This is a genomic window from Maribacter aurantiacus (assembly GCF_005780245.1).
Taxonomy (GTDB): domain Bacteria; phylum Bacteroidota; class Bacteroidia; order Flavobacteriales; family Flavobacteriaceae; genus Maribacter; species Maribacter flavus.
This window is the reverse complement of sequence record NZ_VBUK01000010.1, coordinates 57,487-115,157: the sequence shown is the minus strand read 5'-3', so window position 1 is coordinate 115,157 and position 57,671 is coordinate 57,487. Positions and strand designations below refer to the sequence as shown.

50 protein-coding genes (2 of these 50 only partly in view) are annotated in these 57,671 nt (G+C 42.3%); 30 read left to right on the top strand and 20 right to left on the bottom strand.

Annotation, left to right across the window (positions count from 1 at the left end; translation table 11 throughout):
• Window positions 1–1,412 carry the 5' portion of a sodium:solute symporter gene (locus FEK29_RS15000; protein WP_138259247.1) on the bottom strand. Its footprint begins 70 nt before the window's first position, so the window shows 1,412 of its 1,482 coding nt (coding positions 1–1,412); the start codon lies at window positions 1,410–1,412; the stop codon falls past the left edge of the window.
• Window positions 1,413–1,480: 68 nt separating this feature from the next.
• Between FEK29_RS15000 and recR the strand changes: the two genes are divergently transcribed.
• The 15 genes from recR to rimO all read left to right on the top strand — a co-directional run bounded on the left by recR (window position 1,481) and on the right by rimO (window position 14,840).
• Window positions 1,481–2,101: a recombination mediator RecR gene (gene recR, locus FEK29_RS14995; protein ID WP_138259246.1), complete on the top strand. Its 621-nt coding sequence runs from the start codon at window positions 1,481–1,483 to the stop codon at window positions 2,099–2,101.
• A gap of 91 nt (window positions 2,102–2,192) precedes the next feature.
• A complete protein-coding gene (locus FEK29_RS14990; RefSeq protein ID WP_138259245.1) occupies window positions 2,193–3,551 on the top strand; it encodes a dihydrolipoamide acetyltransferase family protein in 1,359 nt (452 codons plus the stop codon).
• Between the two features lie 217 nt (window positions 3,552–3,768).
• On the top strand, window positions 3,769–4,920 hold the full coding sequence (locus FEK29_RS14985) for a hypothetical protein (protein ID WP_161595366.1): 1,152 nt from the start codon (window positions 3,769–3,771) through the stop codon (window positions 4,918–4,920).
• 74 nt (window positions 4,921–4,994) lie between these two features.
• Window positions 4,995–5,771, top strand: coding sequence for a 3'-5' exonuclease (locus FEK29_RS14980; RefSeq protein ID WP_138259243.1), 777 nt, complete (start codon window positions 4,995–4,997; stop codon window positions 5,769–5,771).
• 10 nt (window positions 5,772–5,781) lie between these two features.
• Window positions 5,782–6,393 (top strand): fumarylacetoacetate hydrolase family protein, encoded by a 612-nt coding sequence (locus FEK29_RS14975; RefSeq protein ID WP_138259242.1) that lies wholly within the window; start codon window positions 5,782–5,784, stop codon window positions 6,391–6,393.
• Window positions 6,393–6,731 carry an Hpt domain-containing protein gene (locus FEK29_RS14970; protein WP_138259241.1) on the top strand — a complete coding sequence of 113 codons (339 nt, stop codon included), beginning with the start codon at window positions 6,393–6,395 and terminating at the stop codon, window positions 6,729–6,731. The genes FEK29_RS14975 and FEK29_RS14970 overlap by 1 nt, the downstream gene beginning before the upstream one ends.
• Window positions 6,731–7,981 carry a competence/damage-inducible protein A gene (locus FEK29_RS14965; protein WP_138259240.1) on the top strand — a complete coding sequence of 417 codons (1,251 nt, stop codon included), beginning with the start codon at window positions 6,731–6,733 and terminating at the stop codon, window positions 7,979–7,981. Before FEK29_RS14970 ends, FEK29_RS14965 begins: the two co-directional genes overlap by 1 nt.
• Window positions 7,982–8,051: 70 nt before the next feature.
• Window positions 8,052–8,288, top strand: a complete 237-nt coding sequence (gene rpmB, locus FEK29_RS14960) for a 50S ribosomal protein L28 (RefSeq protein WP_138259239.1) — start codon at window positions 8,052–8,054, stop codon at window positions 8,286–8,288.
• Window positions 8,289–8,307: 19 nt separating this feature from the next.
• A complete protein-coding gene (rpmG, locus tag FEK29_RS14955) occupies window positions 8,308–8,490 on the top strand; it encodes a 50S ribosomal protein L33 (RefSeq protein WP_125224006.1) in 183 nt (60 codons plus the stop codon).
• Window positions 8,491–8,497: 7 nt separating this feature from the next.
• Window positions 8,498–8,650, top strand: a complete 153-nt coding sequence (locus FEK29_RS14950) for a DUF4295 domain-containing protein (protein ID WP_125224007.1) — start codon at window positions 8,498–8,500, stop codon at window positions 8,648–8,650.
• Between the two features lie 84 nt (window positions 8,651–8,734).
• On the top strand, window positions 8,735–9,697 hold the full coding sequence (gene ftsY / locus FEK29_RS14945) for a signal recognition particle-docking protein FtsY (protein WP_138259238.1): 963 nt from the start codon (window positions 8,735–8,737) through the stop codon (window positions 9,695–9,697).
• Window positions 9,694–10,575, top strand: coding sequence for a DUF2911 domain-containing protein (locus tag FEK29_RS14940; RefSeq protein ID WP_240042765.1), 882 nt, complete (start codon window positions 9,694–9,696; stop codon window positions 10,573–10,575). Before ftsY ends, FEK29_RS14940 begins: the two co-directional genes overlap by 4 nt.
• A gap of 11 nt (window positions 10,576–10,586) precedes the next feature.
• Window positions 10,587–12,257: an amidase family protein gene (locus tag FEK29_RS14935; RefSeq protein WP_138259237.1), complete on the top strand. Its 1,671-nt coding sequence runs from the start codon at window positions 10,587–10,589 to the stop codon at window positions 12,255–12,257.
• Between the two features lie 11 nt (window positions 12,258–12,268).
• Window positions 12,269–13,396 carry a DmpA family aminopeptidase gene (locus tag FEK29_RS14930; RefSeq protein WP_205123423.1) on the top strand — a complete coding sequence of 376 codons (1,128 nt, stop codon included), beginning with the start codon at window positions 12,269–12,271 and terminating at the stop codon, window positions 13,394–13,396.
• A 142-nt stretch (window positions 13,397–13,538) separates the two neighbouring features.
• A complete protein-coding gene (rimO, locus tag FEK29_RS14925; RefSeq protein WP_138259236.1) occupies window positions 13,539–14,840 on the top strand; it encodes a 30S ribosomal protein S12 methylthiotransferase RimO in 1,302 nt (433 codons plus the stop codon).
• Between the two features lie 89 nt (window positions 14,841–14,929).
• Here rimO and FEK29_RS14920 read toward each other — a convergent pair whose 3' ends face one another.
• Window positions 14,930–15,124, bottom strand: a complete 195-nt coding sequence (locus tag FEK29_RS14920; protein ID WP_138259235.1) for a DUF4177 domain-containing protein — start codon at window positions 15,122–15,124, stop codon at window positions 14,930–14,932.
• 18 nt (window positions 15,125–15,142) lie between these two features.
• The gene (locus tag FEK29_RS14915) at window positions 15,143–17,593 is read right to left on the bottom strand and encodes a M14 family metallopeptidase (protein ID WP_138259234.1); all 2,451 of its coding nucleotides are present in this window, start codon (window positions 17,591–17,593) and stop codon (window positions 15,143–15,145) included.
• Between the two features lie 267 nt (window positions 17,594–17,860).
• Here FEK29_RS14915 and bshC point away from each other — a divergent pair, with 267 nt between their 5' ends.
• Window positions 17,861–19,465 carry a bacillithiol biosynthesis cysteine-adding enzyme BshC gene (gene bshC / locus FEK29_RS14910; protein ID WP_138259233.1) on the top strand — a complete coding sequence of 535 codons (1,605 nt, stop codon included), beginning with the start codon at window positions 17,861–17,863 and terminating at the stop codon, window positions 19,463–19,465.
• Window positions 19,466–19,534: 69 nt separating this feature from the next.
• Window positions 19,535–20,905, top strand: a complete 1,371-nt coding sequence (locus FEK29_RS14905) for a pyridoxal phosphate-dependent decarboxylase family protein (RefSeq protein ID WP_138259232.1) — start codon at window positions 19,535–19,537, stop codon at window positions 20,903–20,905.
• 7 nt (window positions 20,906–20,912) lie between these two features.
• On the opposite strand, the gene FEK29_RS14900 is transcribed toward FEK29_RS14905, so the two are convergent.
• Together FEK29_RS14900 and FEK29_RS14895 are read right to left on the bottom strand one after the other, a co-directional pair.
• Window positions 20,913–21,455: a pyridoxamine 5'-phosphate oxidase family protein gene (locus tag FEK29_RS14900; protein WP_138259231.1), complete on the bottom strand. Its 543-nt coding sequence runs from the start codon at window positions 21,453–21,455 to the stop codon at window positions 20,913–20,915.
• A gap of 390 nt (window positions 21,456–21,845) precedes the next feature.
• Entirely contained in the window at window positions 21,846–22,571 is a 726-nt protein-coding gene (locus FEK29_RS14895) for an SIMPL domain-containing protein (protein WP_138259230.1), read from the bottom strand.
• A gap of 74 nt (window positions 22,572–22,645) precedes the next feature.
• On the opposite strand from FEK29_RS14895, the gene guaA reads away from it, so the two are divergent.
• From guaA to FEK29_RS14880, 3 genes are all read left to right on the top strand, one after another.
• Complete coding sequence (gene guaA / locus FEK29_RS14890; protein WP_138259229.1) at window positions 22,646–24,178, top strand: glutamine-hydrolyzing GMP synthase; 1,533 nt, start codon at window positions 22,646–22,648, stop codon at window positions 24,176–24,178.
• Window positions 24,179–24,180: 2 nt separating this feature from the next.
• Window positions 24,181–26,403 carry a PBP1 and LysM peptidoglycan-binding domain-containing protein gene (locus FEK29_RS14885; RefSeq protein ID WP_240042764.1) on the top strand — a complete coding sequence of 741 codons (2,223 nt, stop codon included), beginning with the start codon at window positions 24,181–24,183 and terminating at the stop codon, window positions 26,401–26,403.
• 96 nt (window positions 26,404–26,499) lie between these two features.
• Window positions 26,500–26,997 carry a DUF922 domain-containing protein gene (locus FEK29_RS14880; RefSeq protein WP_240042763.1) on the top strand — a complete coding sequence of 166 codons (498 nt, stop codon included), beginning with the start codon at window positions 26,500–26,502 and terminating at the stop codon, window positions 26,995–26,997.
• 89 nt (window positions 26,998–27,086) lie between these two features.
• Here the strand turns inward: FEK29_RS14880 and FEK29_RS14875 are convergent, their stop codons facing one another.
• Complete coding sequence (locus FEK29_RS14875) at window positions 27,087–27,956, bottom strand: hydroxypyruvate isomerase family protein (protein ID WP_138259227.1); 870 nt, start codon at window positions 27,954–27,956, stop codon at window positions 27,087–27,089.
• A gap of 50 nt (window positions 27,957–28,006) precedes the next feature.
• Here FEK29_RS14875 and FEK29_RS14870 point away from each other — a divergent pair, with 50 nt between their 5' ends.
• The 3 genes from FEK29_RS14870 (at window position 28,007) to yidC (ending at window position 31,857) form a co-directional block, all read left to right on the top strand.
• Window positions 28,007–28,240 (top strand): DUF3820 family protein, encoded by a 234-nt coding sequence (locus FEK29_RS14870; protein ID WP_138259226.1) that lies wholly within the window; start codon window positions 28,007–28,009, stop codon window positions 28,238–28,240.
• A 59-nt stretch (window positions 28,241–28,299) separates the two neighbouring features.
• Window positions 28,300–29,937: a CTP synthase gene (locus FEK29_RS14865; protein ID WP_138259225.1), complete on the top strand. Its 1,638-nt coding sequence runs from the start codon at window positions 28,300–28,302 to the stop codon at window positions 29,935–29,937.
• Window positions 29,938–30,003: 66 nt separating this feature from the next.
• On the top strand, window positions 30,004–31,857 hold the full coding sequence (gene yidC, locus FEK29_RS14860; RefSeq protein WP_138259224.1) for a membrane protein insertase YidC: 1,854 nt from the start codon (window positions 30,004–30,006) through the stop codon (window positions 31,855–31,857).
• A gap of 415 nt (window positions 31,858–32,272) precedes the next feature.
• Here yidC and FEK29_RS14855 read toward each other — a convergent pair whose 3' ends face one another.
• Window positions 32,273–34,294, bottom strand: a complete 2,022-nt coding sequence (locus tag FEK29_RS14855; RefSeq protein WP_138259223.1) for a fasciclin domain-containing protein — start codon at window positions 34,292–34,294, stop codon at window positions 32,273–32,275.
• 354 nt (window positions 34,295–34,648) lie between these two features.
• Between FEK29_RS14855 and mnmA the strand changes: the two genes are divergently transcribed.
• Both mnmA and FEK29_RS14845 read left to right on the top strand, forming a co-directional pair.
• The gene (gene mnmA, locus FEK29_RS14850; protein ID WP_138259222.1) at window positions 34,649–35,839 is read left to right on the top strand and encodes a tRNA 2-thiouridine(34) synthase MnmA; all 1,191 of its coding nucleotides are present in this window, start codon (window positions 34,649–34,651) and stop codon (window positions 35,837–35,839) included.
• A gap of 38 nt (window positions 35,840–35,877) precedes the next feature.
• On the top strand, window positions 35,878–36,822 hold the full coding sequence (locus FEK29_RS14845) for an NAD(P)H-dependent flavin oxidoreductase (RefSeq protein WP_138259221.1): 945 nt from the start codon (window positions 35,878–35,880) through the stop codon (window positions 36,820–36,822).
• Window positions 36,823–36,848: 26 nt separating this feature from the next.
• Here FEK29_RS14845 and FEK29_RS14840 read toward each other — a convergent pair whose 3' ends face one another.
• The 3 genes from FEK29_RS14840 to FEK29_RS14830 form a co-directional block, all read right to left on the bottom strand.
• A complete protein-coding gene (locus FEK29_RS14840) occupies window positions 36,849–37,370 on the bottom strand; it encodes a DUF5004 domain-containing protein (protein ID WP_138259220.1) in 522 nt (173 codons plus the stop codon).
• Window positions 37,371–37,554: 184 nt separating this feature from the next.
• Complete coding sequence (locus tag FEK29_RS14835) at window positions 37,555–38,529, bottom strand: acyltransferase family protein (protein WP_138259219.1); 975 nt, start codon at window positions 38,527–38,529, stop codon at window positions 37,555–37,557.
• Window positions 38,530–38,625: 96 nt separating this feature from the next.
• On the bottom strand, window positions 38,626–42,033 hold the full coding sequence (locus FEK29_RS14830) for a HEAT repeat domain-containing protein (protein WP_138259218.1): 3,408 nt from the start codon (window positions 42,031–42,033) through the stop codon (window positions 38,626–38,628).
• A 332-nt stretch (window positions 42,034–42,365) separates the two neighbouring features.
• On the opposite strand from FEK29_RS14830, the gene FEK29_RS14825 reads away from it, so the two are divergent.
• Window positions 42,366–43,295 carry a 3-keto-disaccharide hydrolase gene (locus tag FEK29_RS14825; protein ID WP_138259217.1) on the top strand — a complete coding sequence of 310 codons (930 nt, stop codon included), beginning with the start codon at window positions 42,366–42,368 and terminating at the stop codon, window positions 43,293–43,295.
• 466 nt (window positions 43,296–43,761) lie between these two features.
• Here the strand turns inward: FEK29_RS14825 and FEK29_RS14820 are convergent, their stop codons facing one another.
• From FEK29_RS14820 to FEK29_RS14805, 4 genes are all read right to left on the bottom strand, one after another.
• Window positions 43,762–43,989: a putative signal transducing protein gene (locus tag FEK29_RS14820; RefSeq protein WP_138259216.1), complete on the bottom strand. Its 228-nt coding sequence runs from the start codon at window positions 43,987–43,989 to the stop codon at window positions 43,762–43,764.
• 57 nt (window positions 43,990–44,046) lie between these two features.
• The gene (locus FEK29_RS14815; protein ID WP_138259215.1) at window positions 44,047–46,242 is read right to left on the bottom strand and encodes a transferrin receptor-like dimerization domain-containing protein; all 2,196 of its coding nucleotides are present in this window, start codon (window positions 46,240–46,242) and stop codon (window positions 44,047–44,049) included.
• 79 nt (window positions 46,243–46,321) lie between these two features.
• Window positions 46,322–47,419, bottom strand: a complete 1,098-nt coding sequence (locus FEK29_RS14810) for a Gfo/Idh/MocA family protein (RefSeq protein ID WP_138259214.1) — start codon at window positions 47,417–47,419, stop codon at window positions 46,322–46,324.
• 129 nt (window positions 47,420–47,548) lie between these two features.
• Entirely contained in the window at window positions 47,549–48,262 is a 714-nt protein-coding gene (locus FEK29_RS14805) for a pirin family protein (RefSeq protein WP_138259213.1), read from the bottom strand.
• A gap of 330 nt (window positions 48,263–48,592) precedes the next feature.
• Here FEK29_RS14805 and FEK29_RS14800 point away from each other — a divergent pair, with 330 nt between their 5' ends.
• Window positions 48,593–49,060: a hypothetical protein gene (locus FEK29_RS14800; RefSeq protein WP_138259212.1), complete on the top strand. Its 468-nt coding sequence runs from the start codon at window positions 48,593–48,595 to the stop codon at window positions 49,058–49,060.
• A 540-nt stretch (window positions 49,061–49,600) separates the two neighbouring features.
• On the opposite strand, the gene FEK29_RS14795 is transcribed toward FEK29_RS14800, so the two are convergent.
• Genes FEK29_RS14795 through FEK29_RS14770 form a run of 6 tightly spaced genes read right to left on the bottom strand, consistent with a single transcriptional unit; the run spans window position 49,601 to window position 55,712 of the window.
• On the bottom strand, window positions 49,601–50,932 hold the full coding sequence (locus FEK29_RS14795) for a DUF58 domain-containing protein (RefSeq protein WP_138259211.1): 1,332 nt from the start codon (window positions 50,930–50,932) through the stop codon (window positions 49,601–49,603).
• Window positions 50,933–51,931 carry an AAA family ATPase gene (locus tag FEK29_RS14790; protein WP_138259281.1) on the bottom strand — a complete coding sequence of 333 codons (999 nt, stop codon included), beginning with the start codon at window positions 51,929–51,931 and terminating at the stop codon, window positions 50,933–50,935.
• Window positions 51,921–53,141 carry a DUF4350 domain-containing protein gene (locus FEK29_RS14785; RefSeq protein ID WP_138259210.1) on the bottom strand — a complete coding sequence of 407 codons (1,221 nt, stop codon included), beginning with the start codon at window positions 53,139–53,141 and terminating at the stop codon, window positions 51,921–51,923. The genes FEK29_RS14790 and FEK29_RS14785 overlap by 11 nt, the downstream gene beginning before the upstream one ends.
• Window positions 53,134–53,871, bottom strand: coding sequence for a DUF4129 domain-containing protein (locus FEK29_RS14780; RefSeq protein WP_138259209.1), 738 nt, complete (start codon window positions 53,869–53,871; stop codon window positions 53,134–53,136). Before FEK29_RS14780 ends, FEK29_RS14785 begins: the two co-directional genes overlap by 8 nt.
• 1 nt (window position 53,872) lies before the next feature.
• Window positions 53,873–54,754: a hypothetical protein gene (locus FEK29_RS14775; protein ID WP_138259208.1), complete on the bottom strand. Its 882-nt coding sequence runs from the start codon at window positions 54,752–54,754 to the stop codon at window positions 53,873–53,875.
• Window positions 54,735–55,712, bottom strand: a complete 978-nt coding sequence (locus tag FEK29_RS14770; protein ID WP_138259207.1) for a stage II sporulation protein M — start codon at window positions 55,710–55,712, stop codon at window positions 54,735–54,737. Before FEK29_RS14770 ends, FEK29_RS14775 begins: the two co-directional genes overlap by 20 nt.
• 33 nt (window positions 55,713–55,745) lie before the next feature.
• Between FEK29_RS14770 and FEK29_RS14765 the strand changes: the two genes are divergently transcribed.
• The 3 genes in view from FEK29_RS14765 to FEK29_RS14755 are tightly spaced (at most 9 nt apart) and all read left to right on the top strand, a layout consistent with a single transcriptional unit that may run on beyond the window.
• Window positions 55,746–56,462: an RDD family protein gene (locus FEK29_RS14765; protein WP_138259206.1), complete on the top strand. Its 717-nt coding sequence runs from the start codon at window positions 55,746–55,748 to the stop codon at window positions 56,460–56,462.
• A gap of 9 nt (window positions 56,463–56,471) precedes the next feature.
• Complete coding sequence (locus FEK29_RS14760; protein ID WP_138259205.1) at window positions 56,472–57,200, top strand: hypothetical protein; 729 nt, start codon at window positions 56,472–56,474, stop codon at window positions 57,198–57,200.
• A gap of 6 nt (window positions 57,201–57,206) precedes the next feature.
• Window positions 57,207–57,671, top strand: the 5' portion of a protein-coding gene (locus tag FEK29_RS14755) for a trimeric intracellular cation channel family protein (RefSeq protein WP_138259204.1). The gene runs 141 nt beyond the window's last position; the window shows 465 of its 606 coding nt (coding positions 1–465); the start codon lies at window positions 57,207–57,209; the stop codon falls past the right edge of the window.

Genomic DNA, 57,671 nt, shown 5'->3' with positions numbered 1-57,671 from the left:
TTCAAGGGCAGTAGCTCATATCCAAATTCGTAGCCACCCAAATAGTGGGTCGGTATTTTTGCCAAACCGATAATTATCAATACCGAAACCAAGGCCACTACCCAGGCAAAATTGTCCCTTATTTGATGTTTGGTGAAAATCCCAAAGGCGAATAATCCCAGAAGCGGTCCGTACGTGTAAGAAGCAACCGTCAATAATCCGTCGATAACGTTTCTATCCAATACGTATTTAAAGGTAATTACCACCAAAATCAACAAGATGCTCATGCCAATATGTGTTCGCCTGCGAATTTTCCTTGCCGCTACTTCAGATTTTTTTGCCGTCCCCAGAAAATCTACACAAAAGGAGGTGGTCAATGAAGTCAGGGCACTGTCAGCACTACTATAGGCCGCAGCTATAAGGCCTAGCATAAAAGTAATGGCCACGGTAATTCCCAATCCGCTGTTCAGGGCAATTTCAGGAAAAAGTAGGTCGGTCTTTTGTTGACCGTCCATTAGAGGCATTTCAATTTGATATTTATCGGCGTAGATAAACAAAAGGGCTCCCAAGAGCATAAATAGAAAGGTCACAAAAACAAGGACAAAACTAAAGGACACCATGTTTTTTTGAGCCTCCTTCAAATTTCTACAGGTGAGATTTTTTTGCATCATGTCCTGATCCAATCCGGTCATACAAATAGTCACGAACATCCCCCCGATAAAGGATTTTAGAAAGTGGTTTTTGGCAAAGAGATCATCCAAGACAAAGGTCTGGCTGTATTTGGCAAGTTCTTCGGATTGTAGAAAATCCCCTAAACTCCATTCTAGTTTGTTTAGGATAAAGTAGATGGAAAGCCCAACGGAAACCAACATGAACAAGGTCTGCAAGGTATCCGTCCAAACGATGGTTTTTATACCCCCTTTAAAAGTATAGATCCAGATCAATAGGATGGAAAGAGTAACCGTGATTTCAAACGGCACGTTCCATGCGTCGAATACGAATTGCTGCAAAACGATGGCGACCAGAAAGAGTCGAAAGGCGGCACCCAAAACTCGGGATACAAAAAAGGAAATCGCCCCAACTTTATAACTTACAAAACCGAACCGGCTATCCAGATATTCGTAAATGGAGGTCAAATTTTGCCTGTAGTAGATGGGAAGCAGCACATATGCCGTTACAAAGTACCCCACCAAATAACCAAAAACCACTTGTAGGTAACTGAATTTGGATGCGTCCACCCACCCTGGAACGGATATAAAGGTAACCCCCGATAACGAAGCGCCCACCATTCCAAATGCAACCAAATACCAAGGGGATTGCTTTCCTGCCTTGAAGAAATCCTCATTGGAATCGTTCTTTCCCGTAAAGTAGGAAATAAGGAGTAGTAATGCAAAATAGCTTCCTATAAGAAGCAGAATATGGGATGCAGTCATGGGAATTTATTTGTGGTCAAAGTACAAAAAGTAAAAATAGTGCGTAATTTTACCGGAAACTCAAAGCAATGGATTTTTCTTCCAAATTACTGGAAAATGCCGTCTATGAAATGTCACAATTGCCTGGAATTGGTAAGCGAACTGCGCTACGATTGGTGTTGCACTTGCTAAAGCAGCCGGAGCGCCAGACAGAAAATCTATCCAATGCTTTGACGAAATTGAGAACTATGGTGCAGTTCTGTAAGAAGTGCCATAACATTAGTGATACGGCACTTTGTGAAATTTGTTCCAATCCAAAAAGGGATGCCTCCCTAGTCTGTGTGGTAGAAGATATAAGGGATGTAATGGCCATTGAAAATACTGGCCAGTATAGGGGATTGTATCATGTGTTGGGCGGTAAGATTTCACCCATAGAAGGCATGGGCCCCCAGGATTTGACCATATCCTCTTTGATAAATAAGGTGAAAGAAGGGGAAGTACAAGAGTTGATTCTTGCGTTGAGCTCTACTATGGAAGGGGACACTACCAATTTCTATATCTTTAAACAACTGGAAGGTACAGGGGTCAAAACCTCTACCATTGCCCGAGGGATTGCCGTAGGGGACGAGTTGGAATATGCTGATGAGGTTACCTTGGGGCGAAGTATTTTAAATAGGATTCCGTTTGAAGGAAGTTTTAGTAACAAGTAATCCACTTAAATCTGATATAAATTCAGTAAAGGGTGTTGTATTTTATTATTTTTGCAAAAACAGTATAAAAAATAGACCTTAGATTATTGATATGTCAAAATTCGAATTGAAATTGCCAAGAATGGGTGAAAGTGTTGCCGAGGCTACATTGACCTCTTGGTTAAAGGAAGTAGGCGAAAAGGTTGAAATGGATGAGGCCATCTTTGAAATAGCAACGGATAAAGTGGATAGTGAGGTTCCCAGTGAGGTGGATGGTGTGCTTATCGAAAAAAGATTTGAAGTTGATGATATTGTCAAAGTAGGGCAGGTAGTCGCTATAATCGAAATTGCAGGGGAAGCAGACGGATTAGTTGAAGATACGGACAATACGGAGGAAACGTCAGATGAGAAACTGGCCTCCGTGGCCGAAGAGGCCGTTGTGAAGGCCCGCGAAACGGTTGGGAGTCCCGTTCCCGACTATACTTCTTCAGAGCGATTTTATTCACCGCTGGTAAAGAACATTGCCAAAGAGGAAGGGGTTTCCCTTACCGAACTGGAGGCCATATCCGGTACCGGGAAAGAGGGAAGGGTAACAAAGAATGACATCTTGGATTATATTTCGGGAAGAAGCAATGGGGCCCAGGTCGCGACCCAACCCAAGAAAACTCCCGAAGCCCCCCAGCCCGTCCAAACCAAAAAGGAAGAGGTATCGGCACCACCAAAAATTGTGGAAAAGGAGGAATCACAGATAAAAGTTGGGGCAGGCGACGAGATTATTCCCATGTCAAGAATGGGCAAATTGATTGCCAAGCATATGTCTGACAGCGTCTCCAATTCGGCGCACGTTCAAAGTTTTATAGAGGTAGACGTAACAAATATCGTAAACTGGAGAAACAAGGTGAAGGATGCCTTTGAAAAGCAGGAAGGTGAAAAACTGACCTTTACGCCTATTTTCATGGAAGCCGTAGCCAAGGCCTTGAAGAAATACCCCATGATGAATATTTCAGTGGATGGGGACAATGTGATTAAAAAGAAAAACATCAATATAGGGATGGCGGCCGCCCTGCCGGATGGCAACTTGATAGTGCCCGTAATCAAAAATGCGGACCAATTAAACCTTGTAGGTATGGCCAGGGTAGTCAATGATTTGGCGGAGCGGTCTAGAAAAAATGCCTTAAAACCGGATGAGGTGCAGGACGGTACCTATACCGTGACCAATGTAGGTACCTTTGGAAGTGTTTTTGGGACGCCCATAATCAATCAGCCGCAAGTAGGAATCATGGCCCTGGGTGCAATACGAAAGATTCCTTCAGTAATAGAAACGAAGGAAGGTGATTTCATTGGCGTAAGAAGTAAGATGTTTTTGTCTCACAGCTATGATCATAGGGTGGTAAACGGAGCTTTGGGCAGTATGTTCGCCAAGGCAGTTGCGGATTACCTCGAGGCTTGGGACGTAGACAGGGAAATCTGAAAGTAATTAGTATTTTAAATAAAATGTTAGGATTAACACAAAACTAACATCTTTTTCATTCATTAGATTTTAGCTTTGTGTCTTACCAAGCCCACAAATGTTAAGACCATTATCCTTATTTTTCAAACATCATTTTGAAATCCTAGTTTATTTATTTATTTATTTTCTGATTCCATTTTCTACAATTGCTCAAGAAATCAAGAAGGAAGAGACTCAAATGAGGCTTTTCATTGATTGTAATTGTGATAGAAACTATGTAAGGCAGGAAATTCCATTCGTTGACCATGTCAGGGATCAATCCTTGGCAAACGTACAATTGTTTATCTATGATGTTGGCAACGGAAGCGGAGGGCGGACTTATTTATTGGATTTTAAAGGAGCACAAAACTATACCGAAATTCAAGGTGAGATTTCTTATGAAACCACTCCCAATATGACCCCGGATGAGATAAGGAAAGGTTTGGTAGCCAAAATAAAACTGGGTTTGCTTAAATATCTTCTAGAATCTGATTTGGCCTATGAAATTACATATTCCATAAATAGCAAGGGTAACAGTACAATAGAGCAGATGAGTGTTGAAGATCCATGGAACAATTGGATTTTTGAAATTTATGGTGAAGCTGAGCTCTCTAAGGAGTCCAGTAGGAATGAGTTCGAATATGAAGTCGGATTTGAGAGTGATAGGGTAACTGAAAAATGGAGAATTCGTGCGGATTTGGAACTAAACCAGGCCACGAGCAAGTTTGAGCAGAATAATGAAACGTTCACTAGTGATAGGCTTCGTTATTCTGCAGATGGTAGTATAGTTAGAAGCTTGACAGATCACTGGTCGGCGGGTATTTTCGCAGGTGCACGTCACAATACTTTTACGAATCAAAATCTTTTTACTTATATACGCCCGGCAATAGAGTATAATATTTTTCCTTATCGTGAGGTTTTACAACGGGAACTGGTTTTCGCATATCGTATCGGCTACTTTTACAATAACTATATTGATACAACTATTTTTGAGAAAGATAGCGAAGGTGTATTAGACCACTCTTTGGATGTTCAACTTAGATATCGTCAACCATGGGGTAATATTTTCACAAGATTAAGGGGTTCGACTTTCATAAAGGATTTTAATAAAAATAGAATTCAATTATTTTCAAGACTTTCCGTTCGTATATTCAAAGGTCTAGGTGTCACCTTTTCTGGTAATTTTGAAGTAATCCGTGATCAAATCAATTTGCCTGCAGGCGATGCTTCCATTGAGGATGTTTTACTACAACAAAAACAGATTGCTACGGATTTTGAACTTGGTTTTAGGGTGGGAATAAGCTATACTTTCGGTTCTGCGTTCAATAATATTATCAACAATAGACTATAAATTTTATAAAAAAGAGGTGACGGGCATTCTAGGGCCTAACTCTTAAAACCTATATTTGCCATAAATTGGAATTCATGGAGCTAAAGCTTACCAGACCTATTTGTTTTTTTGATTTGGAAACTACCGGAACCAATGTGGCCAAGGATCGGATCGTGGAGATATCCATACTGAAGGTTTTTCCCAATGGCAATAAGGAAAGCAGGACCTGGTTGGTAAATCCGGAAATGGAAATTCCTGAAGATGTAGTAGCCATCCATGGCATTTCAAACGAAAAGGTGGCCAATGAACCTACATTTAAACAATTGTCCAAGGATATTCATCGCATGATAAAGGACAGTGATCTGGCCGGTTTTAATTCCGATAGATTCGATATTCCCTTATTGGCAGAGGAGCTTTTGAGGGCCGATATCGATTTTGATATGAAGAACACCGTTTCGGTAGATGTGCAGACTATATTCCACAAAAAGGAGAAAAGGACCTTGGAGGCAGCTTATAAGTTCTATTGCGATAAGGACCTTACCGATGCCCATAGTGCGGAGGCCGATACAACCGCAACCTATGAAGTATTGCTTTCCCAACTGGAGCGTTACCCAGATCTTGAAAACAACATTAAAAAGCTTTCTGAATTCTCCAAAAGGAAGCAGTTCGTGGACTTTGCCGGTTTTATTGCGTTGGACGAGGAAGGCGATGAAATTTTTTCCTTTGGAAAGCATAAGGGAAGAAAAGTCCATGATGTGCTCGATAAGGAGCCAGGATATTTCGGGTGGATTCTAAATGCCGATTTTCCCCTGTACACCAAAAAGATTCTTACCCAGATAAAGTTGAGCAAACTCAACAATAAGCTTAGTTAGTAGAATAATTATGAAGATAATCTGTATCGGTAGAAATTACACCGAGCACATCGAGGAACTCAAAAACGAAAAACCTACGGAGCCCGTCATTTTTATTAAACCGGATTCCGCAGTACTTCCCAAAGAGCAGGACTTTTATATACCGGAATTTTCAGACGATGTACATTACGAAGTGGAGGTGTTGGTCAAGATAAAGCGCGTAGGGAAACATATCAAGGAGGAATTCGCGGGAACCTATTACGATGAAATAGGTTTAGGAATCGATTTTACCGCAAGGGACCTACAGTCAAAATTGAAGGATAAAGGCTTGCCCTGGGAAAAGGCCAAAGGTTTTGATGGTGCTGCCGTCATTGGTGAATGGATGCCAAAATCCAACTTTAAGGACCTGAACAACCTAAATTTTAGTTTGTTGAAGAACGGGGAGGCCGTTCAAAAGGGAAATACCTCGCTGATGTTGTGGAAAATAGACGAAATAATATCCTATGTGTCCACGTTCTTTATGCTGAAAAAGGGAGATGTTATTTTCACGGGAACACCTGCCGGAGTTGGCAAAGTAAGTGCAAATGACTACCTTACAGGTTACTTGGAAGAAGCGGAACTTTTTAACGTCAAAATAAGATAATGATATATAGTTTGGACAAGATCAACGAGATGGCAGATGGGGACCAGGAATTTATACTATCCGTCATTTCTGTTTTTTTGGACGAGGTCCCCGAGGATTTGGAGGGACTTGAAGCCGCTATACAGGAGCGGGATTATGAAAGGACCTACCAACTGGCCCATAAGATAAAGCCCAATGTGGATTTGTTGGGTATGGAGCAGACTAGGGCCGCAGCTCTGGAAGTGGAGACCCTAGCGAAACAAAGTGCTCCATGGGAAGCTATTGAAAAAACCTTTCCTATTCTTAAAACCGATATCCATCAGGTCATCGGGGAGTTAAAAAACGACTTTGAGCTCTAATGTTCGCTGATATCATTACCATTGGCGATGAAATACTCATTGGTCAGATTATTGATACCAATTCGGCGTTCATTGCCAAGGAACTCAATAAAATTGGTATTTCCGTATACCAGATTACTTCGGTTCAGGATGATCGCGAACACATACTACAGGCTTTGGTGGAATCCAAGGCCCATGCGGACATCGTCATCGTTACCGGGGGGTTGGGCCCTACCAAAGACGATATCACCAAGCATACCTTCTGTGAATTTTTCAATGACGAACTTGTAGAGGACAAAAAGGTTCTGGCACATGTTGAAAACCTGTTCGCCAAGTATATTTCCAATACCCCAATTTCAGATTTGAACAGAAAGCAGGCCTGGGTTCCCAGCAAGGCAAAAGTTTTGCACAATGAAAACGGAACGGCTCCCGGCATGTGGTTCTATGAGGATGGGACTACCTTTATTTCGCTGCCAGGGGTTCCTTTTGAGATGAAACACCTCATAAAGGAAGTAGTGGTTCCAGAGTTGGTCAGGTTCTACGATAGACCGCATATCATCCATAAAACCATTCATACCTACGGAATGGGAGAGAGCGCCATTGCCCAAATAATAGAGGAATGGGAAAATAACCTTCCAAATTTCGTCAAATTGGCCTACTTGCCCAGTTTGGGTAAGGTACGGTTGCGGCTTACCGCCAAAGGGACGGACTATTCAATCCTTTCAAGTGCCATAGAATTGGAATCACAGAAACTATTTCCATTGATAGGAGATATCATTCTAGGCTCTGAAGAGGACGAGGAGCTGGAAGAGACAATTTCTAAACTGTTGATCGAGAAAGGATTGACTTTGTCCACTGCCGAAAGTTTTACAGGAGGGACCATCGCCAGTCATCTTACGGCCATACCGGGAGCTTCGGCCTATTTTAAAGGGAGCGTGGTCAGTTATGCCACGGAGACAAAAGTGAACGTATTAGGCGTACCCCAAGCATTGGTGGATACCTATTCCGTCGTGAGCGAGCAAGTGGCCATGGCCATGGCGCAAGGCGTTAAAAAGTTGTTGGATACTGATTTTGCTATTGCAACTACGGGCAATGCCGGTCCCACAAAAGGTGACTCAGATGCCAATGTTGGAACAGTCTACATTGGTATTGCATCGCCCACCCATGTTTTTGCCCTTAAATTCACCATGGGAAGCCAACGGGAAAGGATAGTGCAAAAGTCTGTAAACAAAGCACTTGAGTTGCTTCAAAAAGAAATTATAAAAATGTGAGTTGTATTGTTGGCTGAAAGATAAAAATGATATAAATTTGCACCCTGTTTAAAAGAAAAAATTCGGCATAATGTCAAAAGTTTGTGAAATTACGGGAAAGAAGGCGATGGTAGGTAATAATGTTTCCTTCTCCATCAATAAGACGAAAAGAAGGTTTGATGTAAATCTTTCCAAAAAAAGATTTTACATTCCGGAGGAAGACCGATGGGTTACTTTGAAAGTTTCCGCAAGAGCGGTAAAACTTATCAACAAGAAAGGTATCTCTGCCGTTTTGAAGGATGCAAAAGCTAATGGGTTGGTAAAGTAACCTATAATTATAGAGTATAATGGCAAAGAAAGGTAATAGAATACAGGTAATTTTAGAGTGCACCGAGCACAAGGAGTCCGGAAAACCTGGAACTTCTAGATATGTTACTACAAAAAACAAAAAAAATACTCCTGAGAGATTAGAGATTAAAAAATTCAATCCTATCTTGAAGCGTATGACAGTTCATAAAGAAATTAAATAAGTAGGCCATGGCAAAGAAGACGGTAGCAAGTTTACAGACAAGTTCAAAAAGATTGACAAAAGCCATTAAAATGGTTAAGTCACCAAAAAGTGGTGCCTACGTTTTTGTTGAATCGGTTATGGCCCCTGAAATGGTCAATGAGTGGTTGGATAAAAAATAACCAACTTTTGAAAAGTTTTAAAAGCCCCTTTCCCTACGAAAGGGGCTTTTTAATTTTTATATTTGATAATCTATTGCATACAAGATGAGCTTATTTAAAAAGATTTTTTCTTCCGAAAAGAAGGAAACCTTGGACAAGGGACTGGAAAAGACAAAAACCAGTTTCTTTACCAAATTAGGAAAGGCCGTTGCAGGTAAATCCAGGGTAGATGATGACGTATTGGACAATCTTGAGGAAGTGTTGGTGACTTCGGATGTGGGGGTAAATACAACCTTAAAAATTATTGAACGAATCGAGGCCCGGGTCGCCAAGGATAAATACATGGGCACTGATGAACTTAATACGATTTTAAGGGAGGAAATTGCCGGATTGCTTTCTGAGACACATTCCGGTGAGGACTCTGAAGTTCATATTCCATCGGATAAAAAACCTTATGTGATCATGGTCGTGGGCGTCAATGGGGTTGGTAAGACCACTACCATTGGAAAATTGGCCTATCAATTTAAAAAACAGGGACTTAAGGTAGTGTTGGGTGCGGCAGATACATTCAGGGCGGCCGCTATAGACCAATTGCAGGTTTGGGCCGATCGCGTAGAGGTACCCATTGTAAAACAACAAATGGGAAGTGACCCCGCATCGGTCGCTTTTGACACCCTTAGCTCTGCCGTAAAGCAGGATGCGGACGTCGTCATCATCGATACGGCAGGAAGGTTGCACAACAAGGTCAATTTGATGAACGAACTTAGCAAGGTAAAAAGGGTCATGCAAAAAGTGGTGGAGAATACCCCGCATGAAGTACTCTTGGTATTGGACGGTTCCACCGGCCAAAATGCGTTTGAGCAGGCCAAGCAATTTACAAAAGCTACCGAAGTAACTTCTTTGGCCGTCACAAAATTGGATGGTACGGCAAAAGGAGGTGTCGTCATTGGTATTTCGGACCAATTTAAGATTCCCGTAAAATATATTGGGGTAGGAGAGGGCATGGAAGATCTTCAGGTTTTCAACAAATATGAATTTGTGGACTCCTTTTTTAATATCAATAATTGAAAGTAGTAGGGTTATTTGTTCTTATATCGCTATGGACCACGATTACTTGGTCACAGATGCCACACCCTAAAGCAAGTCCATTTACCAAAACAGAACAGGTAGTGGGCCTCTCAAAGATTTCTTTGGAATACTCCAGACCGGCTGCCAGAAATAGAAAAGTCTTTGGTATTCAGGCGGATGGAATACCAGCTTTGGTTCCCTTTGGTCGAATTTGGCGCGTGGGTGCCAATGAATCCACAAAAATAAGTTTTGATTCCGATGTCAAAATAGAAGGTAAACACTTGTCCAAAGGAACCTATGCGCTTTATATCTTCCCCTATGAAGACCAATGGGAAATCGTTTTCCATAAAAACACCTCACATTGGGGGGACGGAAGGGATAATTATAATCCGGAGGAAGATGCATTGAGGGTTTCTGTTATTCCCCTTAAAACCTTGGCTTTTCAGGAAAATCTATTGCTATATTTTGATGAACTTCAGCATGACGCTGCCCAATTGATAATTCACTGGGCCAGCACAAAAGTTCAAGTTTCCATTTCCTTTGATACCATGTCCATGATGGAAAAGCAAATTCAGCAGAAGTTACAGGACAATCCATCTGCCCAAACCTATTATGAGATTGCCCGCTATTACCAGGAGCAAGGAATACGCCTTTTTGATGCTTTAACCTATTTGGAAAAGGCCTTGCAAATGCATGGGGAAACCTATTATTTTTATAGGGTAAAGGCCCTGGTTGAAGGTGATTTGGGCGATTATGCGGCCGCCATTGAATCCACCAAAAAATCAATTCAATTAGCCGAAAAGGAAAATAAGGATGAATTTGTGCGGCTCAATGAGAAGGATATCAAGGTCTGGCAAGAAGAACTGAAGAATAATTGAAAAGTAATGTTATGAAGAAATTAAGTATGCTCTTTGTTATTGGACTTCTCTTATCGTGTAAAAATGAGTCGGTACAGAAGGATATAGTACTGTGGGAGCCCTACAATGATTCCGCCGAAGTGGCTGCAAATGCGGACCATGGGATATCCAGAATGCGCTACAAACTCATCCAATCCAAAGTGCTGGACAAGAACGATGTTTTTCTACCCCTATATCATGAGGTTTCCAAAATGACGGAAACCGAGTATGGGGCCTTGAAGCCTTTGATATTGGAGCAGGATATTTTCAGTATCCAGAAACACATTGATGCCAATGCCCTGTCTTACGAAAAGCTGGTGTTGTTCTATCTCTATCGGATTTATAAATACGAGTTGAACAATGAAACAACCCTGAACACGGTAATTGCACTGAATAAAGAGGTTGTGGCGGAAGCTCGAAAATTGGACGAACAAAAGAAAAAGGGGACTCTCCCCGTAGTTCGACATCCTATTTTCGGGATGCCCATCCTGTTAAAGGACAACATCAATACGACCGGGATGAAAACCACTGCGGGCAGTATCGCGCTGATGGATAATGAGGTAGCTGATTCGTTTATAGTTCAACGTTTAAAGGAAAACGGTGCCTTGATTTTAGGGAAAGTAAATCTCAGTGAATGGGCCTATTTCCTGTGTAGCGGCTGTCCCGTGGGGTATAGTGCCGTGGGTGGGCAGACCTTGAACCCGTATGGAAGAAGGATATTTGAAACAGGTGGTTCCAGCTCGGGAAGTGGTACTTCGGTGGCCGCAAATTATGCGGTTGCAGCCGTAGGAACGGAAACTTCGGGCTCTATCCTCTCGCCAAGCAGTCAAAATTCGGTCGTCGGTTTAAAACCTACGATCGGACTTTTAAGCAGATCCGGAATTGTTCCTATCTCAAGTACCTTGGATACCCCGGGTCCCATGACCAAAAATGTAGTCGATAATTGGATATTGTTATCGGCCATGTTGGGATTTGATACATCGGATACAAAATCTGTCAGAGAAGAATTTCCCGGGATACTTTCGGCCGGTCTACAGCCGGAAGATTTTTCCGTTATGCGTCTTGGCGCCATGGTACCTTTGATGGAACGGGACAGCATTTATAAGGAAACTATTGAAGCGTTAAAATCGGCTGGGGCCCATATTGTTGAATTTACGCCGCCTGAGGTGGATATGGATGGTTTTTTGAGCATTCTTAACATTGACATGCGTAATGACTTACCTGAATACTTAAAGGCGTATTCGAACCCTGAATCTGTAAAAATATCTTCCGTTGCCGATGCAGTTGTTTTTAACAATACCGATTCCCTGACCCGAATTCCCTACGGTCAGGAGCTGTTTGAGGGTATTTTGGCCGACTCCACCACGGCGGAAGGTTTGGAGGAAATTAAGGCCAAATTGGAAAATAGTGGACGGACTTTTTTTGACATGGCGATGGATGCACATAATCTTGATGCTATTTTATCCATCAACAATTACCACGCGGGATATGCGGCCGTGGCAAAATACCCGGCCTTGACCATACCCATGGGGTATAAATCAAGTGGGGAACCCATTGGCCTTACCTTTATTGGTAAGCCTTTCTCAGAGGCACATTTGCTGCGGATTGGAAAAGCTTTTGAAACATCGTTTCCAAAAAGGAAAATGCCCAAGGATTATCAATAAACAGGCGTTTTATGAACCTCAGGATTTTTATACTACTTTTTCTAATTCAAGTCGGCATCATGAATGGACAGAAACGAATACGGGATTACGGAATCTATATCGGGGTCTTGAAAACCGGAAAATTCAATGCCATTACGGATGTTGAAGGAGTTTCAGTGGGGCACGAAACCCTGGTGGAAGGTGAAAATATAAGGACCGGAGTTACGGCCATTCTACCCCATTCCGGGAGCATCTTCCAATCAAAGGTTCCCGCGGCGATTTACATTGGCAATGGTTTTGGAAAATTGGCAGGCTATACTCAGGTAAAGGAATTGGGGACTATTGAAACCCCGATCATCTTGACCAATACGTTGAGCGTTCCTACAGCCTCCGAGACCTTGATTTCCTATACCTTGGATTTACCCGGCAATGAAGACGTGCGCTCCGTAAATTCGGTAGTAGGGGAAACAAATGACGGTTGGCTGAACGACATTCGAGGCAGACATGTACAACGGGAACACGTAATGAGTGCCATAAGAAACGCATCTTCCGGCCCGGTTAAGGAGGGAAATGTGGGTGCCGGCACAGGAACGATTTGTTTTGGATATAAAGGCGGAATTGGGACTTCTTCAAGGGTACTTCCAAAATCCTTGGGCGGATTCACCGTTGGGGTTTTGGTGCAAACGAATTTTGGCGGCGTGTTGGAAATCAATGGCGCACCTGTTGGGAAGGAACTGAATACATATCCATATCGGGACAAAATTATGAACGATGCCGATGGTTCCTGTATGATTGTCATTATGACCGATGCCCCACTCGACGCCAGAAACCTGGAGCGTTTGGCCAAAAGAGGTATGATGGGATTGGCGAAAACCGGTGGTATCGCCTCCAATGGAAGTGGGGATTATGTCATGGCGGTTTCCACCAATGAGGCTGTGAGGATAGCCCATACCAGTAATCGTAGGTTTAATACCATGGAATTGTTGCGAAACGATGAAATGTCACCCTTGTTTTTGGCCGCCATCGAGGCAACGGAAGAAGCCATACTGAATTCCTTATTTTTGGCCAGTACCATGACCGGAAGGGACGGACATCAAATAGAAGCCTTGCCGTTGGGTGAGGTGTTGCCAATACTTAAGAAGTATCGGAAAATTGAGTAATAGGAAAAGTTGCCATTCAATTTTTTCACGGACTTTGGGTACATCTAAAATCCGAAGAAATAGTTGGTTAAAGCCCATTTTTAACATTCCAAATCGTACTTTTGCACCCGCCTTGTAAAAAAGGGATAAAGTAAGATAGGTCATGCGGACAAAGACGCTAAAGAAGCATAAAATCAATGTAGTAACTTTGGGATGTAGCAAAAATGTCTACGATTCTGAGGTACTTATGGGCCAATTACGTGCCAATGACAAAGAAGTGGTACACGAGGAGGAAGGCAATGTGGTGGTCATTAATACCTGCGGATTCATCGCCAATGCCAAACAGGAAAGCGTAAATACCATTTTGGAATACGTCCAAAAAAAGGAAGAAGGCTTGGTAGACAAGGTTTTTGTGACCGGATGCTTGAGCGAACGTTACAAGCCAGATTTACAGGAGGAAATACCCAATGTGGACGAATACTTTGGAACCAGTGAACTTCCCAATCTTTTAAAGGCTTTGGGGGCGGACTATAAGCACGAGCTTATTGGCGAACGTTTGACCACAACGCCTAAAAATTATGCTTATTTAAAAATTGCGGAAGGGTGCGATAGGCCCTGTTCCTTTTGTGCCATACCCCTAATGCGCGGCAAACATAAAAGCAAACCGATCGAGGAACTCGTCACGGAAGCGGAAAAACTTGCCAGTAAAGGCGTAAAGGAATTGATTCTTATAGCCCAGGACCTTACCTATTATGGGTTAGACCTCTACAAGAAAAGAAACCTGGCAGAACTATTGCGGCAGTTGGTCAAGGTTGAAGGTATTGAATGGATACGGTTACACTATGCCTTTCCAACGGGATTTCCCATGGATGTTCTGGAGGTGATGCGAGAGGAACCCAAGATCTGCAACTATTTGGATATTCCGTTGCAGCATATTTCCGATAGCATCCTTAAAAGTATGCGCAGGGGAACTACCAAGGAAAAAACCACACAATTACTAAAGGATTTTAGGGAAGCGGTACCCGAAATGGCCATCCGTACTACGTTGATCGTTGGGTATCCAGGCGAGACGGAAGCCGATTTTGAAACCCTAAAGTCATGGGTCGAGGAAATGAGGTTCGAGCGGTTGGGCTGTTTTACCTATAGCCATGAGGAAAATACCCATGCCTACAATTTGGTGGATGATGTTCCCGAAGAAGTGAAGCAGGAACGTGCCAATACAATTATGGAGATACAGTCCCAAATCTCGTGGGAATTGAACCAGGAAAAAATAGGACGGACCTTCCGATGCATTATCGACAGAAAGGAAGGCAACTATTTTGTGGGCAGGACCGAGTTCGATTCACCGGATGTGGATAACGAAGTCTTGGTAGATGCTACTAAACACTATCTAAAACAAGGTGAATTCGTAGACCTTAAAATAACCGATGCGGCCGATTTTGATCTGTACGGGGAGCTCGCTTGACAATAGAAAATAGATATTGACATATTTTAATTTATTTCCATTCCCTGTTTCTTCGAGCGCAATCGAGAGGTTAACTGGTAAGAAGTATATTATTTCTCGAAATACAGATAAATATAAATCGCCGCCCCAAAACTAACGGCATCCGTGGAGGTCAACTTCCAACCGTCTTTTGAATAGGCATCCAGTTTTTCCTGGATTTCCTTTTGGGAGGATTTTACGATGTGTTTCGTATCCAGTGTAATTTTGCTGTAATAGATGAGGGTCTCTACCTTATAATCGGCCATAACAGTATTGATTTTAGACTAATTGACCATAAAGAGGGCATTGGCGAAAAATAATTTACCGTTTTCCCAAAAACCTCGGAACAGCGGGTTGTCTATCATGTAGATTACATGACCCCTTCCCATTCGTTCCGTTCCAAAAATCAGGGTTTCGGCAATTTTCTTCTTGGCCTCGCTACCTGCAAAACCGGAAACTGGTACGTTCTGGCCTTCGGCTAGATACACGGCGTTTCCACCATCCAGATACTCGTATGAGCGATCACCAAGCTTTAGTGTGAAATAAGGTTCCTCATATCCATAGGCCAAAGGGTTCGTCGTATCGACCGTAGTCTTAAAAATAGCGCCCGAAATGGTGGATTTGATATACTCCCGCTCCGAAGTGTCGAATGCCTGAAGGTTCACGGTACTGTCCCGTTGGTATTCCTTTTCCTTGACCCCAAATCCTTTTTGTTTTGCCAGTCCGTCCACAGCACCGCCCATGGCAATCAATTTTCCACCGTTGCTTACCCAGTCCTTGATTTTTTGGGCCACTTTCTCGGTAATAAAGCTATAGTACCCCCAGCCGTCGGGTAAAATGAGTATGTCATATTTAGATATGTCCACCCGGTTAAAATAGCTTTCGTCCAATACGGTAATGGGATAATTGAGCTGTTGCTCAAAAAAGTGCCAGATTTCTCCAAACCGAAGGGTGGATGTTGGCTCACCGGACAAAACGGCAATTTTTAGTTCTTGTAGCACTTCAACATAACTTGATCCAAAATCCTTTCCAGTTTCCACAAATCCTGTATTGGCGGGGGTTAGACTTTTTGCAAATTTTTTGGAGGCTCGGTCTAGTATTTGTGTAAAATCCGGAACATTCTTATTATCGGCACTTATTATGATCAAACTTCCACGGTCATAATTTACTCCATCCAAACTAAAGGGTTTTTGGGCATATCGTACCCGTATTTTATGGTTTAGAAGTTCCGCCAGGAATTTCGCATCCTTCATACTGTTCCAATCCGCTAGATACCCATAGCTATTGGTATCGCTTATTCCATAGGTGCTGTTGGATGGTTGGTAGGCAGTTTTCTGAACATTGCCTTCCGTAGCAAGGGCATCCAGACCATATGCATAGGGCAAGGACCACGCGGTAATGTCATAGGTTACGGAGTCGCTCAATTTTGCGTTGGGCTCGAACAGGACCTTGGCCAAGGTTCCCCTGGTCTGGTCCGTTGAAACTATTAGGCTGTTTTCCGATGCCCTAAGGGTGCCGGATTTAGAGGTGGCATAATGGAATCCCTTGTAGCTTGAATTGGTCCCTTTATCGTATTTTATTTGGTGATGATCTAATAAATTGGTCAGTGCTTCCAGCTTATCCGGATTTCCATTGAGAATAAAATTCTGATGGGTAAAATTCTTTTGGCTATAAAACTTTCTGAATTCCGTGTTCAACTTTTCCACATTTTTGCTGGCTACCTCCACAGTCGATAGTCCGGTAGTGTGGTGATGTGCAATACGGTCCTTGAGCGTAAGTGTGTCGCCAATTCGATTGATGATTCCCAGACCGGCCCTGCCGCTTCCGCCTTGTTCATAGGTCATTCCAATACCGCCATTGTAGGTTGGGTACGTATCTCCATAACTAGGGTAGAGGAGGTCAAACCTTTCTTTGGTGAAATAGAACCACCCGTTGGCATCAAAATACTTGGCGTGGTTTTTCCCTATGGTTTCCTGAAAATCGCGTTGGAAATCGGTAATGACCTCATGATAGGGTTCCGCTGCCGGGGCAAAGTAATAGGGATTGTCCACGCCCTGTTCGTGAAAATCGACATGTACGTGGGGCAGCCATTTATTGTACTGTTTTAATCGATGCCGACTCTCCACTTGGGTAAGCCAGGCCCAATCACGGTTGAGGTCGAACATATAGTGATTGCTTCGGCCACTCCACCAACCTTCATGGTGTTCCTTACTGTTTGGGTCCACATTGAAGGGCGAATTTTTATATTGGTTGTACCAGTTTACGTATCGGTCCCTACCATCTGGATTGATACACGGGTCCATGATGATCACAAGGTCTTCCAGATAATCCTTCTTACTGGTCAATAGTTCATAAATGGTCTGCATAGAGGCCTCCGTACTTACACTTTCGTTCCCATGAACATTGTAACTTAACCAGACAATGGCCTTGTTGGGTGATGCTTCCCCATGAATATTGTTCAGGTGCGCTTTCCTGATTTCCTCTAAATTCTTCATATTGGGTTCCGTAGAAATGTAGGCCAATAGTAAGGGCCTTCTTTCGTTGGTCTCACCATACTGCATCAATTGCATCCGCTTGGGTTCCTGTTGGGCCAGATATTGATAATAGTCCACAACTTGATGGTGCCTGGTGAATTGGGTGCCCAATTCATAACCTAAAAATTCCGAGGGTGATTTCAGCTGGCCAATTAACGCCAAGGGCAAGATAAAGAGAAGAGCGTGTACTAATTTTTTCATATAGTATTTCTAAAGTGTCCAAAAGTCTCAAAGCTACCAAATTATTGATAATTTTTATCATGTGAAATGGGGTTTTCGACGATTATATGGGCTATTCCAAGCCTTTAAATTTAGGTCAATAGTTAGATTTTTAAACATTTCTTTTTGTAGAGTTATTTAACTTACCATTGCAAATCCCTCTATGAGGATTTCATTTGGGCTAATTAACGTATTTTTTGGAACTCTAAAGTAGGAACGTTTTATATTTACGCGTACTAAGCATTTTATATGGAAATTGATTGTTTGCCTTTTCGAAAGACCGGTTATTTTTCTAAACTGATTTGTGATTATATAGAGGAAAAAGAAACACTTACATCCCTTTACGGTCAATTTCCAAAACTGGAAAATTTTGAAAGGCAGATACGGGAGAAAAACGCAAATTTTTCGGTTTCCGGAAGGAAGACTTTGGTAAAGAGCCTGAAAGCACAATACGTGGACGTTAAAACTTCCAGTTTGACATCGGAAAACATTCAATCCTTACATGCTGAAAATACCTTTACGGTAACCACAGGGCATCAACTTAATCTCTTCACGGGACCTTTGTATTTTCTGTATAAAATCGTTTCGACAATCAACCTTGCCAAGGTTTTAAAGGAGACCTATGGCGATTATAATTTTGTTCCCGTGTATTGGATGGCGGCAGAAGACCACGATTTTGAGGAGATCAACTATTTCAATTTTAAAGGGAAGAAGATACAGTGGAACAAAAATGCATCGGGGGCGGTTGGTCATCTTTCCACGGAAGGTCTCGATGAAGTCTTCGAGATATTTTCAAATACCATCGGAGGAAGTAAAAATGCCGATTACCTAAAAAATCTTTTCACGGAAGCCTACCTGAAACATAAAAATCTGACAAGGGCCACACGCTATTTGGCAAATGAATTGTTCAAGGAGCAGGGGCTGGTAATAGTAGATGGTGACGATCATCATTTGAAGAAATTATTGGTTCCCTATATTAAAAAGGACCTATTCGAACAAGTCTCCTTTACATCGGTATCAAAAAAAATATCGGAAATACAGCAAATGGACCCAGATTATGGTATCCAGGTGAACCCCAGGGAAATCAACTACTTCTACCTTAAGGATGGCATTAGGGAGCGCATTGTGGAAAGGGATGGCAAATTTTATATCAACGATACCCAATTGTCTTTTACAAAAGAGGAATTACTGGAAGAGCTCCAAACGTATCCAGAACGATTTTCGCCCAATGTGGTGGCAAGACCTTTGTATCAGGAAGTAATATTGCCCAATTTGTGCTATATAGGCGGGGGCGGTGAACTGGCGTATTGGTTACAGTTAAAGGCCTCGTTCCAAGCCATGGAAGTACCGTTTCCTATACTATTATTGCGAAATTCGGTCTTGATAATTACCGAAAAACAGAATGAAAAGCTGGACAAATTGAACATAAGCCATGAAGACATTTTTTTAAAACTGCACAGTTTGATCAATAAGAAAATCAGGGAGGTATCGAACATAGACATAGATTTTTCACCGCAGAAAAAGTTTTTGGAAGAACAGTTCAAGGGGATGTACGATTTGGCCGAACAGACGGACAAGTCCTTTTTGGGAGCGGTAAAGGCCCAGGAAGTAAAACAGAAGAAAGGCCTTGATAAATTGGAAAAACGACTGTTAAAGGCCCAAAAAAGAAAATTGGAGGACCATGTGGTTCGGTTGACGGATATTCAGAACCAACTCTTTCCAGGACAGTCCCTTCAGGAACGCCAATTGAACTTTTCAGAACTGTATTTGGAACATGGTGAGGAATTGATACCAATGCTTCTAAAACACTTAAATCCATTGGATTTGAATTTTTTGGTACTCTCCATAAAGTAATTCTTAGCTTCCAAAGGCTGTAAAATAAATTAACTTCCCGGGTCGAATCGGGAAATTCAAAACATAATAATGCACGATATAGATATAGACATGGTCGAAATGACCTTGGACGTGGTCAAGTATGCCATTAACAGAATTACCCAGACCAATCCAGAACTAGGGAAACCAAAAACCGAATCCGAACTCAGAAAACTGGTAGGGGAGACGGTCACCAATTCTGGTATTGGAGGCGAAAAGGCCTTTGAACTCTTTCGGCAAGTACTTGTCAAGGCAACGGTACCTATTGATCATCCCAGGCATTTGGCCTTTGTACCTGCGGCCCCCACTAGAGCTGCCATTCTTTTTGATCTGGTGACTTCCGCCTCCAGTATCCACGGTGCGTATTGGATGGAAGGGGCAGGGGGCATATTTTGTGAGAACGAGGCCATGAAATGGTTGGTTTCACTGACAGGGATGCCAGAACCTGCCTTTGGCGTATTCACCAGTGGGGGAACGGCCGCAAATCTATCGGCTATTGTCACCGCTAGGGAAAAATGGAGAAAAAACCCAAAAAATATAAATCAGAAAGGCTTGTTGATAACCTCCATAGGCGCGCATTCGTCTATCAAGGCCATGGCCAAGGTAATTGATGCGGATGTGGTTTTGGTTCCCTCCGAAAATGCCATGAACGGGCCCCAATTGGAACACTTTTATCAAAACCTTACGGCCTCCCAAAAAAATCGGGTTTTTGCGGTGGTTGGTACAGGAGGTACCACCAATGCGGGTATTATTGATGATTTGGAAGGAATAGCCAATTTCTGCAGCTCCCATTCGATTTGGTTTCACGTGGATGCGGCCTATGGCGGCGGTGCTTTGGCATCCAAGTCGGTCAGACATCTTTTTAAAGGGATAGAAAGGGCTGATAGTGTTACCATCGACCCGCACAAATGGTTGTTTTCACCTTACGATTGTGGTGCTGTGCTTTATAAGAATCCAGAAGAGGCCAAGGAAGCCCATGCCCAAGAAGGCAGCTATTTGGAAATTTTTAAGGATGAAGGCGCCCATGGCTTTAATCCGTCTGACTACCAAATACAACTCACCAGAAGACTTAGGGGACTCCCATTGTGGTTTTCCTTGGCCACCCATGGTACCGAAAAATACGAGTGGGCCGTAGAGCAGGGGATAAAACTGGCAAAAATAGCTGGCGAGCTCATCGAACAAAATCCTGTCACGGAATTGGTGCGGGAACCAAGTCTTTCCTGTGTGCTTTATCGCAGGATTGGATGGTCTGCCGAGGATTATAGAAATTGGACCTATAGGAACCATGAAACTGGCTTTGCATTGGTAACGCCTACCAAATGGAAATCCGGCGATGGCTATGAAACGGTGTCCCGCTTCTGCTTTATAAATCCTGATACGACGAAAAACGATATTGAGGAAATTCTAAAAAGTATGGAATAAGTTGCCACTAAGGAACCAAGAACTCACCTTTCCAATTGTCTTCCTTCGCATAGGCTATTCGAATATGGTTAGGTCTTTTTAACTTTAAGTATTCGATTCTAAAAGGTTCAATTTCAATCATGGAGAAAAAATGGTCTCCGGTAAGGTATTCCAAGTTATCCGGATTTTTTAAAGTGCTACCCGGTGCAGTATCGGTCGTGTAATCCTTTTTATTGCTTTCGGGGATGTCCTTCCACATGATCTGAAGTTTGTTTTCATCGGTGACTACGGAAGCTAGTCCCTCGATCTTTACCTGTAAAAGTTTTTCGGGATGATAAAAAAGAAGGCTAACGTTCGGGTTTTCCGTAATATGGATGACTTTTTTGGAACGCTTATCGGTATAAAAACAAAGATGCCCGTTTTCATAGACGTGCCTTAGAACTATGGTGCGCAATCTTGGCAATTTGTCCACGCCCACGGTTGCAAATGTCCCAAATCTAAAGGGGTGTCCTTTTTCCTCAACGCCCTTTTTAAGTTCGTCCTGAAGTTCGTTCCAAAAGTAATCCATCATTTTTTTAATAAAAATACAAAATCAGGGTAGGGTTTTTTATGCCTTGGTTGTTATAAATACAAATTGCTATGAAAAAGAAGATTTAGTTAATGATTCATTTTTAGGTTGGTTTTTGATTTTAATTAGTAAGCTCGGGGTGGTTCCCGAGCTTTTCTTTTTTTAAAATGTAAGGTTTGTGAATTTTTGACGACTAAAAATGCGGAATACAAAGTGCTATGAAAGAGAAATTTTTCAGTATTGTATTCCAATTAGGTTGGTTGAGAAAGCCCGGTATTGGCCGGGCTTTTGTTTTTCCATAATTATTTTAAGTGGGAAATTCAATTTGTAGGAATTGATTCAACTATTTTATTTCCAGTTGATTGTATCTTATTATTTGAATTGATAAATAAACTACTTGACCTTGTAGTCCAGTCGCATGGTAATGGAGGCCGTTTTGTTTTTTGAATCGGTATTATAGGCCCCGCCCCAAGAATAATCCTCTCCGGAATTCTGACCTGTGATTTGAAAAACGCCCATTTTAGCGGAAACCAATTCACCTAAGTCACTACCTGAATTTTCAGCAATTTTTTCGGCTCTCAACCGGGCATCTTCGGTGGCCTTGGAAATCATTTCTATTTTAAGGTCGGCCAACTTTGTGTAATAATACCTTGGCGGATAGGAATTGAATTGAACCCCTTTGTTTAAAAGTTCCGTAATTTCCCTAGAGACGCTTTCTATCAGACTTACATCTTGTGACTCTATTTTTACGGTCTGCATAAGTTGGTACCCCCTAAAGATGCTGCCAACATATTTTCCGTTTTCGTATTTGTTGTCCCTTTGCTCAATGGTTTGCACGCTATTGAAAATAATCTGGTCGTCCTTGATGCCCTTGGAGGTCAAATAGTCCCGTACGATACTTTTATCGTTGTTCAATTGGTCAAAGGCCGATTTAAGATCCGTACTGTTGGCCGAAAACTGGCCTTCCCAGACAATTAGATCTGATGTAAAGTTTTCATTGCCCAACCCCGTAACCGAAATTATCTGTGGCGGATTGGCCCTTTTTACGTACGCATTGCCCAAGAAAAATGCTGCTATTACGATGGCGGCCGCAAAGATTATCGCTGAAATATGTTTCAAAACAATTGTCTTTAAATTCTGATAAATATACCAAAAGATAGTTTTCAAAAAACTTCAAATTGCTATTTTTGCCCATGCAAAATAATGTTCTTATACTGGATTTTGGTTCCCAATACACACAACTCATTGCTAGACGGGTTAGGGAATTGAATATTTTCTGTGAAATAAAACCGTACAATAAGCTGCCGGATGATTTAACCGAGTTCAAGGCCGTTATCCTTTCCGGGTCGCCACACTCCGTTAGGGCAGAAGATGCTCCGCATCCTGATTTAAGTAATATTAAGGGCAAGAAACCACTTTTGGGAGTTTGTTACGGAGCCCAGTATCTGGCACATTTTAATGGCGGTAACGTTGAAAAATCCAATACCAGGGAATACGGGAGGGCCAAGTTGGCTAAATTGTACGAACAAGACCCCTTTTTAAAGCATATTGAGGTAGGTAGCCAGGTGTGGATGAGCCATGCAGATACCATAAAAAATCTCCCTGAAAAATCAATTTTATTGGCCAGTACACACGATGTTGAAAATGCTGCGTTTAAGTTTATAGGGGAGGATACTTACGGAATACAATTTCACCCAGAAGTATATCACTCAACGGATGGAAAACAGATTTTGGAAAACTTTTTGGTACACATAGCCAAAGTAGCGCAAACTTGGACACCTGCCGCTTTTGTGGAAACCACGGTGGCCGAACTGAAGGCTAAGATCGGTGATGAGAAAGTAATCCTTGGACTATCCGGTGGGGTAGATTCTTCCGTGGCCGCCGTTCTTTTGAACAAGGCCATAGGCGATAATTTGCACTGTATTTTTGTAAATAACGGCCTGCTCAGGAAGAACGAATTTGAAGATGTACTGCATCAGTATAAGGACATGGGGCTGAATGTTAAGGGAGTGGATGCTTCGGCACGCTTTTTGGACGCGTTGGAAGGGGAAAGTGACCCGGAAAAGAAACGAAAGACCATTGGTAGGGTTTTTATAGAAGTTTTTGATGACGAGGCACATAAGGTTGAAAATGCAAAGTGGTTGGCACAAGGAACTATTTATCCAGATGTTATAGAATCGGTTTCCGCAACGGGAGGCCCATCGGCTACTATAAAAAGTCATCATAACGTAGGTGGTTTGCCAGATTTTATGAAGCTTAAGGTAGTGGAGCCACTAAAAATGCTTTTTAAGGACGAAGTGAGAAGAGTTGGTAAAAGTATGGGATTGGAACCAAACCTGTTGGGAAGGCACCCCTTCCCCGGGCCCGGTTTGGCAATACGAATTTTGGGAGATATAACTCGGGAAAAAGTTGCCATATTACAGGAAGTAGACCATATTTTTATACAAGGTTTGAAGGATTGGGGTCTTTATGATCAGGTTTGGCAGGCCGGAGCCATGCTTTTGCCCGTAAATAGTGTAGGGGTGATGGGCGATGAGCGTACCTATGAAAAGTGTGTCGCTTTGAGAGCCGTAGAAAGTACGGATGGTATGACCGCGGATTGGGTAAATTTACCGTACGAGTTTTTGCAAAAAACTTCAAACGATATAATCAACAAAGTGCCCGGCGTAAATAGGGTCGTATATGACATTAGCTCCAAACCGCCCGCAACCATAGAATGGGAATAATTATGAGAGGATTTATTAAGGTTTTTCTAACTGTTTGCTTTTGCACGTTTTTGGGATGTAAGGCCCTTGGCCAAAAATTTACGACCCATTCGGTAAAACAAAATGAAACTTTATACAGTATAGCCAAACAATACGGTGTTTCACAGGAAGAAATCCTAAAATATAACAAAGAGCTTAAAAACGGAGCGTCCTTGAGCATCAATACCATATTGGTAATTCCCAGTTCAAAGGGTGCCGTAACCAATACCAGGCCAAACCAAAAGGAAAAGGGCCAGGTCGCGAACGGGGAAGTGGCGGAACTGGTCAATCGAATAATGAACGATTCCGTTGCCAAAAGGGAACCCATAGGTTTTGTGGAACATAAGGTCAAGAAAAAAGAAACTTTATATGGTATTGCAAAGGAGTATGGGGTAACGGAAGAGGAAATCAAAAAGTACAACACCCAATTGTATGCCGCCCAATTGGATCGTAAAATGGTGATAAAAATCCCAAAATACAGAACACCAACGGCACCTCAAAATACTATTGATATAGGGGATTTTGAGAAATACATCGTGGCCCCAAAGGAGACAAGGTGGAGTATTGCCCATAAGTACGGAATTACCATAGATAGTATGTTGGTGCTGAACCCCTCGCTGTCCAAAACATCCAACTACTTACAGGAAGGTTACGAACTGTTGCTTCCGCGAATAGCCGGCTCCACGGTGGAGAATCAGGAAACGCAACTGTTTACTTCCTACACGGTGCCACCAAAAATGAACTTTTACAGGCTTGAAAAGGAATTTGGGGTGAAATCCGATGAAGTCGTGCGCCTAAATCCCGAGATTACGGAGCGTGGAGGGCTTAAAGAAGGTATGGTAATCCGTTTGCCAGAAAGAAGATTGGATCCAGGTGAAATCAATACGGATAATTATATTTTTTACGAAGTTAAACCCAAGCAGAACGAATTTCGATTGACCCGAAAGTTTGGAATGAGCTGGGAAGAGTTGATTCAGCTGAACCCAGAACTTAGGGATGGGCTTAAGGCAGGAATGGTACTCAAATTGCCCAAAAACCAAGTGGGCGATTTTGAGGTACGAAACTCCCTTGTATTGGATAAGATAAATCTTCTGGATAGTATCAATGTGGAAAACAGGCCCAAAATCATGTTCCTATTGCCATTTAGATTGGATAAATTGGATTTGAACGATACCGAAACAGTTGAGTGGACCATACAAAACAGGAATAGTCTAAAATACAGTCTTGGTCTCTATTCAGGTGCTTTGGTAGCGCTGGATTCCATAAAATCCCTTGGGGTATCGGTTGATGTGAAGACCTTTGACAATCGGCTGGACCTTCAAAGGACCAAGGAAATTCTACAGCGCGAAAATTTAGGGTCCTACAATGCCATTTTTGGTCCTTTGGATGTTCTGTCCCTAAAAGAGGCCTCAACGCAGGCGGCCAGTTACAATTTGCCCGTTATCGCACCTGTACCCGCCAAAAGCGATATAAGTCTAGGCAATGTATTTTTCTCCTACACGCCAGAGGAGACCTTACGGGAGCACCTGTTGAAATTTATATCGGATAAACGGGAGGACGAGAATATTATCATTATCGCAGATGCCAAACACAGGGTCGTAAAGGATTCTATTTTAAGCAAATTTCCATCGGCGAAATTGGTCACCGTAAAGGAAGAGGAGGAAAACATCGGTATCAACCGTGATAAATTGGAACAGCAATTGTCCAATGAAACAGAGAACTGGGTTTTTGTGGAGTCGGATAATTTTAAACTGATTTCCAGTGTGGTTTCTATTTTGAATTCCTTCCATAATTCCGTTTTGGAGATGGAGGACCCCAAGGCGAAAAAAATCCGTGTTCGCATGTTTACGACCGATAAAAACAATGCCTTTGACAACGACGTAATCTCAAGTACCCATTTGTCCAATCTACGATTTACATATCCATCCGTCTACAGGGAAGCCCCTTCAGATGCCTTTGAGCGAAGATATAAGGCAAAATACGGGGTCGTGCCGGACAGATTTGCGGTGCGAGGTTTCGATGTTACCTTTGATCTCCTATTAAAACTGGCATATAAGAACGATTTGTTGGATGTTTCAAAATTCATAGGGGAGACCCAATATAGTGGAAGTAAATTTGACTATGAAAAGGATATCTCTTCTGGATATTTCAACAAGGCTTCCTACATCATGGGGTATGACAATATGTATATCAAGGAATTGGAGTAAAAAACCATTTCAATTCTTAGTCATTTTACCAAGATAAATCGCCAAATCCCAGTAATTAGGATGAGATGCATATCGGTATTCATACTACTTTTTACAATGTCATGCTCCCTTATTAGGGCTCAGGAAGAGGTTCCATGGTCTCCCCAAGGTAAATTGGAATGGAAGGACTTTAAAGGGGATGTTCCCTTAGGCGCCAAAGCAGCGGCCACTACGGCTAGCGGGATCAGTTACAGTTTTTCCACTTTTTATGAAAAGGGCGAGATGAAAGTGGATTACCAAGTGCAGGCATTTTTTTATCCCGCCAAATCTTGGTACAGGCCCCAAATTTGCAACGATATAACCCTGCTCCACGAACAGTTGCATTTTGATATTTCCGAAGTATTTGCCAGAAAAATGCATCGTGAAATGTCCGAAACAAAATTTACAAAAAACATCAAACAGGAAGTACGCGTGCTTTACAAACGTATTTTAAAGGAGTTGGATGTATTCCAGCGGCGCTACGATTTGGAAACCGATTTTTCCCGAAATATCGAGAAACAAAAACTATGGCAAAGGCAAATAAACAGTCTTTTAAAAGGGGAAAGCAGTTCTTGAAGTATGCGGGCTTTTAATGGTTGTCAAATCGGTCCAAATAAAAAATCCCTTTTCAAAGAAAAGGGATTTTAAGTAATGATCCAAAGATATTAAACGTCGCAGATGGTCACACCTTGTTTCAAAGCGGCTATTTTATCTTCCCAACTGGGCACAAACTCCTGCGCTACATGTCCGGTATATCCGGTTTCCAAAATAGCTTTCATGACCGCTGGGTAGAATATCTCCTGTGTTTCGTCAATCTCGTGCCTGCCCGGGTTTCCTCCCGTGTGATAGTGACCGTAATATTGATGGTAGTCCTGTATGTTCCTAATTATATCACCCTCCATGATTTGCATGTGGTAGATATCGTACAATAATTTAAAGTTGTCCGAACCAATGGTCTCGCAAAGGGATACCCCCCATTGGGTGGTATCGCACATGTAATCCTTATGGTTTACCTTACTGTTCAAAAGCTCCATCTGAATGACAACGCCGTGCTCTTCGGCCATCGGTATTATTTCCTTAAGCCCTTTGGCGCAATTGCGTAGGCCCACCATGTCGTTCATACCGTTTCTATTCCCACTAAAACAAATCAGGTTGGTATAGCCACCCTCGGCTACCAAAGGAATGACCCTTTTGTAATCTTCAATGAGTTCTTTATGATATTGTGGGTCGTTCCACCCCTTTTCGATACCAAGACCGGCTCCCCAACACATGGAGGCGTGTATGTTATATTTTTTTAACAAAGGAAACTGTTCCGCGTCCACCAAATCGATGGCCCTAATGTCCAATTTATTCAGTTCCTGCAAAAACGTTTCAAAGGGAATGGAACCATAACACCAATAACAAGCGCTATGGTTGATATTATGCTTTAATTTAAATGGTTTCTCAGTAAGGTTTGCGCCCGTACCTGTACTAGCGGAAGCCATAAAACCTACGGATGCCACCGCAGAAGTACCTATAAAGTCCCGTCGTTTCATAATGGTTTTTAATTGTTGATTTCCTAAAGATAATTTTTTTAGATTTAAAAATGGAATTAAAGCCCGATAACCGAAAATTAATAGAATTGGCGCATTACAGGATGCCTTTTGGAAAATACAAGGGCCGCTATTTGGTGGATTTGCCAGAGGCTTATTTGGTCTGGTTCCAGCAAAAGGGTTTTCCAAATGGAAAATTGGGTGAATTATTGCGTTCTATGCTTGAAATAAAGACAAATAATTTGGAATCCCTAATTCGGGGAATTCAAAAACATTTTCCAAAGTAAAGTCGGTTAGTTCTGTTCTCAATTTGTACCTTTGTGTCCCGTAACATAGAAATCGAAAAATGGCACAAACCAAATACATCTTCGTTACGGGAGGCGTTACTTCATCCCTTGGAAAGGGTATCATTGCCGCATCATTGGCAAAATTACTTCAGTCAAGAGGTTACAAGACTACCATACAAAAATTAGATCCCTACATCAATGTAGACCCTGGTACACTCAACCCTTACGAACATGGTGAATGTTATGTTACCGATGATGGTGCGGAAACCGATTTGGACCTTGGACACTATGAACGTTTTTTAAACGTCCGTACCTCCCAAGCGAACAATGTTACCACGGGCAGGATTTATCAAAGTGTCATCGATAAGGAACGAAGAGGCGAGTTTTTGGGAAAGACCGTTCAGGTAGTTCCCCACATCACCAATGAAATCAAGGAACGGGTACAGGTATTGGGCAACAGTGGTGAATACGACATTGTCATAACCGAAATTGGCGGAACCGTGGGGGATATCGAATCCCTGCCCTACATTGAGGCCGTGCGTCAATTGCTTTGGGAATTGGGAGACAATAATGCTATTGTGGTGCATTTGACCTTGGTACCTTATTTATCCGCCGCAGGTGAATTAAAGACCAAACCTACCCAGCACTCCGTAAAGACCTTAATGGAAAGTGGTATAAAGGCCGATATTTTGGTATGCAGGACGGAACATAAAATCTCCGATGATATAAAGGATAAATTGGCCCTCTTTTGCAACGTAAAAAGGGAGGCGGTCATTCAAAGTATCGATGCGTCCACCATTTACGATGTCCCCATTCTGATGCAAGAGGAGGGATTGGACACCGTAACCCTGCAAAAATTGGCCTTACCCGATACCAATGAACCTGATCTTACCAATTGGAAGGAATTCTTGGAACGGCATAAAAACCCAAAGAACGAAGTAACGATCGGTTTGGTGGGTAAATACGTAGAACTTCAGGACTCCTACAAATCAATTTTGGAGGCCTTTATACATGCAGGTGCCAAAAATGAGGTAAAGGTCAATGTGCGTTCCGTACATTCGGAATACATTACGGACGGTAACCTGGAAAGCAAGCTGAAAGGATTGGATGGCATTTTGGTAGCCCCGGGTTTTGGGGAACGTGGTATCGAAGGGAAAATAAAGGCCGTTAACTATGCCAGAACCAACGAAATTCCATTTCTGGGGATATGCTTGGGGATGCAAATGGCCGTTATAGAATATGCAAGAAACGTATTGGAACTTAAGGAAGCAAGTTCCACCGAAATGAATTTGGATACCCCGGACCCGGTAATCAGTCTTATGGAGGAGCAAAAATCCATTACCAACAAAGGAGGTACCATGCGATTGGGTGCCTGGGATTGTCTCCTTAAAGAAGGAAGTTTGGTACAGGAGGTCTATGGCGGTGCCACGGAAATATCCGAAAGACATCGACATAGATACGAATTCAACAATAAATATAAAGCGGATCTGGATGCCGCCGGTTTGGTTGCATCGGGAACCAACTCCAAAACTAATTTGGTAGAAATCGTAGAATTGAAGGACCACCCTTGGTTTATTGGAGTACAATATCACCCGGAATATAAGAGCACCGTGGCCAATCCGCACCCGTTGTTCGTTGGTTTTGTAAAGGCCGCCTTGGTACACAAAAAGTCACAAACTAATGCCAGTATGGCATAAACTACGTATTTGGGCATATATTTGCTCCTTGAGAACCAAACATTTACCATCACATAGTATACTTAAATGGAAGAGAAGAAATTAGATGTAAAGTCTATCATTGGGTTTGTCTTGATTTTTGGAATCTTGATTTTCATGTTCTATCAAAACAAACCTACCCCGGAAGAATTGGAGGCACAGAAGGCGAAACAGGAACAAATGGATGCAGCGGCCGCTGAAGAGTCATCTCCTGAGGATATTGTAATCGACGATACGCCGGCCGTAAACCTAAATGATTCTACAGCCGTTGCAGGCTACAAGAGTCAAATAGGTGCATTTGGATTTACCACGCCAAAACGGGGAACCACGGTCTTGGAGAATGATGTGCTTTATTTGGAGATAAGTAACAAAGGAGGTCATGTGGTAGAGGCAAAAATGAAAAATTTTGTCACCTATGATTCGGTCCCCGTTTATCTGGTAAAGGATGGCAACTCAGCCTACTCCATTGATTTTTCCACCATGGATAACAGGGTCTTGAATACAAAGGACCTATTCTTTGAACCTACATTGACTAAATCTGGGGACAACCAAGTGCTTTCCATGAAAGCCAAAACCTCCAACAACCAGTTTTTGGAATATCGATATGAAATGAAGCCCGGTGAATATTTGGTGGATTTCACAGTGCGTACCCAAGGGCTGGACAGAATCCTCAACAGTAGCAAGCCTGTTACACTGGATTGGAAGATGAAAGGTATCCGACATTCCAAGAGTATCGAATATGAAAATAGATATACCCGTTTAACCTACCATCATGAGGATGGCAAATTAAGTAAACTTTCCGCCGGAGGCGATGATGAGGAAACCGAGGAGGACATCAAATGGATTTCCTACAGACAGCATTTCTTTAGCTCCATTTTAGGTACCGATGAACCCTTTAAAACAGGGGAGTTGAAATCCCAAGATTTGGTAGAGGAGGAAAGTAGGACTTTTGGCTTTACCAAAAATTATGCATCCAAACTCCCGTTGGAAATTAAGGGAGGGGAAATTGCCAAAAATATGTACCTCTATTATGGTCCCACGGACTTGGAAGTACTTTCCCAATACAAGGAGGCTGGCCTCGCAGACTCCATACCCTTTGGATGGGGAATTTTTGGATGGATAAACAGATATGTTTTTACTCCTTTTTATGGATTTTTGAGTACCTACTTCCCGTATGGAATCGCCATCATCATCATGACCATTCTGGTGCGTTTGGCCATGTCTCCCGTGACCTATAAGTCGTATTTGTCCCAGGCAAAAATGAAGGTACTACGGCCGGAAATCAATGAATTGAACGAAAAGTACAAGGACAATGCCATGAAAAAGCAGCAGGAGACCATGAAATTGTATGGTAAGGCAGGTGTTAGTCCTATGAGCGGTTGTGTACCGGCATTTTTACAGATGCCTATTTTCTATGCCCTATTTATGTTTTTTCCCACGTCCTTTGCGTTACGCCAAAAGTCGTTTTTATGGGCGGACGACCTTTCCTCCTTTGATACCATTTATCAATTTCCGGAAGGCTTCTCCATACCATTCTATGGCGACCATGTGAGCCTTTTTCCAATTTTGGCCTCCATTGCCATCTTCTTTTACATGATGATGACCACGGGACAAAATATGCCCACCCAACCTGGGATGCCCAACATGAAGTTTATCATGTACTTGATGCCTTTTATGATGTTGTTCTTCTTTAACAACTATGCCAGTGGTCTTAGTTTGTATTACTTTATTTCCAACTTGATCACCATTGGAATTATGCTCGTTATCAAGAATTTCATTCTGGATAATGATAAGATCCATGCCCAGATACAGGAGAATAAAAAGAAGCCTAAAAAGGAAAACAAGTTTCAGCGTAAAATGCGCGAAATGATGGAACAAGCGGAAGCACAGAAAAAGAAATAACCCTTTTTTTAACCCGGATTATACATTAGAAAAGCTGTTACAGCTAAATATCGCTTCAAAATAAATCGCTGCGCTGTGTTTTAAATTTCACCATAGCGGTGCTATGCTAAAATTTCCAAACCACTTTATTTTTTTGCGCTTTTCACCTTCACGAGGTTCCCTAATGCAAATACCGGGTTTAAGATTATAAAATGAAAAGCCTCTACGTAGTTCGTAGAGGCTTTTGCCATTGATTAAGGTTTGGTTTGGTAAGATTTGGGAATGTAAAATTGCGACTTGTTCACAGATAAAAAAAAACTTAGTTGCAAAGGGTCTTTAGTTGTATGCTAAATGTTGTTTATATGATGTTTGAGAACATACAAGAAAAGCCTCCCTAGAATAAGGAAGGCTTTTTATCAAAGTTACGTTTCAAAAATTAATGTAGGGCATCAATAATTTCCTGTGGCAAAAGTACTTTATCTATAATATGTACAATACCGTTGCTGGTCATTACATCTGGCATTGTTACGTTGGCATCCACGTGTGTTTTATCCCTAATCTGTACACCGTGGTTTAAAATAGCGAATAGGGATTCCCCTTGTACGGTTACAATCTCCTGATGGTCGGATAGGTCAGTAGAGGCCACTGCGGCTCCTGCAACTACATGGTAGGTAAGCAATTGGGCCAACAGCACCTTCTCCTCATCGGTATCAAAATCTTCTAGGCTATTGAAGTTTTCACCCAGACTATCCAACAGGGCCGCAAATGCTTCGTTTGTTGGTGCGAATACCGTAAATGGACCTTCGCCACTTAAGGTAGCTACCAAACCAGCATCGGCCTGAATCAATGCAGCTACTAGGGAACTCAAGCTTTCTGTAGCTTGGGCAGCTTCTACAATATTGGGCACGGGAGGTACCAACGCGTCCAGAGCTGCCTGAGGTAACAATACTTTGTTGATAATATGTACAACGCCATTGCTTGCCTCAACATCAGGCATTGTTACCGTCGCGTTTTCTCCGGTGGCATCGGCCACGTGAACGGTGCCATCCTTTATATTAATGGCCACGTTTTCTCCTTGAAATGTCTCAATTTCCTGTCCATCGCTCAATGCTGTTGAAAAAGCAGCCGTTCCGGCAACGACATGGTAGGTCAGAATGGTTACCAGTAAATCCTTTTCGGCATCGGTATCAAAATCGGACAGACCATTATAATCATCCCCTAAGGTATCCAACAACGCGGCAAAAGCTTCGTTTGTTGGCGCAAAAACGGTAAAAGGACCATCGCCGTTCAAAGTTTCCACCAGACCGGCATTCGCCTGGGTTAGAGCCCCAACCAAAAGGCTTAAATTGTCTGTTTCCACAGCAATATCCACTATGGACTTTAATTGCATTTGGGTTACGAAATCAATGGCACTTTGAGGCAGTAATACCTTATCAATCGTATGTGCAACACCATTGGATGCCATTATATCGACCCCGGTAATATTGGCGTCCGTACCAGAAGCATCCCCAATTACAAAGGTATCCCCTGAAGCGATAACCTCTATGCTGTTATCTGGAAGGGCAGTTGGTACTTCCCCGGGGGCTAAATCGGTCGACTTAACCTCAGCAGCTATTACATGGTATAACAAGATGTCTTTTAAGAGGGCCATTTCTTCCATAGTGTCAAAGTCATCCAAACTATTGTAGTCGTCCCCAAGAAGCTCCAACAAAGCCACGAAAGCATCATCCGTAGGTGCAAAAACGGTAAAGGGGCCATCAGAACTTAAAGTAGCGACCAAATCGGCTTTGATTACTGCAGCTTCCAAAATGGAAAGTGTTTCGGTATCCACCACAATATCTACCAAGCTACCAGTTTCATTTTCCATTTCGCCCGCATTCAAGGCATCGATAATTTCTTGGGGCAGCAATACTTTATCAATAACGTGAACGATTCCATTGCTAGCTGTCACATCAGGAATAATTACTTGGGCATTCATGTCAGTAGCATCATCAATAAAAACGCCACCTTCCAAACTAATGGTAAGCTCCTCTCCTTGAACGGTCGTGACCATCATACCATCTGTCAAGTCTGTAGAGGCGGCGGCCGTACCTGCTACCACATGATAAGTTAGAATTTTGGCAAGTAGGGCACGTTCTTCATCCGTATCAAAATCTTCCAAGGAATCAAAACCCTCCAATTGCCCTAACAGCGCTGCGAAGGCATCATTTGTAGGAGCAAATACGGTAAAAGGGCCATCGGAGCTCAATGTTCCAACCAAATCGGTTCCCTCATTAATATCTGCAGTAGTTAGTGCGCTCACGAGGGATGTCAGAGCATCTTCATCTTGGGCAATGTCAACAATGGTAGCTGAATCCACAACTATGGGTTCTTCATTCTCGTCCTCGCTACAGGAAAAGGCAAAAGCCAACACCAATAGTGTCAGAATAGGTTTAAAATAGGTAGTAATTGTTTTCATATTATTTTTGTTTAAGTAATTTTAAATAAAGTTAAACAATATGAAATGTTCGTATTTAAAGCTTTGTTAAAATTTAGGGTCTGAGCTGATGGTTTTTTACATGCCATTCATCGATGAAGTGTAATAAAATCTCTTGATATTAATTAAAGCAAGGACCATTTCCATATCGAAAATTTTATCAAACTTTAACATAATTGATTGTTTTTAAGATGATTCAGATTGGTAGTTGTAATAGAAATCGTTATCCCGCTTTGGATGACAATTATTAATTTGGATTGGCCAACTTTTCAATAATGTAGTTGTTGATGTACCGGTACCGTAATTTTGTACTTTTGTAGCGACAAAGCAGTCAACATGAAAAAAGTTGTAATTGGACTTTCTGGCGGTGTGGATTCCAGTGTGGCAGCCTATCTTTTAAAAGAACAGGGTTATGATGTCATTGGACTCTTTATGAAGAATTGGCATGACGACTCCGTAACAATTTCTGAAGAGTGCCCTTGGCTGGAGGACAGCAATGATGCCCTTATCGTTGCGGAAAAGTTGGGTATTCCCTTTCAAACAGTGGACCTGAGCGTTGAGTACAAGGAGCGCATCGTGGACTACATGTTCCGTGAATACGAAATGGGGCGTACGCCAAACCCAGATGTGCTGTGTAACCGCGAAATAAAATTCGATGTTTTTCTTAAGATAGCCTTGCAGCTAGGTGCGGATTTTGTTGCAACCGGGCATTATTGTAGAAAAGGGACCATTACAAATGCGGATGGAACTGAAACCTATCAGTTATTGGCCGGTAAGGATACAAATAAGGACCAGTCTTACTTTTTGTGCCAACTTTCACAGGAACAGCTGTCCAAGACCTTATTTCCCATTGGGGAATTGACCAAACCTGAAGTCAGGCAGATTGCCGCAAAGATGCATTTGATTACGGCCGATAAGAAGGATTCTCAAGGTCTTTGTTTTATTGGTAAGGTACGATTGCCAGAATTCCTGCAACAGCAACTCAAACCCAAAAAAGGTAAAATTGTTGAGGTTCCTTCAAGTGAAAATAAATTTGAGCTTACAGTTCCCAATTTTGACGACAAAGTATCGGAACTTGCCTTTTTTGCCAGAAAACCTCAGTACTCCCTTGAAGACGGAAAGATAGTAGGGGAGCACCAAGGGGCCCATTATTTCACCAAGGGACAGCGTAAGGGGCTTAATGTGGGAGGGACCAAGGAGCCATTATTTGTAATTGAAACGGATGTTGAACAGAATATCATTTACACGGGCCAGGGAAAGTCGCATCCCGGACTCTATAGGAGAACTTTGTTCGTACAGGAAGAGGAAATTCATTGGGTCCGACCAGATTTAAGCTTGCATTCCGATGAAAGCCTTAAGGTGAAGGCACGAATTAGATACAGGCAAGAACTTCAGGAAGCCACCCTTTATAAAATAGAAGGTGGTATGTATGTGGATTTTGAGGAAAAACAATCGGCCATCACGGAAGGCCAGTTCGTTGCCTGGTATCTTGGTGAGGAGCTAGTAGGTTCTGGGGTAATTTCGTAGGTGAACTTTCCGTCAAGCATTAAATTGGTAAATAAGGGATGCAAAACAGGATAACCGAATTATTTCAAATAAAATATCCCATCATTCAGGCAGGGATGGTCTGGGCCAGTGGATGGAAATTGGCATCCGCTGTTTCCAACGCAGGTGGATTGGGTCTTTTGGGTGCAGGAAGCATGTATCCGGAGATACTTAGGGAACACATCCAAAAATGCAAAAATGCTACCAATAGACCTTTTGGGGTAAATGTTCCAATGCTCTATCCAAATGTTCAAGAGATTTTTGAAATCATCGAAGAAGAAGGAGTACGCATCGTTTTCACTTCAGCAGGAAACCCCAAAACCTGGACGGGGTATTTAAAGGAACGTGGAATAACCGTTGTACACGTTGTTAGCAGTCTAAAATTCGCCCTAAAGGCCCAAGAGGCCCGGGTGGATGCCATTGTGGCCGAGGGCTTTGAAGCGGGTGGACACAACGGTAGGGACGAGACAACTACCTTTGTCCTTATACCCTTGGTGAAGGAGAAAATCCAAATTCCTGTTATAGCTGCTGGCGGAATCGCCACTGGGGCTGGTATGCTTGCTGCCATGGTTCTTGGTGCCGATGGCGTACAAATTGGAAGTAGGTTCGTGGCCACTAATGAAGCCTCCAGTCATATAAATTTCAAGCATCAGGTGGTTAAGGCACAAGAAGGGGACACGCTATTGACCTTGAAGGAGTTGACTCCGGTTCGTCTATTAAAGAATAAGTTTTATTCCGATGTGCAGGCCGCTTATGCTAGGGATGCCAAACCGGAAGAACTCAAGATTCTATTAGGAAGGGGCAGAGCAAAAAAAGGTATGTTCGAAGGTGACCTGGAAGAGGGCGAACTCGAAATAGGTCAGGTCTCATCCATTATCCATGATATAAAACCTGCCAAGGAAATCATGGAGGAAATCATCGATCAATACAATGGATGTCTTAAACTACTTTGCAACGGGAAATAGAAATCCTCATTAAAACGAATCTTAAGTTAATTTTCTTCCTTTGAAAAAGTGAACGTTATCCTTGTACTGGTCAACACGCCATTTACTTCCTGAACGTCTAGGGAAAGGGTATATGAAAATTGTGAATCATCCTCGTTAAAGGAGACATTATAAACATTGGAGCCACAGGACACTACCAATAAAAGATCCTTTTGATTCAATTGCCAAGTCCCTGATGTGGTATTCTTCGTGCAGCCATCCGTTTGTGTACCCGTGTTATAGGTATAGGTCCTATTTTCGTTGAACGTGTAAAATGCATCCTTGGAACAATCGCTGGACTGGTTGTAAATATCCGTGCTTGGATTGTCTTCGGAATCATTGCTTATATCCACCTCCGTATCCGCCGTTATTCCACTGATTTTCCAGGTTCCTACCAGCGTAACTTCCGTTTCCAACAAATCTCCGGTTAAAGGCGATGGACATTCTACAGGGTCCTCGTTTAAATCACAATTAACGAATAGCATGCATAGTACGACAACTCCCAAATTTTTAAAAACATGTAAGTTCATAAGGCTTCTTTTTTGAAAAGATGCGCTTATTGAAAAAGGTTGCCTAAGATGTTTGACTTTTTTAATGGAGTATTTTCTTTAAGCTCCTTTATCCTGTTGCTTCAAACTACCCAAGTACTCCATAAGGTCCCGTAGCTCCCTTCTGGTAATAAGACGGCCCATGGCGGGCATTCTAAAAAGAATACTAATAAAATCTAAATATCTCCTGATAATTCAAGTTTTGTTGACTGAATATTTGTGAAAATAATCTTGCTGTACACCTTAAAATATAAGCGCTTATTAAAATTATTAGGAACATTCCAATTAAATTCAACGGGAAAAAATCGTTCATTTTGTCGGTTATTAAATCATGTTGTACGAGATAAATCTCCAAACAGAGTCCACCAACAATTTTTATAACATCGCCAATAAATCTATGATTATAAAGATATTTGAGTTCTTTAGTGTTGCTTAATTTATAAAAATAGAAGGTCATACCAAGAAGTGGAATAATTGATATTATTTCCATTTGCCTTGGCATAACATTAATTCTTACAGAATATAGCATACCATAAAATATTAAAATGCATAAAAGAACTAGTAACAGGTTGTTTGAAAACCTATGTTTAATTTTATGCTGATAAACTCCACAAATTGAGCCAAGGAGCATAAATAAGAAATAAAAACCCCATCTAAAATAGGAATCATCACCATAAAAGGAAGCGTTACTTCTTTTGTCGATGAATAAAAACCATACCAAAATTATTAAAAATGAGATTGACCAAGCTAATATTAATTTGTTAGACATTGTTCTATTTACAATAAAAAGAAACACGTAAAGAACCATTATACAAGTAATGAACCATCCACCTCCATAGAGTAAAATTTGTATAATATTTTGTGTATTATTAAAGAAAATAGTACTTAAAATAGCCCAAGCAAATACGGTTGGATAAATTCTCCTTATCCTTTTTTTATAATACTGATCAAATCGACCAAGAGGTTTTAGAAAAAGTGTGAATCCAGATGCAAAAAAGAACAAACTGTTGCCCATTGTACCCCCTGTTGCAAAAGAACTAATGGGATATAATACCTCAAAATTAGAATTGGTGATGAGTATTGCGGCAATGCACTTTAATATATCAATACCAATATTTCTTTCTTTCTTTTTTGGTAACATAAATAATTATTCTTTTTAAAGAATAGAATCAGGTTTTACTTTTTGATAATATATCAGAATATCTTATCCTAAGAAGTCTTAAATATTTAAATCATTTTAAGCTCCTTTATCCTGTTGCTTCAAACTACCCAAGTACTCCATAAGGTCCCGTAGCTCCCTTCTGGTAATGAGACGGCCCATGGCGGGCATGGAGGATACCGAGTTCTCCCTCTTTTTTATTCTTCCTTTTGGAACGCGCATAGGTTCCGCTTCAGACGTACGTAACAACAGTTCTTTGTTATTTTCTTCCAAAGGTACGCCGGAGACCACCTGCCCATCGGTTAGGGTGAGGTTTACGGTTCCATATCCGGGCGCCAATCTCGCACTGGGTTCAATAAGGGCTTCCAAAATTTGTTCACGGGTCAAAATATTCGCGATATTATCCAGCGGGGGACCTACCTCTCCTCCGGAGCCGTTTACCGCATGACAGCGTACGCACTGGGCCGTTGGATTGCTATTGAAAACATCCCTTCCGTTCCATCGATTTCCGCCGTACAAGGTCTCCAGATAAGAATCGGCCGTGTAGCCCGCTTCATTCAACTTGTCCATTTTAGCGATTAAAACCGAATCTTCGGTTGCCGATACTGATTCCATCAAATCGAGGATGATATCCTGTCCCAACCTATTTTTACTGGCTTTGTCAATGAGACTGTTCAAGATGGCATTGGTTTTATCCTTTGGCAAATCGCCCAATACATTTAACATACTTTGTTGTTCCCTTGTAGAACCATTTTGAAAAATGGGGTCGACCAAGGTGGGAAGCTTTTCTTTGGGTAGGTTCAATTGGGCCAATAATCCCACCGCCGCAGTTCTCACTTCCTCGTTGGTATCTTTCATGCCCAAGGACATGGCTACCTCCATTCTTCCGTAGTTCAGATTTCCCAAAGCCGATAGTATAGTGGCCCTAACATCAGGGTTTTTACTATTCCTGAAAATGTTGAAGAGTTTGTCATTGTAGCTATCGATACCCACAGCACTTAAAGCCTTTGCTACCCCAATGAGGATTTCCGGATTTCTTTGCTCCAGAAAAATGGGGATTTCCTTCTCCAACCGGTCTTTTAATTGACTGTTGTCCCTGATGATTTCGCCCCTATACCTACCATCGACCCGGTCCAAAACAGATGGTTTGTTCCATGTGCTTAAGGCCGATAGCGCCTCGCCCCTCAAAACATTGGAAACGCTCTCCTTTTTCGCAAAATCGATCAGGTCCTGTAAGGCCTCGTCACTTCCCACACGCAACGCCGCATTGATGGCCCTTCTCAACAAGGGTTCAGATTTGTACTTTTCGCTTCTCAGTAGTGCGGCAAGATTTGGCAAGGCAGCTTCTATGGACCAATCATCGTTGATGGCCCTGGCCGCTTCCGTAACGATGTAGGTGTCCGGATCTGATAGGAATACGCTTATTTCCGGACTCTCAAGTCTTCTCAGCACCAGTACGGCGGCCAAACGTAGACTTCTATCTTCATGCCCTGCCAAGGCGACCATGGGTTCTACCTTCCCTATTCTGGAAAGGGCAAGAACCGCAGCATGCCTCAAATAGAGGTCTTGGTCATCATTGGCAGCAAGCATTTGAATCAATGGCTCAATCGCAGGTTCATAGCCTAAACGTCCCATGGCCTGCGCGGCGTAAAATTTCACCCGGTCGTTCTCATGGGTCAGTAAGGATAGCAATGTATCCGATGCATCTGGGTACCGAACGTCGCCCAAAACTTTGGCCACTTGGGCAATAATCTCAGGATCGTTATCCGATAACAAAGTCACCAAAGGTTCCGCTTTTTTTGGATTCTCCGAGGCAATTTGGCCGATGCCCCAAATGGCATGGATCCGGGCGAATTGATTTTCTTCTTCCACTATGGCCTTTTCCAAGGCCCGATATCCCCAAAATGTCCTATTGGCAAGTTCAAACTGGGCCTTTAACCTGATACGCATATCCTCATAACTTAATAACTTGATGAGGTTTTCCGTGTCATCATCCCTATAATTATGGGTCATAAGCCTTTGGGTTTCCAAACGTTGTTGTTCCAAATCGTTTTCCGCCTCCGTAACGTCCAATTTCCAAACCCGACCAAAATCCTTAGATCCCCATCCATTGATCCAATCGGCTAGATACAAGGCTCCGTCAGGTCCAAAGGCGATACCCGTGGGCAGAACTCCTGTTAAAATGGATTCGTCCGAACCCAGTTCAAAAGATGCTCCTTTCGGCTTTAGGTCAAAGGACCAAATATGGGACCTGCTGGGATCGCCCACGAACTCCACCAAAAAGAATTTGTCCAACCATTTTTTTCCCAGGGCCGTTCCCGGGTTATAGAGCATTCCGGTTGGGCCATTGTGAAAATTCTGGATCGGGGGAATGATATAAGCGGCTTGTCCTTCCCATCTTGGCACATATAGTTTTTCGTCCATCCAAACATTATATCCATTATTGTTTGGGTCCGTATACTTGCCATATTGCCAGTTCGCACGCCACCCGGCATCTGAGCCTTCCACAATATGGACCAATCGCTCGCTCTCGCCCTTGTGGTCCCCGTCATTATCGGAGGAAATAATATTTCCATAGGCATCGAATACAAATTCATGGGTATTTCGTAGCCCACGGGCAAATATTTCAAAGTTGCTTCCGTCCGGATTACTACGTACGATGACCCCTTGATTGGGATATTTATGGTTTACACCATCAACCGTGGTAATGTTCGCGCCAATATCGCCAATGCCCCAATAAATCTTGCCGTCAGGTCCTTGGGTTGCCCCGGACATGCCGTGTCCCCCAAAACCGATATGTACCGCAAAACCGGTCGCTATGCTTGTTTTTTCATCCAAGATTTTATCCCCATTGGTATCCTTTAGGCGATACATATCCGGTCCAATGCCCACAAAAACATCCTCGTCCCGTACCAAAAGTGCTCCGGCAACATCATTGATTTCGTCATTAAAATCGTTGAGGATTTGGGTCGATACATCGGCAATGCCATCTCCGTCAGAATCTTCCAACATCCAAACTTCGTCCTTTTGAACCGCCAAGTCCTGCCAATCATGAATGGAATCATTATTAAGATCGGGAAACCATTGATTCTCCTTACTTTTTTCCGGTGCGAAGGTCTCCCTAAGAAAAGCCCTTCTATCTTCAACGGATTGCAGGCCTATGGATGCGGTCATCCAATCCCGATGCCCACGAATATCGAATTCGGAATTTTTATTTCTATTGGATCGGGTAATGTATATCCTACCTTCGTTATCTACATCCATGGCGATAGGGTCCGGAGCTAGGGAATCGGTGGCCCAAAGACTTAATTTTAGGCCATCTGCTACGATGGCGGAAACCCCTGCCCTTGCTGATTCTATTTTTTCTGCTATGGCCGTACTGTCTTCATAGATCACTACCGGGGTTTCAACGGGTTTGTTATTTTGACAGGAATTAATCGCTACTAATACAATGAGAATTATTGGGGCTTTAAAAAGGAATCGCATGATATTCTTTACGGATTTACAAGCTCTAAAAATAGTAATTATCAAATTCAAACTAACGGAAAAAGTATGTGGATTTATAAATTAACCTATGCGAAAATTTGAAATTTATAATTTTATGTACCGATTATTGCCTAAATACATGAATTTTCCCCATTTTCCATGAGTACAAAACGCTGGGCATCGATTATATTTGAGACTGCATTTATTGGCACCGCCAAAGGGTTTAATACCCCAAGTCTGGACTCGAAATTAAAAGTTCTTTTTCAAAGAATGCCTCGAGGGCTTGCCCCGAGGTAGTTTACTTATAAATTAATAAATTAATGAACTGCTTTATGAAATTAAGAGTATTACTTTTCCCGATTCTTTTTAGTTGTTTTTTTGTGCTCCGTGGCCAAGAAGGTCACTCCTTGGAAGGAAGATGGAACCTTACCATCTCACAAGAAGGTGCGGATTTGCCAAGCTGGTTGGAGGTCATGCATTCTGGAAACAACACTTTAATTGGTAGGTTTACCTACGCTTTTGGAAGTGCGAGACCAGTAGCCGAGGTTAAAAAATTTGGGGATGTTTTCCAATTTCAGATTCCGCCACAATGGGAACCTGGAGCGGCCGATATGGAATTTCAATTTAAAATGGTAGGGGAAGTATTGGAGGGAACCATGGTATATACCAATGGTAAAACCTATTCCTGGACAGGACAAAAGGCACCGGAGTTGCCTTATTATGAAGACCAAAATATGGGTAAGAAAATAGACCTCTTCAATGGAAAAAATCTGGACGGTTGGGAGATTAAGGACGGTAATCAATGGAAAGTGGTCGATGGTATCTTGAAGAGCGATACATCTGGGGTGAATTTAGTATCCAAAGAAAAATTCAAGGATTTTAAAATACATGTGGAGTTCAAATATCCAGAAGGAAGTAATAGTGGGCTATATTTAAGAGGAAGGTATGAGGTCCAGATTGCGGACAATATAGGACTGTCCCCGGCGTCCATTTATTTTGGGGGCGTATATGGGCTACTCACACCCAATGAAAATGTAGCAATGAAAGCAGGAGAGTGGCAAACTTTTGATATCACGTTGATCGGCAGAAGGGTGACCATAGTTGCGAATGGCAAAACCGTCATTGACGGACAGAATATCCTAGGTATGACGGGTGGCGCTTTGGACAATCATGAAGCCGAAGCAGGCCCCATTATGATACAAGGTGATCATGGTCCCATAGAATTCAGAGCAATTGAAATCACACCAATAACAGCGAAATAAGTAAAAGTAAAGAGACGGTCTAAAAAGTCATTTCCAGTGTCAATTCGAGCCCTCGGAAAAAAAAATCGTTTAATTGTGAATGACATTTTTTTTGAACGGAGTGTGTAGATTTCAATGGTGGTTCAATGCTTATAAATTAGAGTTGGTATTGTCCGTTGAAAATCAGCAATATTGAACGAAGGGTTGGAAGTGCGTTGCGCTGGCACGACGCATGTAAACCCGATAGTGAATGGTGCGCAGCAATTGCCTATTTTCAACTTGATTTTTTTGCTTCGTTTTTTTATCAAGAAAAAAATGAAGGGAAAGCCACTAGTATAGATGCCATCTAAATATCCGGCAATTTTTATGTTAAGAATTATTTCATTGGTAGCGAAGTTGAGAATTATAACTTATTGGTTTTAAACGCATCTCGACTTCGCTCGATGTGACATATGAATAGAATTGTGACTTTTTAGACAGCCTCTTTTTATGCTTCCCAATCCAACTGGGATATTATTTTCAATGCTTTTGCTTCTTCGTCCTTATGTACATATATTTCAGAGATATGGGGCAAAGGTGTGCCAAAACCCGCTAGTCTGGCCGACTCACTTTCACTTTTGACAATCGGGCTTATATCATTTTCCTGTAATAATTGTTCCACACGGTCACTTTGGGTGACATTTCCTCCAAATACTTTTATATAATCCGATTCCATATTCTTACTTGCTTTAAAATTTTAATCCAACTTGTCCCCCAAAGGCGCTTATAACAATTATTTTACAGTACCGATTATAGCCTTCAAGTGTTCATTAAAGTTACTTAAAGTTCCACTAAGAACCGATATCTGCTCCTTGGCTTCGGACCAGTTTTTTTGTTCTATCGCTTCCCGAACCCCAGGCAGGGTTTTCACCCCATAACCCGTGTAAAATCCTGGGGCATAAATTTGATGTTTGAACCAGGGCCTTCTTGGCAATCCATCTTCTGAAGTAAGCTTGTGCTCGGCATCCATCAACAGCGCATTGAGTTTCTCCTTTTCCGTCTTGGAAAGTTTATGTAAATCAATGGAGCTATACGCATCAATGGTTGATTTTAATTCGCTCAGCACATTTTGTAGCGGAGAAAAGTCCAAATAGGGAACAGGTTCCTTTCGCTCAGGGGCTTTAATGTTCTCCCTGGGATCCAATGCCAATTCGAACGCATTTCTGTCGATGAGTTTATTATGTTTTTCTACAGATGTACGCATTTTTGCGGTTTCTTCCATGATTTCCTCCAAATAACCGGATACTGTTTTGTACCATGCGGAAAAATCCAAGGGAATAATATCCGCATTGGCCAATCGTAAGGTAATCCTTCCGGCGGTGTTGGCGAGGGCAACCCCATAGGCAAACTCGGGATCTTTAAATCTTTTATAATGGGGATAGGTGTCGTAAATGGTATGGTATTCGCCTCCTTCGTTTTCCCCACCAAAACCTAGATTCAACGAAGCGATACCGGCGTGTTGGATAAAGGGCGTATAATCTGACCCAGAACCTAGGGCATAGAGTTCAAAAGTATCGTTGCCACCGTTTACCATATCCCTGGCTATCCTCCGTTCCTTGACGGAAACCTTTGTTTGAGGATCCGTAACCGCTCCGGCAACCTCGCTTACCATCGATTGCAGGGAATGTGAACCTCCCACGCCCAAAAAGCCGCGGCCATTGCCATCGGTATTTATATACGCAACCACTTTTTCCTGAAGTTCCTTTTTGTGATCCTCTACCCATTCCGTAGAACCTATAAGTCCAGGTTCCTCCGCATCCCAAGCACAATACACCAAGGTTCTCTTAGGTTTTTGTCCTTTTTTTGCCAATTCCCCTACGGCACGGGCTTCTTCCATAAGGGCTACCATACCGCTTACGGGGTCATTGGCACCATGTACCCATGCATCATGATGATTTCCCCGTACCACCCATTGATCTGGGAATTCAGTTCCTTTCATGGTGGCAATAACGTTGTGTGCTGGAACGAGTTGCCAGTCAAACTTCAGCTTCAAATGGACTTTGGCCTTTCCCGGCCCAATGTGGTAGGTGATGGGCAAACCACCACGCCAAGATTCCGGGGCAATGGGCCCCTCCAGAGCTTCCAATAAAGGTTGTGCGTCTTCATAGGAAATGGGCAGCACGGGAATTTTGGTAATGGTAGGAGCCTCCTCCTTCGTTAGCCTTTTGGCATCTTTGGTAGCGCCATAGCCGGGGGTCAGAACATCTCCGGGATAAGTTGGCATGTCCATTACGGAACCACGCTGTACTCCCGTCTTATTTTTGAAGGCACCCTTTGGATATACATCCCCACGTCCATAGCCATCATCTTGTGGGTCCGAATAAATGATACATCCAATCGCCCCATTTTCGGCGGCCAGTTTTGGTTTAATTCCGCGCCAACTTCCCTGGTATTTTGCAATTACAATTTTACCCTTTACGCTGATACCCAGTTTTTCAAGTTCCTCATAATCCTTGGGAATACCGTAGTTTACGAAAACGAGTTCGCCTTCCACGTCACCATCCGTTGAAAAGGCATTGTAGCTGGGCAGTAGGGCATCACCTTGGGCAGTGTAGGGGTCGCCCTCCACAGGAACCGCTGTCAGTTTAGCTTTATACTGCGTAGGTTCGGTCAACTCCAAAACCCTTTCCGTGGGATAAGGGAACAGGACATGGTAGGTTTCTATTTTGGCGTCGTATCCCCAAGACTTGAATTGGTCCCGCATCCATTTGGCATTTTCCTCACCAAATTTGGTGCCTACCCAATGGGGTTCGGCACTCATTTTCTGTATCCAATTGTCAATGTTGGTGACCTTGAGTTTTTCTTCAAAGGCTTTTTCAAGTGCCTGTTGTTCGATGGCACTTTTTTCGGAAAACCCCAGGATTGAATTTTGGGCATTTCCAAACGAAACAAAAATCAACAGTAGCAATAAAGTAATGGTATATTTCATAATGGTGTTGATAGATATTCTGAGAAAGTTACCTAATAATTTTAGAATTTTCAATAGGGTTGCAAAGAAGAAGCGAGCACTATTCCAGATGTATCGTTTTTCCCGACTTGGAGCTATCAACCGAAGCCTGTAAAATTTCCATGGCAATCATGTTGTTTTCCAAGGTATACGGACCATATCTCTCCAACACCAAACTTCCGTTGATAACGGCAGCCAGTACCGAAAAAGGGTCATCGTAAGGAACTGGCCTGTCCTTGAAGAACAGTGTTTCCTCAGTATAAGAACTGTAGCCTGTAGAAAGTCTAATACGCAACTGATTGGCATTCTCAGAATACAGGGCGCCCGTTTCGCCATAGAGTTCCATATCCTTTCTTCCAATGGGCCAATTCCATGAGGGTTCCAGAATTGCCATGGCAGTATCATAGGTGATAATTATGGTGGCATCATCGTCTACATTTGGATTGTTTTCGGGTTGTAGTTGTTGGGTCACGGCAGTCACGGAATTCGGCTTTTTACCTTTCATCAACCAAGTCATTAAATTAGCCCCGTAGCAACCAAAATCCATAATTGCACCACCACCGTTTAGATCGGGATCCGTAAGCCATTCCAGAAATTCCTTGGAAACCCCAATTTTCTTGGGGCCTTTGTGCCCGTCCCTGATGATTGCTTTTCGTAGGCCACCAATTTTACCTTCCTCTAAAAGACTTTTTGCCTTGAAATTGGTCTCGTACCAAGAGGTTTCATAGTTTGTCAACAAATGAATACCATGTTTGTTGGCCAAGGCTTCCATTTTTTTTGCATCTTCGAGACTAACGGCCAACGGTTTTTCTACCATTACATGAACCCCTTTTGGGGCACAGGCTTCCACTACGGAAAGATGATCTTTTATGTTGCCGAAGGCCGCTACGGCATCCGGTTTTGCAGCTTTTAGCATTTCATCCATACTATTGTAGACGATGTCCATGGAGAAGCCATATTGTTCGGAAAGTTTTTGGGCCAATTCCCTGTTTTTCTCGTAAATACCCACCATGTTGATATCCGATTTATGTTCCCTGCCTAAAATCCATCCGACGTGTCCGTGGGTAAGACCGGCGATACCTAATTTTAAAGGTTCTTCTTGGGCGGATAAAGAAACGTATAGAAGCAGAGAAATAATTATCACAAATGCAGTTTTCATATCGGTATGGCTTTTCCCCAAAGATACCAAACTTAAATTGAGCTTATGATAATTTAATTAACAGACCTGACAGGTTTCGTAAACCTGTCAGGTCTAACATTCATGATGGTTTTTGAAATCCTATCAAAATTAAAACTCCATCGGTACTTCCATAATCAGGAATTTGGCATCGTTCAATGCCTGGAACGTTATAGAGTCCGCATCCCAAATCCCAAATCCGTCCCTAGCATTTAAGGTTGTGCCCTCGACACTCACCTCGCCTTCCAAAACAAAAATATAGGCCCCGTTTTCTTCGGATTTTAAAGCGTAGGTTTCCGATTGCCCTTTGTCAAAATCGCCCATATGGAACCATGCATTTTGATGTATCCATACACCTTGGTCCTTCGGATTTGGGGAGAGGACCTGATAAAGCTTATTTTTCACCTTTAGGTCGGATAGCGAAATCTGGTCATATCTGGGTTGCACGTTTTCTTTATTAGGGATGATCCAAATTTGTAGGAATTTGACCAGCGAATCCATATTGTTGTTGAATTCACTGTGTTCCACGCCGGTACCTGCGCTCATGACCTGAATATCACCTTCCCTAATTACCGTGGAATTGCCCATGTTATCCATGTGCTTCAAATCGCCTTGCAAGGGTATGGAGATGATTTCCATATTGCTATGTGGGTGCCTCCCAAATCCGCGACCTGCAGCCACGGTATCGTCGTTTAAGACCCTCAATGCTCCAAAATTCATGCGATTGGGGTCAAAATAATTGGCAAAACTAAAACTGTGATACGAATTCAACCAGCCATGATCGGCATGGCCCCTGCTGTCCGCTTTATGTAATATCGTTTTCATGTGTTAATTTTTATTGTTTTTTATAGGTCACATGTAATTCGCCATCCCAATAACTTTTTGGACATGTCGGTAGGTATCAAGGCTTGTTATGGCTCATTTTATGTGTAGTTATTTTTCACCTTAGTCGAAAAAGTATCGTTTTTTTTACAATGTCCATTACTTCTCGATACCTCCGTTCGGCCCCTTTTTTTGCTTCTGGTCAAAAATTTGTGTTTTTAAGTAGGGTGCCCACAAATTAGATTGTTTTCTTGTTGAAGATTGATTTCACGATAAAATTAATGATCGATTTTTTCGTTTGGGGATTGTAAAGTACAAACAAGAATTTAGGCTATGAAATTTAAACTTTTTCTTTTGTTTTTTTGCTTAAACCTTTCCGTTTCCTTTGGACAAGATTTTAATAATGCCGCAAAACATGTTGGTGCCGGAGTGGTCATTGGTGGAGTAGGTGGCTATACCGCCCACAAAATCTTTCCTGGCCAACGGGGCTGGACCTGGGCAGGTGCCGTTGGCTCGAGTTTGGCCGCCGGTCTTGCCAAGGAAACGTATGACAAGTCCAATTCTGGTTTATGGCAAACAGATGATGTGTTGTATACCACACTGGGCGGGGTAATATCCGGACTGGCCTTGGAACTCTTGTTTAAAAATACATATCGTAGAAATGGTCGCTCCGGAAAGGGATGTGGTTGTCTTGTTGCTGACGGTTCAAACAATGCGACCCCTATTTTTATACCTGTTGTTTCGGAAAAAAGCTCGAGAGATATTCAATCCCAAATTCAAGTATCCTTCTTTTTGGAATAAGAAGTTGTTTTGCCTTTTCTTTAAATTGAATAAAAATAGACTTTTTGTGTCTCCCAGGTATCGTTTGGCATCTTTATTCAAAAGCCACACGGGGCTATCTATTAAAAGCTGCGGTCTATTTCTTGCTCCTTAGCCCTGCCATGCAGATAAAAAAGGGTTCTATATCGTTTTGTGGGGGAATGGTTTTAACAATTCGGAGCCAATCTAAATCAAAACGGATTTTTTATTTTTCTTTCCTTCATTTTTCCTTGATGAAAAACGAAGCAAAAAATCAAGACGGGACGAGGAAATTGCTGCGCACCGCTCGCTTAGGGGCTTGCATGCGTCGTGCTTTGCACCGCAATTTCAGCCCGTCGCTCTCTATTTCTGCGCCCCGCCGTTCCAAACCCGAAAACACAATCGAATCTACGACCATCATAAGATTACGCAAGGTCACCGCCGGAGTTATGAATTTTATCGGGCCATTAAACCCTTAATTTCTATCTGCCATCCGCAGGAAGGTTTGATTCAATTCAAAAAATTTGAACCACTTCTAAGGTTTTATAAAATTCCCCTCGCCTTGATTTCAAGGTATTTGTTGATGGCCTTTATGGTCAGTTCTTCAGGTTTGGTCAAAATGGTCTGTATACCATACTTTTCCAGTTCCTTTTGCATCAATTTTTTATCCAGGGAGAACTTTTCTGCAATGGTTTTATGGTAAATGGCCTGCATATCCTCGGCATCGGTATGGATAAGTTTTTCCAATTCGGAGTTTTCAAAGAAGATGACCACCAGTACATGTTTTTTTGCCATCGCCAAGAGGTAGGGCAGTTGTCTCCTTAGTGCTGAAATATGCTCAAAATTGGTATACAGCAACAAAAGGCTTCGGTGGGTTATCTTTCGTTTTATGTGTCCGTAGAGCAATCCAAAATCGGAATCCGTAAAAGCGGTGCCAATATTGTACAGTTTTTCCAGTATGGTGTTAAGGTGGGTAATCTTTTGAACGGCCGGTACATAGGTTTCAATATTTTTTGAAAACGCGATCAACCCGGTTTTATCATTTCGTTTGAGGGTCACATTGGAAAAGGCCAGACAGCTATTAATGGAGTAGTCCAAGAGTTTTAATTCGTTAAACGGCATCTTCATCACCCTTCCCGTATCAATGATGGAATAGATGGGCTGCGATTTTTCGTCCTGATACTGGTTTACCATCAATTGATGTTGTTTCGCCGTTGCTTTCCAGTTCAAGGTTCTAATATCGTCCCCTTGTACATATTCCTTTATCTGCTCAAATTCTTGGGTATGCCCTATTCTCCGAATCTTTTTTAGGCCGATGGTCGTAAGTCTTTTGCTGATGGCCAAAAAATCAAATTGCTGCATCTGTATGATGGAGGGATACACAGGCACCATTTGGTCTTTTTGAAAACTGTATTTTCTTTTGATGATGCGCAAAGGCGAGGAAGCAAAGACAATCAGGTTTCCAAAAATATATTCCCCCCGGTCCACTGGGCGTACCTCATAATCGAACTGTTTTTTTTCACCCTTGATGAGCGACGTTTTAAATTCGAAATCCCTTTTTTGAAATTGAAGGGGCAATTCGTCAATAATGGAAACATAGGTCCTAAATACATATCTTGTTTCGAAGGTGATTTTTATTGGGTTTATGTCACTGTTGGAGAGTTTTTTGGGAAGTTTTCTTTCGGCTTTTATGTTCTGACCCGATGCATACAATAAAAAAATATCAAAAAGAAATAGACCAATAAGCAGTAGCGTCAAAAGCCATGCGATGGGGTAGAGTGGTTTGACCCAATAGGAAAGCACAAAACAGCCCGAAAGGACCGCGAGGTACCTAAAAAAGATGTTATGTATGTAAAAGGACCTTATAAAGTTCATTTACCTAGGTATTTCCACGCTTTCCATGATCATTTGCACGACATTCTCCGTGGACATGCCTTCCATTTCCCGTTCCGGGGTTAGGATGACCCTATGGTTCAAAACCGGAAACATGGCTTTCTTCACATCTTCCGGGGTAACAAAATCCCTGCCGTTAATGGCCGCAAATGCCTTGGCGCTGTTCAAGGCGGCAATCGAGGCCCTTGGTGAACCGCCCAGATACAGATGTGGATGGTTTCGGGTTTTGGCAACGACCTCAGCGATGTACTTGAAAATCTTTTCCTCCACAACCACTTCCTGAATCTGTCCCTTGAAAATCGCCAATTGTTTTGGGTCGAGAATATCCTTTATCAACGTTTGGGGCTGTGACCCCTTGCGTTCGTGGTGGGTCTTTAAAATCAAGATTTCCTCCTCTGTTTTTGGGTAGTCTATTTTAATCTTAAAAAGGAAACGGTCCAATTGCGCTTCGGGTAGGGCATAGGTTCCCTCTTGTTCAATGGGATTTTGAGTGGCCAACACCATGAACGGGGCCGCCATGGGATACGTAGTGCCGTCCATGGTCACCTGCCGTTCCTCCATGGTCTCGAACATGGCCGCTTGGGTCTTTGCGGGTGCCCTGTTTATTTCGTCAATCAATATGATATTCGAAAATATTGGACCTTTTTTAAACTCAAAGTCGGTAGTTTTTGCATTGAATACGGATGTCCCCAGGATATCACTGGGCATAAGATCTGGCGTGAATTGAATCCGACTAAATTCTGTTTTCAATGTCTTTGCAAAGAGCTTTGCCGTAATGGTCTTGGCAACCCCGGGAACACCTTCAATCAAGACATGGCCATCCACCAAAAGTGACACGATCAAGAGTTCTATAAAGTTTTCCTGACCTACGATTACCTTGGAGAGTTCCTGTTTGATGTCGGCTACCGCCTTTTGCAGCTCGGCCAAGGGAATCCGGCTGTCAAAACCAAGTTCTTCCTTTTGCTCCTCGTTATTTTCCATCATTTTTAGATTTAAATTTCTGAATCAGATTATTGAGTTGTTTGAGTTGATGTTCCGATACTTGGTCGCTCGACCTTAGCTCGTCCATCAGCTTAAAAAGTGACTTGGTATCGGCAAGGGAGTTACCACTGCGTGCCGATACACTTTTGTAAAATTCCTCCTCCTTGGTAACGTTTCCAAGATAGTACCGACTCCTGATATCGTGGAGGAAATAATTGATTTTATGCTCCGCAATGGATTTTGTGTCCCCTTTTTCAAAATACATGTCCGAAATGGTTCGGGTGAATGCAAGCGTCTGGTTTTGAAGCGGTTTCACAACGGGTATGGGGCGTTGCTTTCTTTTTCCCTCAAATATGATGTAGATCAGCCCTCCAATAAGTACGAGATAATAGGCCCATTTCAATTCTTTGGTGTTCAGAAATATGTACATGGGCGAGGTGTAGAAGGACTTTCCACTTTTGTAATAGTTGTCCATATAGACATGCTTCTCTTGTCCAAAATAGGAAAGTAAACCGGCCGTGTACTCCCTGTTGTCATCCTCCAGAATAAAGTAATTTGTAAAGGCCTTGGGAAAGGTGGATAGTATAATTTCACCTTTACCGAACGGACTTTTTATGGCCGTTACCTCCCTGGATTTTTTGTCATTTCCCTCCTCGAGTAGTTCCACGGTGGCCAATGCGACGGAGTTAATGGTGTCGATTGCTTCAAAGACGGTCACAAAGCTTTCCTTTTTATACGCATAGGTTTTACCACTTTTTAAGTTAGGATTTTCCAATCGATGTTCCTGATCCTGGGTCACCTCAAAACCGGCATATCGGGTTCCGAGTTCAAATCCTAACGTGTCCCTAAGGGTTTCCTCAAAACCTTCAGAAGCAATGAGTAAGGTATTGCCTTCTGCGGTCCATTCCAAGAGTCGGTTCAGCTCGGCTTCCTCAAAAAATACGCCATTGTTCACAAATGCATAGATGCCTTTTTTGGATGGCATATCCGCCAAAAACTCGAAAGGAGGGACATGGACCTGTTGCACTTTTTCCTTGAAAACCAAGTTTTCCATCAAATCATTTACAACAAAAGTACCGTAGGGAATTGTGTGGGTACTCACATAGGACTCGAACCAATTGATGTTCTTTGGTTTGTTGTACTGCAAAAGCAGCAACCCGGCTATTAGGATTACTGCGGTCACTATGTAGCTAATCCCTTTTTTACGCATTGGAGACTTGTTTTTTTAGCGCAATAAAGGCATTGGCCACACGGTTGTATTTGGTTTCGTCCAATGGAAAATCACCGTACCAGATGTAATTATAAAATTTGGTAGTGGTTTTGAAGGTATCCTTTAAACCCGTTGAGTTTATTTCGGTTAGGTAGTCTTCGTTGGTTTTCTGCAACTCCCATTGAATGATTTCCTTATCGGTCATCAACCGTAGTATCCATAGATAATTATAGCGTATCGCAAGCCTGTAATTCTTTTCGGCCAAGGCTTTTTCGATCAAGGACTCTATGTTCTCGTTCTTGATGATTTGCTCCTCTTCGGACAGATGCACCAAAGAATTGTTGTTTTTAGTATGGATCAAGGAACGGGCATGCACGTTCAGGAAAAACTTGATCAGGATAAAAATCAGGATTCCCAAAAGGAGATACGGGAGAATTTGAAGAAAGGCATTGAAGGCCCCGGTGGCCTTTTCGATGCCGAAAATCCACTCGAACAACCTCATGAATATCCTGCCTAACCAATTCTTGAAAGAAATCCACCAATCCGGAGCGCTCTTTTCAACGACTTCATAATCGAACTTTGGGTTGTCCCGAAAGGACTCCAAGTCAGAATCGCTTATGATTATAGGAGCGATTTCCGTGGTGTCGTATTGTACGACCAAAGAATCCTGCTGGGCCAATAGAAAATCGGTCAGAAATAAAAATAGTACCAATAGGACCCGTTTCGGCATATTATTCTTCGGCTGTTTTTCCTAGATTTTCTATTTGTTCAAAGGTTCCGGTGAAGTTCTTTTTCTCGTTGAGGTTGAAGTAAATAAGTGTTAGGGAAATGATGCTGATAAGGTTCAACAAAAATTGGGCTACGGTACCTATGATATTAAAAAGTATATATATAGGGTCTGTGGTCATTTCAAAGACGTTTTCGGCGTCCACCTCCCCCGAAAGAATGCCCATTTTTGCCCATTGATACACCACCGCGGGCAGGGAGAAGGCCAAGGCCGCTATATATAGGATAATCCCGATGACGAAGATGGTGGCAAAGGATATCCACCATTCGTCCTTTACCAACTTAAAACTGTAGCTATAGGAATCCGATGCGCCCATTTTATCAAAGACCATGATGCTGAAGGACAGTGCCAAGGGTACGTAAAGATAGACTCCTGGTAAAATACAGATCATGAGGCCTACTAGTATGGAAAGGCCAACCATGATGCCCAATCCTATAAAACTCCAGAAGCTTCCGTAAACCTCTTTTCGTATGGTATTGAAATCTGTGGTGCCCTTACCATTGGTGTAGGATTTTATGTAGTGCAGTACCGTAGATTGTGACATGGTGTACAATACGATAATCGATAGGACATATACAAGCCCAACCACGAAAATGGTGGCAATGCTTGCCGCGCCGCTTTCATTTTGAAGCATAAAAGTGAAACCATTCCCAATAAAATATAGGTAGGCTACTAGGGCAACGATCATCGCAGCAAGGAAGGGGCCTACAATTTTGAAAAAAGTACTGAAAAAGGGTTTGAACTCGGCCCTAAGAAAAGCAAAGGTGTCCGAGATAATTTCCCCAAGATCCCGCTGCTTTTTGAACTCAATGTAATTTGGCTTCATGTAATCTATGTCTTTTGTTTATTTGGTTTGGGTATATAACGTAGTAGAAGAGAATTAGTGCAAGGGACCCTAAAATAATCAAGATGGCCAGCCAGTCCGGCATTTCCGTGTGTCTGGTTACAAAACCTTCCAGGAAACCCGCGACTACAAAAAAAGGAATGGTACTTACCATGATCTTAAGTCCATTTTTGACCCCTCTTTTAAAGGATTCCAGTCGGGTAAAGGTGCCGGGGAACAACATACCGTTGGCAAGGACGAGACCGGCGCAACCAGCGATAATTATGACCGATATCTCAATGGTGCCGTGGATCCAAATCGTACGCACTGACTCCCACAGCAATCCTTTCTCGTAGAAAAAATATTGAAAGCTGCCCAGCATGATCCCATTCTGTAACATGACCACCAATGTACCTACGCCCAGCATGATGCCGTATACAAAGGCAATCAAGGCTACCCTAATATTGTTAATGGTGATTCCCAGGAACATATTGAACTCCCCCATTTGCTTGTAAACCGCCATGGGGTCGCCCTTTTCGATGTTTTCAAGGGTCATGTTCACATAGGCATCTCCCAATATGGAACGGACAAAATCCCCTTCATTGGCAGCCGAATAAGCACCTACAAACGAAAAGAACAGGAACACCAGAAAAGCGATGAGCAGCTCCCGGTGATGGTTTTTGAACATTAGGGGGAATTCCGTTTTCCAGAAGGTGATGATGCGGCTTTTGGACTCCCTTTTTGTCTTGTATATTTTCTGATGTGCCTGTGAGGCGAGGGAATTGAGGTAAAACTCGGTATTGCTCTTTGGGTAGAAGGTTTTGGCGTAGCTCAGATGGTCCGTAACCTCTATGTATAAATCGGACAATACATTTGGGTCCAGATTCGTTTTGTTAGCCAAGGCGCTTTCAAAAGTTGACCATTTGTCCTTATTTTGCTTTACAAAGGCGGCTTCGCGCATTGACTACTTGGTTTATACCAAAGAAACAAAAGAATGGAACAATTTCAAATAGAAACAGCCCAAAATATAAGCATTGCCCAAAATACGGCACACCTTGGCGACCGCATCTTGGCCTACATTATTGATACCCTTATCATCGTTATTTATTACGTGCTGATGTTTTGGCTGCTATTGGCCTTGGATGTGGAACCGGGCGATTCTTGGGCCATTTATTTGCTCATGAGCCTTCCCGCCTTCCTATATTATTTTTTGATGGAGACCTTTATGGATGGGAAGACCATAGGAAAGCATTTTATGGGTATACGGGTGGTCAAACTGGATGGAACCAAACCCGGGTTTTCCAGTTATTTTATCCGATGGATACTACGGATGTTGGACATTACCTTGACCTCCGGCGGTGTTGCCGTTTTTACCATTTTAATACGCGGTAAGGGACAACGCGTGGGGGACATTGCGGCGGGAACTACCGTAATCAGCGAAAAACGAAGGGTGTTCTTGAGGGATACGCTTTTACGGGACTTGCCCTCTGATTATACCCCAAAATTTCCTCAGGTTACGGTCTTTAAGGACAATGAAATGCAGACCATCAAAAATCTATACGATAACGCCCGAAGAAATGGAAACCACAAGGTAATTTTATCCCTGAACAACCGAATAAAAAAAGTCACGGATATAACCAGTGATTTACAGCCCATGGAGTTTGTGGACATCGTTATCAAGGATTACAGTTATTATACGCAGCAATTGTAGAAGTTTCTTATGTTAATTTCTGATCAAAGAAAATTCCATCTATCTTTTTGTAGAGTTTGCATTAATCGAAAACTAAGTTTAGAAAAGGGTATTATTTGTAGTCTTACAGGTCAAGAACCAAATTTTGAGAATAATTGCCCAACCTATGAACTTGATAATAATGAATTGGCAAATTTAAAAGATAGGTATGAAAATGAAATAAAAGATCAATATCCTAAATCTGGTTTGAAAGGAGCCCTCTCAGAATTTGAGTTCAAAAGAGTTCCAAAGGTTTTATTCAAAAGATTTGCTATTCCGGAAAAAACTTATGGATTTGAAATTAAAAAGGACAATAATAGAGATAAGTCTTTAATAGTGATTTCATGGATAGTTATTTTGGTTTTAGTTTGGGGTAATTTTAAAAATGATTTGGCATGGGATTTAACTTCGATGAATGTTGTAGCCATGCTAATAATTTTTATAGGTTCGTTTTACTTTGTTTATAAAGGTTATTTCTATGAATACCCTACCTTAATCAAGATTCATCAAAATGGAATTGACAATCGTGGTGACTTTATTTATTGGTCGGATATTTTGGATTATGGAATAATCAATGGCAAAGGCGATAGGTCTTCAGAAAAGGAAATTTTAATTGTAACAATTTCATCCGGATTAAAAAAGATAAGCGTTTCAGAGTTGAATATAACACAACTTCAGTTTGTTGAGATTCTTCAGCATCACAAAAATAAATTTTCCTAAAATCAAATGCTTTACTCCCTTATCGACATTCTAGGAACCATTGCCTTTGCCATATCAGGTGTACTGGTGGCCATGGACAAGCGATTGGATGTCTTTGGGGTCTTTATCATCGCATTTGTGACCGCTGTTGGTGGAGGTACGCTAAGGGATGTATTGATTGGGAATACGCCCGTAGGCTGGATGACCCAGCCCAATTATACAATTATTATTATCGTTACCGTGATCTTTTCGATTGTTTTTGCAGGAAGGTTGAAACACTTTAGAAAATCCCTGTTTCTTTTTGATACCATAGGAATAGGTCTTTACACAATGATCGGAATACAAAAAGGACTGGACGCCGGGTTGTTGCCCATCATGTGCATCGCATTGGGGACCATGACCGCTTGTTTTGGAGGGGTTATTAGGGATATTTTGTGCAATGAAATCCCCGTTATTTTCAGGCGGGAAATTTATGCGACCGTATGTATTCTA

Bases quoted from the DNA above. Each gene is read 5' to 3' on its own strand.
- FEK29_RS14765 (WP_138259206.1), top strand. From the start codon at position 55,746: ATGGAACAATTTCAAATAGAAACAGCCCAAAATATAAGCATTGCCCAA.
- FEK29_RS14785 (WP_138259210.1), bottom strand. From the start codon at position 53,141: ATGCGTAAAAAAGGGATTAGCTACATAGTGACCGCAGTAATCCTAATA.
- recR (WP_138259246.1), top strand. From the start codon at position 1,481: ATGGATTTTTCTTCCAAATTACTGGAAAATGCCGTCTATGAAATGTCA.
- FEK29_RS14965 (WP_138259240.1), top strand. From the start codon at position 6,731: ATGTTCGCTGATATCATTACCATTGGCGATGAAATACTCATTGGTCAG.
- FEK29_RS14880 (WP_240042763.1), top strand. From the start codon at position 26,500: ATGTCATGCTCCCTTATTAGGGCTCAGGAAGAGGTTCCATGGTCTCCC.
- FEK29_RS14815 (WP_138259215.1), bottom strand. From the start codon at position 46,242: ATGAAATATACCATTACTTTATTGCTACTGTTGATTTTTGTTTCGTTT.
- FEK29_RS14885 (WP_240042764.1), top strand. From the start codon at position 24,181: ATGAGAGGATTTATTAAGGTTTTTCTAACTGTTTGCTTTTGCACGTTT.
- guaA (WP_138259229.1), top strand. From the start codon at position 22,646: ATGCAAAATAATGTTCTTATACTGGATTTTGGTTCCCAATACACACAA.
- FEK29_RS14905 (WP_138259232.1), top strand. From the start codon at position 19,535: ATGCACGATATAGATATAGACATGGTCGAAATGACCTTGGACGTGGTC.
- FEK29_RS14760 (WP_138259205.1), top strand. From the start codon at position 56,472: ATGTTAATTTCTGATCAAAGAAAATTCCATCTATCTTTTTGTAGAGTT.
- bshC (WP_138259233.1), top strand. From the start codon at position 17,861: ATGGAAATTGATTGTTTGCCTTTTCGAAAGACCGGTTATTTTTCTAAA.
- FEK29_RS14980 (WP_138259243.1), top strand. From the start codon at position 4,995: ATGGAGCTAAAGCTTACCAGACCTATTTGTTTTTTTGATTTGGAAACT.
- FEK29_RS14780 (WP_138259209.1), bottom strand. From the start codon at position 53,871: ATGCCGAAACGGGTCCTATTGGTACTATTTTTATTTCTGACCGATTTT.
- FEK29_RS14820 (WP_138259216.1), bottom strand. From the start codon at position 43,989: ATGGAATCGGATTATATAAAAGTATTTGGAGGAAATGTCACCCAAAGT.
- FEK29_RS14900 (WP_138259231.1), bottom strand. From the start codon at position 21,455: ATGATGGATTACTTTTGGAACGAACTTCAGGACGAACTTAAAAAGGGC.
- rimO (WP_138259236.1), top strand. From the start codon at position 13,539: ATGCGGACAAAGACGCTAAAGAAGCATAAAATCAATGTAGTAACTTTG.
- FEK29_RS14990 (WP_138259245.1), top strand. From the start codon at position 2,193: ATGTCAAAATTCGAATTGAAATTGCCAAGAATGGGTGAAAGTGTTGCC.
- FEK29_RS14870 (WP_138259226.1), top strand. From the start codon at position 28,007: ATGGAATTAAAGCCCGATAACCGAAAATTAATAGAATTGGCGCATTAC.
- FEK29_RS14845 (WP_138259221.1), top strand. From the start codon at position 35,878: ATGCAAAACAGGATAACCGAATTATTTCAAATAAAATATCCCATCATT.
- FEK29_RS14855 (WP_138259223.1), bottom strand. From the start codon at position 34,294: ATGAAAACAATTACTACCTATTTTAAACCTATTCTGACACTATTGGTG.
- FEK29_RS14800 (WP_138259212.1), top strand. From the start codon at position 48,593: ATGAAATTTAAACTTTTTCTTTTGTTTTTTTGCTTAAACCTTTCCGTT.
- FEK29_RS14985 (WP_161595366.1), top strand. From the start codon at position 3,769: ATGAGGCTTTTCATTGATTGTAATTGTGATAGAAACTATGTAAGGCAG.
- FEK29_RS14770 (WP_138259207.1), bottom strand. From the start codon at position 55,712: ATGCGCGAAGCCGCCTTTGTAAAGCAAAATAAGGACAAATGGTCAACT.
- FEK29_RS14835 (WP_138259219.1), bottom strand. From the start codon at position 38,529: ATGTTACCAAAAAAGAAAGAAAGAAATATTGGTATTGATATATTAAAG.
- FEK29_RS14935 (WP_138259237.1), top strand. From the start codon at position 10,587: ATGAAGAAATTAAGTATGCTCTTTGTTATTGGACTTCTCTTATCGTGT.
- FEK29_RS14805 (WP_138259213.1), bottom strand. From the start codon at position 48,262: ATGAAAACGATATTACATAAAGCGGACAGCAGGGGCCATGCCGATCAT.
- yidC (WP_138259224.1), top strand. From the start codon at position 30,004: ATGGAAGAGAAGAAATTAGATGTAAAGTCTATCATTGGGTTTGTCTTG.
- FEK29_RS14975 (WP_138259242.1), top strand. From the start codon at position 5,782: ATGAAGATAATCTGTATCGGTAGAAATTACACCGAGCACATCGAGGAA.
- rpmG (WP_125224006.1), top strand. From the start codon at position 8,308: ATGGCAAAGAAAGGTAATAGAATACAGGTAATTTTAGAGTGCACCGAG.
- FEK29_RS14775 (WP_138259208.1), bottom strand. From the start codon at position 54,754: ATGAAGCCAAATTACATTGAGTTCAAAAAGCAGCGGGATCTTGGGGAA.
- FEK29_RS14810 (WP_138259214.1), bottom strand. From the start codon at position 47,419: ATGAAAACTGCATTTGTGATAATTATTTCTCTGCTTCTATACGTTTCT.
- FEK29_RS14930 (WP_205123423.1), top strand. From the start codon at position 12,269: ATGAACCTCAGGATTTTTATACTACTTTTTCTAATTCAAGTCGGCATC.
- FEK29_RS14875 (WP_138259227.1), bottom strand. From the start codon at position 27,956: ATGAAACGACGGGACTTTATAGGTACTTCTGCGGTGGCATCCGTAGGT.
- FEK29_RS14865 (WP_138259225.1), top strand. From the start codon at position 28,300: ATGGCACAAACCAAATACATCTTCGTTACGGGAGGCGTTACTTCATCC.
- FEK29_RS14825 (WP_138259217.1), top strand. From the start codon at position 42,366: ATGAAATTAAGAGTATTACTTTTCCCGATTCTTTTTAGTTGTTTTTTT.
- FEK29_RS14795 (WP_138259211.1), bottom strand. From the start codon at position 50,932: ATGAACTTTATAAGGTCCTTTTACATACATAACATCTTTTTTAGGTAC.
- mnmA (WP_138259222.1), top strand. From the start codon at position 34,649: ATGAAAAAAGTTGTAATTGGACTTTCTGGCGGTGTGGATTCCAGTGTG.
- FEK29_RS14920 (WP_138259235.1), bottom strand. From the start codon at position 15,124: ATGGCCGATTATAAGGTAGAGACCCTCATCTATTACAGCAAAATTACA.
- FEK29_RS14970 (WP_138259241.1), top strand. From the start codon at position 6,393: ATGATATATAGTTTGGACAAGATCAACGAGATGGCAGATGGGGACCAG.
- FEK29_RS14840 (WP_138259220.1), bottom strand. From the start codon at position 37,370: ATGAACTTACATGTTTTTAAAAATTTGGGAGTTGTCGTACTATGCATG.
- FEK29_RS14790 (WP_138259281.1), bottom strand. From the start codon at position 51,931: ATGGAAAATAACGAGGAGCAAAAGGAAGAACTTGGTTTTGACAGCCGG.
- rpmB (WP_138259239.1), top strand. From the start codon at position 8,052: ATGTCAAAAGTTTGTGAAATTACGGGAAAGAAGGCGATGGTAGGTAAT.
- FEK29_RS14950 (WP_125224007.1), top strand. From the start codon at position 8,498: ATGGCAAAGAAGACGGTAGCAAGTTTACAGACAAGTTCAAAAAGATTG.
- ftsY (WP_138259238.1), top strand. From the start codon at position 8,735: ATGAGCTTATTTAAAAAGATTTTTTCTTCCGAAAAGAAGGAAACCTTG.
- FEK29_RS14830 (WP_138259218.1), bottom strand. From the start codon at position 42,033: ATGCGATTCCTTTTTAAAGCCCCAATAATTCTCATTGTATTAGTAGCG.
- FEK29_RS14915 (WP_138259234.1), bottom strand. From the start codon at position 17,593: ATGAAAAAATTAGTACACGCTCTTCTCTTTATCTTGCCCTTGGCGTTA.